Raw genomic sequence first — 57671 nt, 5'->3', positions numbered from 1 at the left:
TTGTGTCATTTTCTAACATTTCTAACACTTGCAAAGCAGCGCCAACGATTCCAGGAGCTAAAGAGTTAGAGAATAAATATGGACGAGATTTTTGACGTAACATTTCGATTACTTCTTTTTTACCAGAAGTAAATCCACCCATTGCACCACCTAAAGCTTTTCCTAAAGTAGATGTAATGATGTCTACACGTCCCATTACTTCGTTGTGCTCATGTGTTCCACGTCCAGTTTTTCCAATAAAACCAGTTGCGTGAGAATCATCAACCATTACCAAAGCATCGTATTTATCAGCTAAATCACAAACACCTTTTAAGTCTGCAACGATACCATCCATAGAGAAAACTCCGTCTGTTACAATAATTTTGAAACGATGATTTTTTTCTGAAGCTACAATTAATTGAGCCTCTAAATCAGCCATATTATTGTTTTTATAACGATAACGAGCAGCTTTACATAAACGAACACCATCAATAATAGAAGCGTGGTTTAATTCATCAGAAATAATAGCATCTTCTTCTGTAAACAAAGGCTCAAAAACACCACCATTTGCGTCAAAAGCAGCAGCATATAAAATCGTATCTTCCATTCCTAAGAAATTAGCGATTTTTTTCTCTAATTGTTTGTGTACATCTTGCGTACCACAAATAAAACGAACCGAAGACATTCCGTATCCGCGGTCATCTAACATTTTTTGAGAAGCTGAGATAACGTCTTTATTATCAGATAATCCTAAATAGTTGTTCGCACAAAAATTAAGTAATGTTTTACCATTTTCTAATGTAATTTCTGCACTTTGAGGAGAAGCAATGATGCGTTCTTTTTTGAATAATCCTTGTTCTTCTAAATCATTCAATTGCGTTTGTAAGTAGTTTTGAAATTTATCGCTATACATAATAAATCACTTTTTGTTTTGATATGTTTCATACAAATATAAATGTTTGCGGGCATATTTTTCGTATTTTTGTGAGACATAAAAAATAATAAACAGTGTTTCTAATCATCATATTTAGTTTTCAGTTCTATTTCTTAGCAAAATTTTTCAAAAAGGATAAATTAAAAACGGTTTTATCAGCAGTAGGATTATACATAGCGGGTGAGATTGCTTTTTCTTTTGTATTTGTTTTATTGTTTGCTTCAGGAATTATTGATATCGGTGTTAATTTTAATAGTTCATCTATGGATAATTTGATGGAAAATAGCCTTAAAATGAATAAATTTTTGGCCGAAAATTATGTGTCAATTGCTGTACAAGTCTTTTTATACATTGGTATCGGAATGTTTTATTACAATTCATTAAAGCGTAAATGGACATTGCAAATGTTAGAAGTCGAAATTGATAAACGTAAAGATGAAATTCTACAAAATTTAGAAGTTAATCAAAAAATAAATCCAGTAAAATTGGACGTTTATCCTCATTTTCACACTATTAATGAGAAAAACATTCATTTAGTTCAACCTTTGGCAAATGAGATTTGGAACGAATGTTACAAGGATTTGTTATCACAAGATCAAATCAATTATATGATTGATATGATGTATAATACTGATAAAGTAAACGAAGGAATTGTAAATGGAGATGTTTGGGAAATCCTGAAAATTGATAATGTTCCGTCTGGTTATTTGCATTACAAATTAGATGAAAATAATACTGTTTTCTTATCCAAAATTTACTTGAAAGAGTCTAATCAAACCAAAGGAATTGGACAATTGATGTTGAATAGAGTTGTAGATTATGCGCGAGAAAAAGGAGCAAAAGCTGTTCATTTAACGGTGAATAAACACAATGCGAAAGCAATTCGTTTTTATGAGAAAAATGGTTTCAAGAATATGGAATCAAAAACATTTGACATTGGAAATGGATATATTATGGATGATTATATTTATCAGAAATCCATTTAAAAATAAGGTTTTAATCAAAATATAAAGTCATTACGGTTTGTAATGGCTTTTTTATGTTGTAAACAAAGTGTCTAGAACCAAGCTGACTTAATTCGTAATGTCGTGAGGTTGATTTAGTTTTTAAAGTGATGAGAAGCTGAATTGAATTCAACTTGAAATTCTCCCTTAATTTATTATTGAAAATAGATCTTAATTTATCGAAGTTATATTGAACTTGTTTCAATATCGCATCTAGAGTTTAGAAATGTTAATTCTTAATATAAAACAAAAAGGACTTCAATAAGAAGTCCTTTTGTTATTTTTCTCTTTCGATTACGTATTTCACCATTGTTTCCAATGAATTTCGAAATTCACTTTCGGGAAATTCGTATAGTATATCTAAAGCCTCTTGGCTATATTGTTTCATCATTTTTTGCGTGTACTCAATTCCGCCGTGATCTTTCACATACTGAATAATTTCGCGTACACGTTTTTTGTCATTGTTGTAACGTTTTACCGAATTAATTAACCATTTTTTGTCTTTTTCATTCGCTGTGTTAATTGAATAAATCAACGGTAACGTCATTTTTTGTTCTTTGATGTCAATTCCGACAGGCTTTCCAATTGCATTAGAAGTGGTATAATCAAACAAATCATCTTTGATCTGAAAGGCAATTCCAACCAATTCACCAAAGCGATGCATTTTCTTCGCTACTTCTTCCGAACAACCAACAGAACGCGCACCAGCTTCACAACAAGCTGCGATAAGCGTTGCCGTTTTCATTCGAATAATCTCGAAGTATACATCTTCTGTAATATCAAGTTTTCGCGCTTTTTCGATTTGCAATAATTCACCTTCCGAAATTTCCTGTATCGCAACCGAAACAACTTCAAGTAAATCGAAATCTTTGTTTTTAGTCGAAATAATTAAGGTCTTTGATAAAAAATAATCTCCCACCAAAATAGCTACTTTGTTCTTCCAAATCGCATTAAGTGAAAAGAAACCACGACGCAATGTACTATCATCCACTACATCATCGTGTACCAAAGTTGCGGTGTGAATAAGCTCGATAAAAGAAGCTGCACGATAGGTACGTTCTTGTACTTCGCCATTTAATTTTGCAGTTAAAAATACAAACATCGGACGCATTTGTTTTCCTTTTCTACACACGATATAATTGGAAATACGGTCAAGAAGCGAAACATTACTCTTCATCGATTCGAAGAATTTCTGTTCAAACAATTTCATTTCCTCCGCGATCGGAGCTTTAATCAAATCTACCGTGTTACCCAAAATTTAGTTTTTTAATTCGTAAAATTATTGATGCAATGTACAACCTGTTTTGCATAGAATCCTTTATAATTAAATTCCTCTCCGCTAAAACAAATTTTGTTTTCGGTTGGCAAAACTGAAATACCTTCCAATTGTCCCAACTGTGTCGTGAAGCCCAAAGGTAAACTTATTTTTTTAACTTGAGAAGTGAAGAATAACTGATTGTTATCTTTTGGCAAATCAAACCAACTGATAAACGTTAACGCTTCTTTTGTGTAGCCTAACAGATAAACTCCTTTGGTAGAACTATTTACATCAGCATCGATATAAGCAGCAGTTACAGCGTAATTTGTAGGAAAAGTTTCTAACTTTTTGGCTGCGTGTTTTTTAGAAGAGTCAATAGGAACAACATAATGAGACGTTGACATATTTGACCATTCTTTTGTAAAAATATGCAATTGATTTTGGTAGACAAAAAATGCTTCTGCGTCCCAATTTGTCGTCATATTTTTGAACTGAAAAGTTTCTTGATCTGGATAATAAAATTCTATTTTTTCAGCTTTTAATTGCTGATAAGATTTTGAATAATCGATGTTTGATTTCTGGATAAAATAAATGGCTAAATCTTTTCGTTTGCCCAAATTATTTCCAAAATCAGCAAAATAAATTCGATTATCATCCGAAGACATTTCTTCCCAATCGATATTTGGAGCATTTGTGATGAAAATAGTATTGATAATTTTACCTGTTTTTGCATCAAAACGATACAATTCTGGTTTGGAATCAGAATCGTTTAAACCCCAAAAAGAAGCCACATTTTTATCTTCTTTTTCATATTCTAAAGTCGAAATTTCGTTCAAAGTAGGCGGTAAGTTGATACTTTCCATTTTATAATCATCAATAGAAATTGTATCGATGTTTTCTACTATTTGCGCGAAAGAGAATTTAGTCAGAATCAAAAATAAAAATATGGCTAAATATTTCATTTGATTATGTTTTAATCATTTCCAGTTTTATTGGCTAATTGTCCGCAAGCTGCATCAATATCTTTTCCGCGACTACGACGTACATTTACCACAATATTGTTGGATTCTAAAGCTTTGATATAATTGTTAACTGCTTCTTCTGATGCTTGTTTGTAGATTCCGTCATCAATCGAATTATATTCGATAATATTCACTTTAGAAGGAATTTTTCGACAGAATTTTACCAATGCATCGATATCTTCTTTTTTATCATTAACACCGCCCCAAACAATATATTCGAACGTAATTCGTAAACCTGTTTGTTGGTACCAATATTGAAGACTATCCATTAAATCCGTCAACGGAAATTTAACAGAAAAAGGCATAATCACATTACGAACTTCTTCTCGAGCGGAATGTAAAGATACCGCAAGGTTAACACGTAAATCTTCGTCAGCCAGTTTTTCAATCATTTTAGGAATTCCCGAAGTAGAAACTGTAATTCGTCTTGGAGCCATTCCTAGTCCTTCTGGCAATGTGATTTTTTTGATGGCAGAAATTACTTCGTTATAATTTAACAAAGGTTCTCCCATTCCCATAAATACGATATTGCTTAAAGGACGATTGAAATAACGTTTACTTTCTTCATCGATAATCACAACTTGATCGACGATTTCGGCAGCTGTTAGGTTACGCATACGTTTTAATTGCGCTGTTGCACAAAAAGTACAATCCAAACTACAACCAACTTGCGAAGAAACGCATGCAGTTGTGCGAGAATCAGTCGGAATTAAAACAGATTCCACAACGTTACCATCATGAAGCTTAACAGCATTCTTGATGGTTCCGTCGTTTGATTTTTGTAGAAGATCAACTTCAACAGGTTGAATTTGGAAAGATTCTCCCAATTGCTCACGTAGCGCTTTTGAGATATTGGTCATGTCATCAAATTGATGCGCATTCTTTTTCCATAACCATTCGTACACTTGTTTTGCGCGGAATGATTTTTCACCAATCTCTTTGAAATAATCTTCAATCTCAGCTTGTGAAAGCTTTCGTATATCTTTTTTTGTTGTACTCAAACTTGTCTTATAAGATTAACATTGCATCTCCGTAAGAGTAGAATTTGTATCCTTCTTTTACAGCTTCGTTGTATGCTTTCATTGTTAAATCGTGTCCAGCAAACGCAGAAATCATCATGATTAATGTAGATTTTGGTGTGTGGAAGTTTGTAATCATACAATTTGCAATAGAGAAATCGTATGGAGGGTGAATAAATTTGTTTGTCCAACCATCAAAAGCATTTAAATGACCATCTGCAGAAACAGAAGACTCGATAGAACGCATAGAAGTTGTACCAATCGCACAAACTTTTTTCTTCTCGTCAATTGCACGATTTACAAGATCAGCAGATTCTTGAGGAATAATAACTTGCTCAGACTCCATTTTATGTTTAGATAAATCTTCAACCTCTACAGCCTGAAAAGTTCCTAAACCAATGTGTAATGTTAATTCAGCAAAATCAACACCTTTAATTTCTAAACGTTTTAATAAGTGTTTAGAAAAGTGTAAACCAGCTGTTGGTGCAGCAACAGCTCCTTCGTGTTTTGCATAAATTGTTTGGTAACGCTCTGCATCTTCTGGTTCAACATCACGTAAAATATATTTTGGAAGTGGAGTTTCTCCTAATTCTTTCAATTTTGCACGGAATTCTTCGTAAGATCCATCAAATAAGAAACGTAAAGTACGTCCACGAGAAGTTGTATTGTCAACAACCTCTGCAACTAATGTATCATCATTATCGAAGAATAATTTATTTCCGATACGAATTTTACGCGCTGGATCAACCAAAACATCCCATAAACGAGTCTCAGCATCTAATTCTCTTAGCAAGAAAACTTCGATTTGAGCACCAGTTTTCTCTTTGTTACCCATCAAACGAGCAGGGAAAACTTTCGTATTGTTACGAATCATTACATCTCCTTCGTCGAAATACTCGATAAGATCTTTAAATTGTCTATGTTCAATTTCTCCGGTGTCACGGTGAACAACCATTAAGCGAGCTTCGTCTCTGTTTTCAGAAGGACGATCTGCTAAAAGTTCTTCAGGTAAAGTAAAGTCGAAATCGGAGGTTTTCATTTTCATAATTGTACAATTTTTTGCAAATATACGATGTCAGATACCCCTTTGTCAAGTGAATTGAGGTATTTTATGAAATTGCTAACGTTTAAATGTTTATTTTTGACGAAAGACCTATAGATATTATCAAGTTTTTTAATACTTATTTGAAAAATAAAATGAAAACGAAACTACTATTATTATCAATGTTTTTTACATTTTTTAGTTGTAATAAATCCGAACAAAAAATTGAAGAATCTGCTGAAATAGAAAAGATTGATTCTGTTGCAAAAAAAGAATCACCAGAATCAGAAATTCCGAAAGAATTGATAAAAGCACCAGATTTTTCTTTGGCTGATATCAATGGAAAACGATTTGACTTATCAGATTTCAAAGGAAAATATGTCTACATGGATATTTGGGCAACATGGTGTGGACCTTGCAAAGTTCAAATTCCTTTTATGAAAGAATTGGAAAAACAATTTCATAATGCACCAATTCATTTTGTAAGTGTTTCTTTGGATAAATTAGAAGATAAGCCAATTTGGGAAAAAATGGTGAGAGAAAATCAGATGTCTGGTGTACAGTTATTTGCAGGAAGAGAAGATAACTTTGGCTTTGATTATAAGATAGAATACATTCCGACTTTTATTATTTTAGACAAAGAAGGAAATATTATGATTGATCGCGCGCCTGCACCGATGGATTATCAAACAGGAGGAATCAATCAACAATTGGTTGATATTCTCAAAATGATGAAATAAAAAAAGCTTCCATTTGGAAGCTTTTTTTTATTATTGAGCTCATTATGCTCTAACTTTTGTTTTCAAATTAATACGTTGACCAATTTTAGGTTGTTCACCTGGTTCCATACGATTTAGTTTATATAGGTTGTTTACTTTTACACCAAAACGTTGCGAAATCGTGTACATATCATCACCTTCTTGTACTTTGTATGAATAATCAGAACCTTTTGTTTTCTTTTTTCCGAAAAATACAATTTGTCCATCTTTCAATTTAGAACCCATTTGTATTTCATTGAAATTCGCAATATCCGAAGGAACTTTGTTGTATGTTTTAGAAATAGTCGCAATTGTTTCTCCCGCTTGAGCAACAATATAAGGAATATTATTCTTGTGATTTTTAATGCGAGTTGTAGGATTTTGAGGACGAGTTTCGTAAGCAATTGTTTTGTTATTTACATTAGGCTCATTTTTCTCTATACTATTATTATTTGGTTGATAAGACGCTAATGCAATTTCTTCTTTGATTGTTTTAGATTCTTTCTTCGTTTTAGATTTAGATTTAGATGAATTATTTGCCATCATCATATCATCCTGATTGTTGTATAATGTATACAATTTTGTATAAACTTCTTCTGGAGAAATCTTATCAAATTGATCTAAATTATATTTCTCAATTCTCGAAATTAATTTTGAAGCATATTTTGGATCAGTTGCATAACCAGATTTTTTCAGACCATTTGCCCAAGCGTTATAATCTGTCGGATCTAAGAAAAATAAAGCTTTGTAATAAGGTCTTAAAGCCAAAAATTTAGAATGATCTCTATAACTTTCTTCAACTGAAAGATACTTTCTGAAACATTCGCCTTTCGCATCATCATCGTGATAAATACGAGGTTTATCCAACGACCATTCTTCAGGACCTTTACATTTTATTCCAAAATGATTATTGGCTTGATCGGCTAATTTACTTTGTCCGCCTCCAGTTTCCAATAATCCTTGTGCTAACGTAATACTTGCTGGAACTTTGTAAAGTTGCATTTCTTCAACAGCTAAAATAGCATGTTTTCGAATGTAAGTTATGTCTCTACTTTCTTGTGCTTGCGTCGAAATCGTCAACACTAAGCTAAAAACGTATAACAATTTTTTCATTCTATAATATTTTTGTTCTTCTTCTTTAAAAGTTTGTTCATTCCTTCAATTCCTTGCAATCCACCTGTATGAACCAAAAGAATTTTAGAATTATCACTAAAATAATGATTTTTAATTAATTTAAAAATACCAAAAACCATTTTTCCAGTGTAAATAGGATCCAATTGAATATGGTTAATTCGCTTGAAATCATTTACAAAAGTAATTAATTCATCCGAAACTTTCCCATATCCGCCAAAATGATAATCATTAAAAATAGTAAAATTCGTTTTATTTGTTAATTTTTCGATTTCATTTTGGATAAAATCTCCCTTTAAACTCGGAAAACCTAAAACTTTTTGATGAGGTTTCGAGCTTTCAATCAATCCGGCAATTGTTCCGCAAGTTCCAATTGCCGAAGCAATAAAATCATATTCGAAACAATCATCGTACAAAATTTCTTCGCAACCTTTTATCGCAAAATCATTTGTACCTCCTTCTGGAATAACGTAAGTGTTTGGGTATTTAGTGTTTAAATGATTAATAAATTCTATTTCATCTTTTTTTCGATAATCTTCTCTGGAAATAAAATGCAATTGCATTCCACATTTTTGAGCAAAACGTAACGTAGGATTTTCATCGATTTTATCACTTAATTCTTCTCCACGAATTATACCGATAGTTTCGAAATGATGAAGTTGACCAGCTGCCGCCGTTGCTGCAATATGATTGGAAAAAGCGCCACCAAATGTTATCAATTTCTTGAAACCAAGTTTTTCAGCTTCAATAAAATTATATTTCAGTTTTCGGTATTTGTTTCCAGAGATTTCTGGATGAATCAAATCTTCTCTTAATATAGAAAGTTGAATATTTTGAGAAGTTAAATGTTTGATGTCAATGTTTTGAATTTGAGCTTTAAAATTGTTCCAAATCATTTAGATATATTTTAGAAAATTATAAAATTTTCGTTTTTTTAAATAATTCAAATTGTGCTCGTTTGCATAAGCTTCACGCTCAAAACTAATATTGCGATATGCTTTGTGTTGATCGCGATATTGAATTAATCGAATCGCATATTCAATCAAGTAAAAAGGATAGAAAAAAACGACCAAAAGTTCGAGTTGTTGAATGATATGAATGGTTTCGTGATTGATTAAAACTTCATCATTTTTCAGTTTTTTATCTCTCAAAAAAATGAAAGGAAAAATGGTAATTCCAATAAAATTCTTTCGGAACAAATGACGCAAAACAACTACAAACATGATTTAGGTAATTCTATTTTATTGCAAAATTAATCAATCTGAAAAGATATTGATTTATAAAGCATTAAAAATCGTAAATTTAGAGGAAGTTTCACAAATAATTATCATACCAAAATTAATGATAGTTTATTGATAAAAGTTGTAATTTCACAGCATTAGAAATGAAAAAGTTTGAAGAAGGAGATTATTATTTATCTCCAGAAGGTTTCAGAATATTTACTGAACAATATCTAAAAAGAAGAGGGTATTGTTGCAAAAGTGGATGTAAACATTGTCCGTATGGATACGATAAAAAAACAGATAAAATAAAGAATAAGAAATAATTATATGAAAATAACATCAACAGTTTTAGCTTTGTTAATAGGAAGTTGTGCTTTTGCTCAAATGAAATTTCCCGCGGTAAGTTCTCATGCTGAAGTTGAACAAAAAGTAGGTTTAACAGAATTTGAAGTTGAATATAATCGACCAAATGTAAACGGAAGAAAAGTATTTGGAAAATTGGTACCGAATGGAGAAGTTTGGCGAACTGGTGCGAATGAAAATACGGTCATCAAATTTGATAAACCAATCAAAGTGAATGGACAAGAGTTGGCTGCTGGCGAATATGCGTTGTATAGCATTCCGAATAAAGAGGAGTGGGAGGTAATTTTTTACAAAGACACGAAAAACTGGGGAAATCCGAAAGAGTGGAAAGAATCGAATATCGTATTGAAAGTGAAAGCTCCGTCAACAAAATCGATGAACAATAAGACAGAAACGTTTGAGATTCGTTTTACAAATGTGACGCAAAAATCAGCGAATTTGGTATTAGCTTGGGATAACACAACGGTTGTTTTGGATATTGAAACGAATACAATTAATGAAGTTTTAAAAATGATTGGAGATCAATTGAACGAAAATTCTTCTGCAAGAGATTTTTACAATTCGGCAAACTTCTATTATTCGAATAAATTGGATCGAAATCAAGCGTTGAAATGGGTTAATACAGCTTTAGAAAAAGATGCAAATGCGCCAGATTATTACAAAGAATTGAAAGTTAATTTGGAAAAAAATAAATATTAATTAAAAATCCCTTCAAAAATTTTTGAAGGGATTTTTTTTATTCAGAAATATTCTTTTTTAAGATAATTTGTAAGTAAGAAAACATCAACGCCGTTGACCAGCCTACCATCATAATTCCGTTTATAGCTTCTAATCCCGCCATGATTTTCCATTCACTATCAATCACAACATCACCATAACCAACGGTTGTAAATGTGATTAATGAAAAATAGATTGCTTCTTGAAAACTATATAAATTGTCAATATTTGGATTGAAATAAAAAGTAGCCGCCCAAATTGTACATTGTGCACCATGTAACAAAGTAAGCAAAGAAACAGATAATGCCATTTGCCAAATTACTTGACTAAACGTTAAACGTTGTTTTTTGAGATTAAATTTATGTAGATATTTTAGCGAATAAACCGTGACAGTTGATTGTAAAATAACATTCACACAAATAATCAATACGCCAAAACATATAATTAGAAACATATTTTTATCAATTATAGATGAGTACAAAAATGTAAAGAATAAAATTTATAAAATACTTTTTGAAGCGAAAAATTTTGTAAATTTAATACAGAAGGAAAATCTAGATATCCTAAATATTTGATAAAATCTGGATTAATAAAGCTTTATTACTAATTTTGTAACGTTAAAAATACATATTTCAACGAATGAATATTAATTTTAAATATATTTTGATGTGTTTCGGAATAGCTACAATTGGCTTATCTTCGTGTGCTTCAAATAAAAATTCGAAAAAAATAGTTTATAAAAAAGTAGAATCTAAGCAGCCTATAAAACCTGTAGAATCTACGCAAACAACTATTCTTACTACATCAAAAACTGAAATTTCGAATAAGAAAGATGAAGTTTTTACAGTGAAATTACCAGAAGTAAATCGTGAGTTCCGAGCGGCTTGGGTAGCTTCTGTTGCAAATATTAACTGGCCTTCTAAAAAAGATTTAACGACAACGCAACAAAAAGATGAAGCGATAAAGTTGTTGGATATGTTAGAAGCCAATAATTTTAATGCAGTTATTTTTCAGGTTCGTCCAGCGGCAGATGCTTTGTACAAAAGTAATTTTGAACCTTGGTCTTACTTCTTAACTGGAGAAGAAGGAAAAGCGCCTTCTCCATATTATGACCCGTTAGAGTTTTGGGTGGAAGAAGCGCACAAACGTGGAATTGAGTTGCATGTTTGGTTAAATCCTTACAGAGCGCATCACAGTAGTGGAGGGCCGGTGACAAGTGAGTCGATGGTGAAAAGATCGCCAAGTAATGTGGTTAGATTGAAGAATGGTATGTATTGGTTTGATCCTGCTGACAAAAAAACGCAAGATCACGTTTCGGAAGTTGTTCGTGATATCGTTTCGCGTTATGATATTGATGGTGTTCATTTTGATGATTATTTCTATCCATACGCATCATACAATGGTGGAGCAGATTTTCCAGATAATTCAACTTGGAATGTTTACAAAAATAATGGAGGAACATTATCGAGAGCAGATTGGCGTCGTCAAAATGTGAATACAATTATCGAGCGTATTTACAAAGAAATCAAAGCAGAAAAACCTTTCGTTAAATTTGGAATTAGTCCTTTTGGAATTTGGAAACCAGGTTATCCTTCTGGAATTACAGGTTCTTCACAATATGATGAATTGTACGCAGATGCAAAATTATGGTTGAACAAAGGTTGGGTTGATTATTTTTCACCACAATTATATTGGCCAATTAATTCGACAGGACAAAGTTTTCCTAAATTATTAGAATGGTGGAAATCAGAAAATACACATAATCGTCATCTTTGGCCAGGTTTGAATACTGTAGAAGTTAAGGTTTCGGATAGAACAACTGAGATTACAAATCAGGTAAAAATGGCTGGTGAGATTTTGCAAAACAATGTGGGTGTTATTCACTGGAGTATTGCTGGATTAACGAAAAATCCTTCGATGTTGAGTTATCTAAAAGAAGGCCCATACAAAGCTAAAGCTTTGGTGCCAACTATGAATTGGATTAAGGCAGATCGTTTGGCAAAACCAAGTTTGTCTGTAAATGCAAAAGCATCAGAAGTTGTGATGAATTGGAATGATTATAAAATGAATTCGAATGTTTCGAAATGGATTTTATATACACGTTACAACAACGATTGGGAAACATCTATTTTGGATAAAACCAAAACAAACCAAACAATTTTGAAACATAAAGATGGTAAAAGTTTAACGGCAGTTGCACTAAAAGCTGTTGATCGTTTAGGAAACGAAAGTGATTACGTTGCTCAAAAAATTAATTAAGAATACCCGTTGTGCATTTTGATTAATAAAGAATAAAGTTGTTCATTTGATTGAAAATCAGTAAATTGTTTTAACTACAAAACATTTACAATGAACAACTTACTTGCAAATTACGAAAGAATATTGGAAGTTCTTCGAAAAATATCAACAGATACACTTTTAATTTATCAACGTAGAAGACCTAAACTTTTTGATTTAGAACTCATCAGTCTTGTCTTAACCGCTGAATTTATGGGGCTTGATAGTGAAAATCATTTATTTCAATCCCCAATCAACAGCAAAAATAGCTTGTAAAGCTGCAGTTTCAGTACGGAAACGTTGATATCCAAGACTAATTCCTGTGAAATTGTGATCTTCTGCAGCGAAAATTTCATCTCGCGAAAAATCACCTTCAGGACCAATCATAATTAAAATTTTCTGCGGGTTATTTTCCAAAACTGTTCTTAAAGGTGTTCGTTCAATATCCGCTTCGCAATGCGCAATACATTTCGTGAAACCTTCAAAATCCTGTTTGATAAATTCGTTGAATTTTGTCAAATCATTTACTTTTGGCAAATACGCTTTCAACGATTGTTTTGTTGCAGACTGAACAATTTTTTCAATTCGTTCAATCTTAATATTTTTTCGTTCCGAATGAAAAGTTTGCAAAAATGTAATTTCATCAATACCAATTTCGGTTGCTTTTTCCAAGAAAAATTCCAAACGTTCCATTGTTTTAGTTGGTGCAATTGCAATGTGCAAATAGTAATTTTTTTGCTCGAAATTTTCCTTTAAATCAATTACTTTTCCTTCAACTGCTTTTTTAGAAATCGACGTAATTTCAACTTGAGCCAAATTTCCTTTTCCATCCGTCACATGAACCAAATCGCCTTCATTTCCGCGCAAAACTTTCGCAAAATGATGACTTTCTTCTTCGTTCAGGATAGCTGTTTCGTGATGAATTTCTCCAAAAAATAATTTCATTAAATATGGTATTTAGCCACAGATTTCGCTGTGTTTTTTGTAAATAACTCTTGATCAAATTTTAAACTTCCAACCATTGCAATCATCGCTGCATTATCTGTTGTATAAGCAAATTTTGGAATAAAAGTTTTCCAATCAAATTCTGTTTCTCCATCTTTTAATCGTTGACGAATTTCAGAATTAGCCGAAACTCCACCTGCAATAGCAATTTGTTTAATTCCAGTTTCGTCCGATGCTTTTTTTACTTTTTCCATCAAAATATTAACGATAGAATATTGAATAGAAGCACACAAATCGTCAATATTTTCTTCGATGAAATTTGGATTTGCTTTGACCTCTTTCTGAATAAAATATAAAATTGACGTTTTGAAACCGCTAAAACTAAAGTTTAAACCTTCAATTTTTGGTTTTGCAAATTTGAATTTTGTAGGATTACCAATCTTAGATTTTTTATCGATAATTGGACCTGCAGGATAAGGTAAATTTAAAATTTTACCTGCTTTATCAAATGCTTCACCAGCCGCATCATCAATCGTTTCTCCTAAAATTTCCATCTCAAAATAATTATTGATTTTCACGATTTGAGTATGTCCTCCAGAAACCGTTAAGCATAAAAATGGAAAAGTTGGTTTTTCGTCGTTGGCATCTTCAATAAAATTTGCCAAAATATGTGCTTGCATGTGATTGACTTCAATCAATGGAATATCCAATGATTGACTGAAAGATTTCGCAAAACTTCCGCCAACCAAAAGCGATCCCATCAATCCTGGACCACGCGTATACGCAATTGCTTTAAGTTCTTCTTTTTTAATATTTGCCTGTTTTAGTGCTTGATCTACGACGGGAACAATATTTTGTTGATGTGCTCTCGAAGCTAATTCTGGTACTACGCCACCATATATTTCGTGAATTTTTTGGCTTGCCACAACATTAGAAATAATTTTATTTCCGTCAATAATTGCTGCGCCTGTATCATCACAAGAAGATTCTATGGCTAAAATGTAGTTTTTATCGCTCATAATTCGTTGTAGAATAAAATTTATAACTTATTTTTACCCTGCAAATATCGTAAATTTAAACCATTGAAAATAGTCAGACGAATAGGAAGATTTTTATTGTCGTTGATTATACTCGTTTTAACCCTTGTTTTAACAGTAGCAATCGCAATACAAATCCCTGCGGTACAGACAAAAATAGCTCACTTTGCATTAGAAAAATTAAATAAATCGCTGAACACACAAATGTATGTGGATTCGGTGGATATTGATTTTTTTGGACGAATATATTTCCATGGTGTTAAGATAAAAGACGATCATAAATATGATTTTATGAAGTCGAAAACCTTGGAAACGACAATTAATCTTTGGACACTTCTACCAGGAATCAAAAAAGATTACATTGATTTGAGTGAAGTGAAATTGATTGAACCCGAAATTCGTGTGATTACGTACAAAGGCGATTCGATTTCGAATTTCATCAAATTTGTCAATGGTTTTAGTTCTGATAAACCAAAAGATCCGAAAAAGATTTTCAAATTGGATGGAGATTTTATTTTGGAAGATGGTAAAGTTTCAATTGTTAATCAAAATTCTGGAAATGTTTGGTTGGATTCGAAACAACTGAATATGACTGTAAAAAAGTTTCGATTAGTTGATTCTGATATTACGGCTGATTTAGAAAACTTCTGCTTTGTTACGACAAAAAATAAAGAAAGGTATAACGTACAAAACTTTACAGGAAAAGTTCATTATTCGAAAAAAGAAATTCGAGTTGGGAATTTGAATTTACGAACGGATACATCTGTTTTGAATGGGAATTTGTTATTGAGTTACGATGACCCCTCGGATATGGGAGAATTTGCTGATAAAGTTCGTTGGGACGTTTTTTTTGATCGAGGTTCTAAGATTAATTTTAAGGAAATTCGTTATTTTACTCCTTTATTTGATAAAAATTCGTCAGTAGATTTATATGGAAAAGTAAATGGAACGCTGAATAATTTGACTTTTTCTGATTTTGAATTGAAAGGTGAAGACAATTATGTTGGTGCTTCTCGCTTGCAATTACAAGATGTTTTGCATGGTTCTTTGCTGAATTTTTCGACAAGAAATGTAAAAATTAATACATCATATCAAAAAATAACAAAATTACTTCCAACCTTTGTTTCGAACAAAATTCCAAATATGTTGACACGTTTTGGAAATTTAAATTATCGTGGAGATATTTCATTAAATCCAAATGAAATTCATGCAAATGGTTACGCGGTTTCTGGACTTGGAGATGCTGATATTAAAGCGCAAATCAAGAATTATAAAAATGTAAAAGCCTTAATTTATAAAGGTACTTTAGATGCAAAAAACTTAAATCTTCGTCAATTAACTAATGCAAAAGATTTGGGTTATGTAAGCGGGAAGTTTAGATTTGATGGAAGAGGAACAGATTTGAAAAATATCAATTTAGATGTTGACGGAACGCTTCGTTACTTGGATTTGATGGGCAAACGTTATCAAAATATTACGGTTGATGGTTTGGTTAAAAATTATCAATTCAATGGATTATTCGATATCAAAGATCCAAATCTAAATGCGCAATTGAAAGGTAAAATTAACTTTAGTGGAAAACCTTATGATTTTGATTTTACTTCGAATATTCGTCAAATTAATTTAGATTTTCTTGGCGTTACAAAAAATCTAAATGCAATTGTACGCGGTGATGTAGAAGGGAATTTTAAGTTGACAAATATTAATGATTTTAGAGGAAATATTGATGTCAAAAATCTTTACTTCCGTTCGAAAAAAGATACGTTAGAATTGTCACATGTCATGTTGAATTCTCAAATAGATGGTTCGCATAAAATCATGACTTTGGATGTTCCTAATTATATGCGCGCTACAGTAGATGGTCGCTATAATATTACGGAAGTTGCCAATGTCATCAATAATTCGCTTGTAGATTTAGTTCCATCTTTCCGTCATAAAAAAGTTTCGCCAAATCAGGCTTTTTCGTTTGATGTTTATGTGCAAGAAAATTTATTACAATATATCGATTCATCTATTTCGATTGAACCTGATACGCATGTAAAAGGTTATATTGATGGTACGAAAAATCAGTTGGAAGCGACTTTGGATACGCCTGGAATAAAATATGCAGGAATTCAATTGTTCCAATCTAATGTTAATCTAAACACAATTGCGGAGTTGCCAACGTTGAATGCGAAGATTGATAGTTTGAAAGTAAGTGGTGTAACGATTAATGCAATTAACGTAAATTCGATTCCGAAGAATGATACGATGATTGTGAAAACAGATTTTAATATTGGTCGAAAAAATCCAATTTTATTTAATCTGAATCTTTTTCATACAGTTCAGAATAATAATGATTTGATTTTTGGATTTTCTCCTTCAACAATACAAATTGATTCGACACAATGGACAATTAATCATTTGAATGATGCAAATTCGAATCGTGTAATTTTTAATCGAATTAATAAATCATTAAAAGTTGAAGATTTATCATTAGAATCAGAAGAACAATATTTAAAAGTAAGTGGTTTATTTAATAACAACGTAGATTACAATTTCAATGCTGATTTTAAAGATTTGCATTTAGAAAAAATCATTCCTAAAACATTATTGAATAATCTAAAAATTGTCGGTATAGCAAATGGTAAAGTAGATATTATTCGTACAAAAGAAAAATTAGAACCAACACTTGAAGCTGAAATTGATAAGTTAGGTTTAAATGATTTTGAGCTTGGTAATTTGACTTTACAAGGAGGTTATAATGTAGCGGATAAACAATTTAATTTTGAAACAAGTTTACAGAAAGAGCAAATTCAATCGTTGGTTGCTTATGGTAATATTATTAATAAACCGACAGGTCCTGAGGTTGATGTAGATGTCAATTTTGACGAGTTTCACATCGATTTCTTAGAAGGATTCTTAAAATCTGTTTTCTCTAATATGCGTGGAACGTTATCTGGTGATTTAAAAATTACTGGACCAATTGATTTGCCAAATCTTAGTGGAAATATGATTGCAAAAGATCTTGGTTTGAAAGTGAATTTCTTAGGAACAGATTATTTATTTGAAGGAGAAAATGAATTGCTTGTTTCGAAACAAGGAAAAGGACAAGGTATTATCATGTTGAATGATATTGCATTTAAAGACACTGCGTACAATACAAAAGGAAAAGTTGACGGAGCAATTCTTTTCCGCAACTTATCTAAATGGGGTCTCAACTTAGATTTCGATACGCAAAATTTATTAGTGATGAACACGTCTATTAAAGACAATGAATTGTTTTATGGAAAAGTATTTGCGAAAGGAAATGTAACCATGTTTGGTGCGGTAGAAGAGTTGGAGATTGCTGGAGATGCGACAGTTGTTGGAAATTCTGAGTTAACGATAAATACAGGTAGTACAACAATTGAGTCAGAAAATAATTTGGTACGTTTTGTTCCTAATCAACATCTGGACGAAAAATCTAAAAATAATGAACCGCATGCGCCAAAAGGAATGTCGATAGATGTCAACATTAATGCGTATCCAAATGCAATGGTGAATTTGATTTTTGATGCAGCTACAAACGATAAAGCGACAGCGCGTGGTACAGCAGAAAATCTTAGATTCTTAATGAATAAAGCAGGATTGAGTATTACGGGTGTATATAATATAGAAAGTGGAACGTATGAGTTTAGACAATTTCCTCTTATTCCGAAAGATTTTAAAATCAAAAAAGGATCTTCGGTACAATTTGCAGGAAATCCACTTGATGCAACGCTTAATATTACAGCTGAATATCAACGTTCGGTGTCAAATGTTGGAGACTATTTAGGTGTAGGATATTCGCAAATTTATGATGCTCTCTTATCAATTAATATTTCTGAAACGTTGAAAAAACCTATTATCGATTTTGGATTAACAATTCCTAATGCAGGTTCGGATATCAATTCGCAGTTACAATCAAAATTCCGTTCAAATACAGAAGAACAGATGCTTCAGTTTAGTTATATCTTATTGACAGGTAAATTTGGTGATGCTTCGGCTGTTCAATCTGGTGTAACAAGTACAGCTGCTGATATTGGTTTATCGACAATTGCGGGTATGTTGTCTTCTATTGCGAACAATGTAGATATACAAATGGAGTATGTCGGTGGTAGTGCGCAATCGGAGACAAATGATAAAATTAGAACTTCTGTTTCTTATCGGGTTAATAATCGTTTAAGTTTACGTGGTTCGTATGGAATTGCGGTTACAAATAATAGAAATGTACAAGAGAACTTCGATGGGAATTTTGATGTTTCTTATGATATCTCGAAATTAAACAATGGATCTTTGGTCTTAAAAGCATTTACAAAACCTACAACTTTCGGTTTATTGCCAGGAATGGAAAATAACTTAAATCAAAGTTTCGGAGTAGGAATTCAGTACAACAAAAGCTTCGATACGTTTAGAGGATTTTTAGGTTTAGATGAAAATAAACGAAAAGCAAAAGCTAAAAAAGAAGAGCAACAGCAAGAAAGATTTGATTCGATTGTACTTCCGAAACAGTTTAAAAGTGAGGAAAGAAGAATAGATTCTACTCGTCAAACTACAAAAGATACGGTCAAAGTTACGTATCAAAAAAGTACTCAACCTAAAGTGGAACAAAAACGTCGTGGTTTAGTCAAAATTAAATAAAAAAAAAATGAGTTTATTGTGGTTAGACAATAAACTCGCGCAAACAAACAAAAGTGATTAGTTCTTTCTTTTTTGAACTATTATTATAACAAAAGTAAAATATTAAATAAATCATTAAAAAATATTTTGAAGTTTGTTTGTTTTATTTATAATTTTGCTAAAAATTAATTCGATTTTTTATTAAAATAATAATAATAATCAAAAATTAGGAAAATGAATTACATAATTGATGATGTTGATAAGAAAATTTTGATGTATTTGATTGACAATACAAGAATGCCATTTACAGAAATTGCAAAGAAAATGAATGTTTCTGCTGGTACTATTCACGTACGTGTCAAGAAATTAGAGGAGGCTGGAATCATCAAAGGAACTACACTAATTACAGATTATGATAAAATGGGTTATCAGTTTGTTGCGTATGTAGGATTGTTACTTACAAAAACAAACAAAACTCAGAAAGTGATAGATGAATTATATAAAATTCCTAACGTAACAGTGGTTCACGTTGTGTCTGGAAAATATAATATTTTCTGTAAAATTCGTGCAAGAGATACTTCTGATGCGAAAGATGTTATCTACAAAATTGATCAAATTGATGATGTATTGAGAACAGAATCTATGATTTCGTTAGAAGAATCTTTTAACGATAAAAATAGATTGATGCATTCAATTTTTCATTAAAAATAAATTTCAATTTATTAATCATCCCACAAAATGACAGACGAAGAAAAAGAAAAATATTTTCAGGTCGCTCTATGTTCAAGTCTCGTACTTTTCGGGTTTGATGGAGAAGATCTCAAAATATTGGTGTATAAAAAACTAAACGATCCTTTCAAAGGAGCATTGGTTTTGCCAGGAAAATATATTGCGCCAACGGTAAGTAACGATCAAGCAATTCACGAATTGTTGATTGAGAAAATTGCTTACGATGAGCATCAAACATATATTGAACAATTGAAAGCTTTTACAAAAGTTTTTCGTAATCCATTAGGACGTGTTGTAAATGTTGCTTATTACGCTTTGGTTAAATTGACACCTCAAATAGAGGAAAAAGTGAAAACACAAGGTGGAGAATGGTATGCTTACGACCGTGTTCCGGATTTGGCTTTTGATCACAATGAGATTGTAAAATATGCAAAAGAGCGTGTGAAACGTCGTGTAAAACGTCGTCCAGTAGGATTTAACTTACTTGGAGATGAGTTTACAATTGCGCAATTGCAAAGTTTGTATGAAAAAGCCTTGAATCGTGAGTTGGATAAACGTAACTTTAGAAAGAAAATCTTTAACTCAAATTTAATTATCGAAACAGGTAATACAACAGATCCTAAACAACATCGTAAAGTATCTAAATTGTATCGTTTTGATGAAGAAAAATACGAAAAATTGAGTTTGAAAGGATATGATTTCTTATTTTAAAATAAAGCTATGACAGATCAAAAAGTAGAACAAAATCAAGAACGTGACGATATTTTTGACACAAAAGTTTTAATGTCGGATAATACCAAAACAAAAGATTTGAAACACGAAGGAAACAAAACATCATTCCTTTTCAAGTCAATGATCTTTATAATGGTTTTCTTGATTTTGAGTATTCTTTATCGTGGTTATCAATTATTGGTGACAAATGATTATTTGTTCCGCCAAATGATGAACGAAGATGCGCCAGAAATGCCAAAATGGTATCCAATTTCGACTCTTGTTTTAGGAGTTATTGCATTGATAGGTATCTTTTTAGTGAAATCTTATAAAAGAATTGGTGTATATATGGTTGTGACATCATTATTTGTGTCAGCAGCAATGCAGCCCGAATTTATGGCAGATGGAACACTTTTTACCATGTTTACATTATTTGTGTTTATAGGTTATGGTTTAGCGATTATCTATCCATATTGGCACAAGTTTAAATAAAAACTTAATAAAGTCTAGAAAAGAGGTTACAATTAGTTGTGACCTCTTTTTTTGATGCTGAATTATTTGTATTAATATCATTCAATATGAATATTTTAAGCATGTTAATTGTTTAAGTTGATAAAAAAACTGCTTAAATAAAGTGAATATGAGAATTTAACGGCTATATTTGTCTTGTGTGGAAAAAATATAAATTAAAAGTACAAAATGGATTGTATTTCAGTATTTGATATGCTCAAAATTGGCGTTGGTCCTTCAAGTTCGCATACTTTAGGTCCTTGGCGCGCTGCAGAAGCTTTTCTGAAAGAATTGGATGCTGCATCTATCTTTAATAAAATTACAAAAGTTCGTGTAGATTTGTACGGCTCTTTATCGCTTACGGGTAAAGGACATGCAACTGATTATGCAGTAATGTTAGGGTTAAGCGGTGCTGATCCTGAATATATTCCTGTTGATGATATTTCGAATATTATTAATACAATCAATACAAATAAACAATTAAATTTTGGAAATAAATTTTTAATTGATTTTAATCCCGAAACTGATATCGTTTTCAATCGTGAGTTTTTATCTTTTCACGCTAATGGAATGATGTTTACAGCTTTCTATGAGAACGAAGAATTATCTTCTACGTTTTATTCGATAGGGGGAGGATTTATTACAAAAGAGGATGATAGAGCTACCAATACAGATGTCACTTGTGCTTTTCCATATTTATTTAATACATCAACAGAATTATTAGAATTTTGTTCGAAAGAAAATAAATCGATTTCTGAAATTATGTTCGAGAATGAAAAAACAATTCGAACTGAAGATGAAATTCACCACGAATTAATGCGTGTTTGGAATACTATGTTAGAGTGTATGTACATTGGTTGTCATACAGAAGGTATTTTACCAGGCGGATTGAACGTGAAACGTCGTGCTTACGATATGCACAAAAATTTGGTTGGAGCAACACCTTATTCTAATTCACAAGAATGGATTGCATCAATCCGAAAAACCAAAGTATATTTTCGTCAAATCTTGAAATGGGTGAGTTGTTTTGCTCTTGCTGTTAATGAAGTAAATGCTTCGTTAGGTAGAGTTGTAACAGCGCCAACAAATGGAAGTGCAGGAGTTATTCCAGCAGTTTTGATGTATTATTTGGTGATCGAAAATCATAAAGCTGGTCAAAAAGAGATTGAACAATTCTTAACAACAGCAGGAGTTATTGGTTCTATTTTTAAGAAAGGAGCAACTATTTCTGCGGCAATGGGAGGTTGTCAAGCTGAGATCGGCGTATCTTCAGCTATGGCTGCAGCTGCATTATGCGAATTAATGGGAGGAACTCCTGCGCAAGTAACAATGGCTGCCGAAATTGCAATGGAACATCATTTAGGTTTAACATGCGACCCGATTGGTGGTTTGGTACAAATTCCTTGTATCGAGCGTAACACAATGGGAGCGATTAAAGCGATAAATGCAGCAGAATTAGCACTGGATACAGATCCGTTGACTGCGAAAGTTCCGTTAGATAAAGTTGTGAATACGATGTGGGAAACTGCAAAAGATATGAATAATAAATACAAAGAAACTTCTGAAGGAGGTTTGGCAGTTGCTGTAAATATTGCAGATTGTTAGTAACTTATTTATTATCAGTAAAATAATATTATGTGTATTAATTGTAAGGATTATGAATGTGTGTTGTGTATTTCAAAAATAATCCTTACATTTGCACAGCCTTTTAGAGTTAAGGTACGGATGTTAAAGAATATTCATTTAGGGATTTTTTAGGCTGCTCAGCCATTTAATTTTATTCTTTCATATCTGTTGGTTAAATAATTTAAAATAAAACCGTGATATGAAATATAAATGAATTTCATTATCTCGGTATCGTATCTAACATGATTACATTCAAAGAATTAGGACTTCAAGAAGAAATCCTAACTGCAATTGAGAAAATGGGCTTCGTTAACCCATCTCCAATCCAAGAAAAAGCTATTCCTCAAATCCTTTCATCAGATCAAGATGTTATTGCATTGGCGCAAACAGGTACAGGAAAAACTGCAGCATTCGGGCTTCCGGTTTTAAATCAATTAGACAGCAATTCAAAATCAGTACAAGCAATTATTTTGTGTCCTACTCGTGAATTATGTTTACAAATTGCAAAAGAATTAGAATCTTTTTCTGCAGATATGCGTGGAGTACGTGTACAGGCAGTTTACGGTGGTGCTGACATCGTTAAACAAATTAGAGGATTAAAAGATAATCCGCAAATCGTTGTAGGAACGCCAGGTCGTACAATGGACTTAATCAAACGTGGTGCATTAAAAATTAATGATATCACATGGACAGTTTTAGATGAGGCAGATGAGATGTTGAACATGGGATTCCGTGACGAAATCGATTCTATCTTAGAAACAACTCCAGAAGAAAAACAAACTTTATTATTCTCAGCTACAATGCCTTCAGAGGTTCGTCGTATCGCTTCAGAATATATGCACAATCCAGTTGAGATTGCTGTAAGTAAAGTAAATACTGCATCAAAAAATATCGAGCATCACGTTTACTTAGTACGTTCTTCTGATCGTTACTTAGCTTTAAAACGTTTGGCCGATTATTACCCAAATATTTATGGTATCGTTTTCTGTAGAACTCGTCGCGAAGCGAAAGACGTAGCAGATAAATTGATGCAAGATGGTTACAATGCAGACGCATTACATGGAGATTTATCACAATCACAACGTGATCACGTGATGGAGAAATTCCGTAACCAAAATATTCAAATCCTTGTCGCAACAGACGTTGCTGCTCGTGGTATTGACGTAAATGAGTTGACTCACGTAATCAACTTCAATTTACCAGATGATCCAGAAGTTTATGTACACCGTTCAGGACGTACAGGACGTGCGGGTAACAAAGGAATTTCTATCATTATTTCAGGAGGACGTGAAGCGCGTAAAATTAGAGATTTAGAAAAATTAATTGCTTCTAAAATCGAGCCTAAAAATGTACCAACTGGAGCAGAAATCTGTGAAAAACGTTTAATTTCTTTAATCGATAAAATCGAAAATATCGAAGTTGATGAAGAATTAATCGAGCCTTACATGGAAACTGTAAATGAAAAATTGGCGAACTTAGATCGTGACGATTTATTAAAACGTTTCATGACAGTTGAGTTCAATTCTTTCTTAGAATATTACAAAAACACGAAAGATATTTCTTCTGAAGGAGATCGTGGTGATAGAGGAGATCGTTCTTCTAACCGTCGTGGTGGACGTGATTTCTCTCGTTTCTTTATTAATATTGGTCAAAAACACAATTTACGTGTTCCAAACTTAATTGGTTTAATTAACGAGCAAACTCGTAATCGTAACATCGAAATCGGAAAAATTGAAATTTTACGTAATTTCTCTTTCTTCGAAGTTGATACACAATTCGAATCATTAGTGTTAGAATCTTTCAAAGATGCACAACGTGATGGAGTAGACTTAGATGTTCAAATCTCTAAACCAGAACCTAGACGTGGTGATGGTGAGCGTCGTGGTGGAGATCGTCGTCGTAATGACAGAGGAGATTCTCGCGGACGTGGTTTCAATAGCCGTCGTGATAATGACCGTGAAAGAAGTGGAGGTTATCGTGGTGGAGATCGTGATCGCGGAGGAGACAGAGGTGGATTCCGTGGAGGTGATCGTGACCGTGATTCTAGAGGTGGAGATCGTGGTGGTTACCGTGGAGGAGACCGTAATAGAACAGGAAACTCAAGAAGAGGTAGAGATTAATATATTCTCAATAAAAAATAACAAAAAGGATGATTTTATAAAATCATCCTTTTTTATTCATAAAACTTCTGTTTGAATAAATAATTTTTCTATATTTATTCAAAACCACAAATAAATGACAGTACAAGAATTGTTTAGCTCTATTCGATTATCCATCGAAGAAGAGAATTATACGCAATTAAAACAGATTAAAATTTTCAAACCAGAGAAATTCAATTGGGTGAAGGATATTTTTGAGCCTTATAATGTTGCTCAATTAGGAACTCAAAAAGGTTTAATTTGGAAGTATAATGAAGAACGAGAAGATTATACTTTTCAGAATTTAGCTGATAAATACAATCAATTTTTAAACTATTTAAGAAACAAAGGAATTGTACAAGGAGACAAAATGTTTTCTCAAGTTCCATTATTACCGATTACTTGGATTGGTTATTTGGCTTCTATCAAAGGTGGATTAATTATTATTCCAGCCGCAACAACTTTAGAAGCAAGGGATTTAACGTTTAGATTCGAGTCTTCTTTTCCAGAAGTTGCTTTAGCAGATCAAGCAAATGCATCGAAAATAGATGAAGCAGAAGCAAAATTTGATAAAAAGATTAAGGTAAAATTAATCACAGAAGGCGAGCGAGAAGGTTGGATAAATATCAATGAGTTATGGAAAGAATCTATTCAAGCTGAGGCTGCAGATACAAAACCAGACGATGATTTATTCTACTTTTTTACTTGAGGAACGACAGGAATGCCGAAAGTTGTGGTGCATACGCATTACACTTATCCGCTTGGAGGTTTCACGACTTCTTCTTGGGTTGGAATGAAAAAAGGTGATTTACATTATAATATTTCTCAACCAGGTTGGGCGAAATTCTTTTGGAGTAGTTTTTTTGCTCCATGGAATATGGGTGCGACAATTTTGGGTTATCATTCAGATAAATTTGTTCCGAAAGAACAATTACAAACCATTCAAGATTTGGGTGTAACAACTTTTTGCGCACCACCAACAGCTCTGCGTGTATTGATTTTAGAAGATTTGAAAAGTTATGATTTCAAACTTCGTCAATGTGTTGCAGCTGGTGAACCGCTTAATCCAGAAATTATAGATGTCTGGAAAGAAGGTACAGGAATTACGATTCGTGATGGTTATGGACAATCAGAATCAACTGCGATGATTGCGAATTTGCCAAATGAGAAGATTAAATATGGATCGATGGGAAAACCTGCGTTTTTATACGATATTGTGATTGCTGATGATGATGGAAATATTGTACAAGATTGCGAAGAAGGAAATATTTGTGTTGTGCATAATGAAGAAACCATCAATGGAATTTTCAAAACTTATTTGATTCAGAAAGATAAAATGGCGAAAGTTTTCAAGCATGGATTATATTATACAGGAGACAAAGCTTATAAAGACGAAGATGGTTATGTTTGGTTTGTTGGGCGTGATGATGATGTGATAAAAGCGTCTGATTTCCGTGTAGGACCATTTGAAGTAGAAAGTGCTTTGTTAGAGCATGATGCCATTATGGAAGCTGCTGTTGTGGCAAGTCCGCATGATTTGAGAAGTAATGCTGTAAAAGCTTTTGTTATTTTAGCACCTGGAAATGAAGCTTCGGAAGAATTAGCAAAAGATATTTTTAGATATACAGAAGAGCATTTAGCACGTTACAAAATTCCACGTATTGTGCAGTTTGTGGAGAGTTTACCAAAAACAATTTCAGGAAAAATACGTCGAGTGGAATTGCGTAACCAAGAAGCTGTTGATAAAAAGAATAAAACGATTATACCAAACGAATATTTTCACGAAAAATATTAGTCGAGCTTAAAATTAACACACAAAAAAACCACTTCAAACGAAGTGGTTTTTTAATATCAAATAATTTTATAATTTTTCTTCTATATATTCCTGAATTTTATTCGTAATAATTGGAACCGCTATCATAATCAATCCAGAAATTAAAATTTTTGTAATTCCCTTCATTGGATATTTTTTTGAAGCTTTATCTCCAGCCCAATTTAATGCACTTTCAACTTTAGAAGAAGTAAAACTTGTATCGGATTTTAAGTTTGTTACAAGATTAACTGCTTTATTTACAAATGAATTTTCATGTTTATTTTCAGCAACTTTCATTTGTAATTTTAGTTTACGTTTTGCCATTCGCAAATCGTCTAAATTTTTTATCGCAGACATTTGTTCTTTATTCTTCATCGTCGTCTTCGTCATCTTCCTGGTTAGACATAGCTTCCATCGCGTTTTCTACGGCAATATTTGTCAAGAAAAGTTTTAATTTCTTTCTAAATAGAATAGAAAAAACCATCATTAAGAAATAAATTCCAGTTACAGCAAGAAAACCTAATCCTGTATCATTAAAATAACCTCCCAAAATAAATCCTAATGCTAAACTTCCTAATAATAATAGAAACAAAGAAAATACGGCAATAATTAATACATAAATACCGCTCGCCAACATATTACTCAGCGAATCTACGAGATCGTATTTAGCTAAAGTTATTCTATTATTAATATAAACTTTTAGTTCATTAAACATAAAATTGATTTATTTCAGACAAAGTTAATTATAAATTTTAAGGAATGTTGTATTTCGAAGAAATTAAACTCCTACGTTTTCTTGAAATTCGTCTTTTAAATCTTCTTTTGTTTGGTTTGCTTTAGATTTTAAATCTTTTCCAGCTTCTTTCGCTTTTGCTACAAACTCGTCTTTTTGTTCTGCTAATTTTGATTTTACTTCGTCTAATTTAGCTTCTAATTCTTTTTTTGTTTTTTTCGCTTTATCAGAAAAATCATTCGCGTATTTGTCTAACTCTTTTTTGTATTTGTCAGCTTCTTTTTTTAATTTTTTGCGAGTGTCTTTCCCTGATTCTGGCGCATATAATAAACCTACTACTGCTCCGATTGCTGTTCCAATTGCTAAACCTGCTAATAATTTAGTTGCATTATTTAATTTACTCATAATAAAGTTTTTTTTGAGATTAAACGTTTTTTATATTTACACTTTAAAATTACAAAAACAATACCAAAGAATTCAAATCAAATTTTAAAAATTACAATAAATGTTAATATTATCTGAAAAATCACAAAATATGCCAGCTTCTCCAATCAGAAAGTTGGTGCCATACGCAGATGCAGCGAAAAAAAGAGGAACGAAAGTTTATCACTTAAATATTGGACAGCCCGATATTGAGTCGCCAAAAGCTGTTTTAGAAGGATTGAAAAATTTTCCTTCAAACATTATTTCTTATACGCACTCAGAAGGAACGTTGGAATATCGTCAGGCTTTGGCAGATTATTTTACAAATCGCGGAATTGAATTAACGCCAGAAAATTTTATTGCAACATTAGGAGGTTCGGAAGCTTTATTATTTATTTTCGGAATTATTGCAAATCCAGGAGATGAAATTATTATTCCAGAACCTTTTTATGCAAATTATAATGGATTTACATGTGAAAACGATGTAAATATTGTTCCAGTTCCATCTACAATTGAAAATAATTTTGCATTACCTGCAGTAGAAGAGTTTGCAAAAAAAATTACAGATAAAACACGTGCTATATTAATTTGTAATCCAGGGAATCCAACAGGTTATGTATATTCGAAAGAAGAATTAAATCAATTGAAAGATTTGGTTTTAGAGCATGATATCTATTTAATTGCGGACGAAGTTTATGCAGAATATTTATATACAGAAGAAAAATTTACATCTGTTTTAAGTTTCCCAGAATTGAAAGATAATGCAATTGTAATTGATTCAGAATCGAAACGTTTTTCCTTATGTGGAGCGCGTTCTGGAGCTTTGATTACACGTAACGAGAAATTCTTAAAAGCTGCGATGTTATATGCACAAGCGCGTTTAAGTCCTGTTGAAATTTCTCAATACATTGCAACTTTAGCCCACAGAAATGTTGGAACTTATTTCGAAGATTGTCGTACAGAATATTTAAAACGTCGCAATACATTAGTTGCAGGTTTACAGCAAATTCCGGGAGTGGTTTGCCCAAATCCAAAAGGGGCTTTCTATTGTATGATTCAATTACCAGTAGATAGCGCAGAGAAATTTGCAATTTGGTTATTAGAATCTTTTTCGTCAAACGGAGAAACAGTAATGTTGGCTCCAGGAGCAGGATTTTATTCAACTCCAAATTCAGGAATTCAAGAAGTTCGTTTGGCTTATGTTCTGAAAGAAGAAGATTTGGTTCGTTCTGTTGAAATCTTGAAAGAAGCTTTAGAACAATATCCAGGAACAATTAGATAATTTTAGAATGTTCAATAAGTTGAATTTATTTCAGCTTTTCATCATAATTATAAATAAAAATTGAAAATGGATATCATAGAAAATTATTCATTAAAATTATATAACACATTCGGAATAGAAGCGAAAGCAAAATATTTTGCTGATGTTGCGACTATTCAAGATTTGCGAAAAGTATTGGTTTTTCGTCGTCAAAAAGATTTACCAATTTTATTTATTGGTGGAGGAAGTAATATGCTTTTTGTAGACGATTTTCCAGGAATTGTGTTAAAATTAAATTTGAAAGGAATAGAAATTATCAATGAAGATGATGATTTTGTGTATGTAAAAGCGCAAGGAAGTGAGAATTGGCACAATTTTGTTGAATGGACGTTGCAAAATGATTTTGGAGGATTAGAAAATCTTTCGTTAATTCCTGGAAATGTAGGTACAGCGCCGATGCAAAATATTGGTGCGTATGGCGTTGAGGTCAAAGATTATATTGAAGAAGTTCAAACATTAGTTTTGGAAACGGGTGATGAGCGTACTTTTACAAATGAAGAATGTCATTTTGGTTACCGCGAATCTGTTTTCAAAAATGAATTGAGAGGACAATATGTTTTGGTAGCGGTTACATTTAAGTTGACGAAGAAAAATCATAAACTTCATGTGGAATATGGAGCAATAAAATATGAATTGGAAAAGGAGCAAATTTTTGATCCAACGATTCAAGAGATTAGTGCAGCTGTGATCAAAATTCGTCAAAGCAAATTACCAGATCCTTCACAGATTGGGAATTCAGGAAGTTTCTTTAAAAATCCTGTCATTTCGAATGAAGAATTTTCTGAAATAGAAAAACTTCATCCAGAAATTTCTCATTTCAAAACTGATTTAGGTGTAAAATTAGCTGCTGGTTGGTTAATAGAACACGCAGGTTGGAAAGGAAAACGTTTTGGAGATGCGGGAGTTCACGACAAACAAGCTTTGGTCTTGGTGAATTATGGAAATGCAACAGGACGCGAAATATATGATTTGTCTGAACGAATTATAGAAGATGTGAAAGCCAAATATGGCGTAACATTGGTTAGAGAAGTCAATATTATACAATAAATTAAATCCCGCTTTCAGCGGGATTTTTATTCTTCTTCTTTATTGATTTTTAATTTAGAAATTCCAATTATTAATATAATTCCGAATGCTATGTATAAAAGTTTTTCGAGAATATTTGTTACTATATTTAGTTCATAAATTGAAACACCAAGATATTCTTTTATAGATAATCTTATTATTGATAATAGTAATATAGAAATTGTTATGAAAATTAGATAATTACTAAAACTTATTTTTTTTCCGTGAGCAACAATAGAAATAATTAATAATAAAATATCGAATACGAAGTGAAGGACTAAAATTACTTTAGTATACAAAATTAAAAAATCCGGATCCATATATTTATTTATAATTTGTAATAATCTCCACAATTTTATCCAAACCATCGGTTAAAGCAGCAGGACCAGGTTGTAAAATCAATTCAGATTTTATTTCGTATAAATGATTTTGTTGAATAGCTTTTACGTTTTCGAAACCAATTCGTTGTTTTACTTTTTCGGGTTTGAACATTTTACCACACCACGAACCGATAATAATATCAGGATTTCGTTCAATCACTTGTTCATCCAACAAAATACGATCTTTAGCTAAAGCTTTATTTTTGAGTTCTGGAAAAGCTAATTTTCCACCAGCAATTTCTATCAAATCATTAACCCAAGCGCTTCCCGAAATAATTGGTTCGTCCCATTCTTCAAAAAATACTGTTGGGCGATAGGGAAGAAGAGTTGCTTGTTGTTTTACTTCTTCGAGTTTCTTTTCGTAAAATTCGACTAATTTTAATCCTTTATCTTGACAACCAATCAATGAAGTAAATTGCACAATCATATTTAAAATTTCATCAACTGTTCGGTGATTAAAAATAAAAACATTAATTCCTCTTCTAATTAATTCTGCTGCAATATCAGCTTGTAAATCAGAATATCCTACAACAAAATCTGGCTTCAAATTGATGATATCTTCAAATTTAGCATCTAAAAAAGTTGAAACTTTAGGTTTTTCTTTTCTTGCTTGTGGCGGACGATAGGTAAAACCACTAATTCCTACTAAACGATGTTGTTCGTTAATGTTATACATAATTTCAGTTCCTTCTTCGGTTAAGCAAACAATGCGTTGAGGATATCGATTTGATGACATTTTGGTTTGATGTTAAATTGATGTGAGGTATAAAAATAAGAAATTCATACCATTTTGTATGATATGAATTCCTTTTGAAAAAACTATGAGTAAAAATGTTAGTTAACTAAAACTCCAAATTCGGATCCAGCAGCGTAATCTTGTCCATTCTGAGAACTTAAAGCTGTGAAACGGATATATCTTCCGCGAATTGGTTTGTCGAACAAAATTGTTTGCAGTTTAGTGTTTTTCTCGAAAGAACCTTCTTTGATAGGGTTACTCCAATTTTTTCCGTCTAAACTAATCTGAATTCTATAATCTTTTATATTTCCATTAGCTCCATCTTGACGAGGTAAATATGTAAATCCTTTAATCATCTTGAATTCTCCTGCATCAAAATCAACCCAATGAGGATATTGCGCAACAGTGACAGAATACATCGTATGCCAAATAGAGCTTGGATTACGATCTACAAGATTTGCAGCATCTCCTTCTCCAGTTTCTTGACTTGAAGCAAAAACAACTTGTAACGGAATCGTTTCTATTTTAGTAAATTTTGAAGAAACTTTAATGTTCGGATTATTTTTATCCCAAGTAACAATTGTATTCGCATCTCTCAATTTGAAAGGTTCTGTATACTTCGTTTCTTTTCCATTCCCGATTTTGTAATACAAATCTGCATGTTGATTTTGGCTCAAAATTGTAACTTCCCCAATTTTGTTTCGTGTAATAAGAAGTGGAGAATCTCCTGCTCCTTTTACTTTTGCTTGCGTTGAATAATTATTGCTTTGAACAGGACGAATAATAAATCCAAAAGTTGTTGCGTTTGGTTTTACACGATCTTGTTCTAATGGTGGTCCTTGCCCACAACTATTTCCTCCAAGCCCTGTAACACCAGCATCTAAATGCATATACGTTCCATTACTTTTTGGTAATTGATAGAAATGAGGCGTTTGCGTTAATTCTAATTCGCTCCAAGGCAAAACAGAAGTTGACATCAAATCTTTGCTTACAAAAACAACCCCATTTCCAGAAGTATCAGTTAAAGAACTCCATCTAACTTCCTCATTATTACTCATACTTTGCGGATTTGGCCACGGTACAAACTGATCTTTCACTGTACTTTTATGAAATTCAATATTCTGAGCGGTTTTACGATCTGCATAATTATTAATCGGACCGCGTCCGTAATAGTTGTAATTGCTCAAATTTTCTGGTAATTTCAATTCATAACCTAAACGCGCTAAAGCAAGCGATTCGTCATTTGAAGTAATACTTGACGATAATTCGATTGAACCATCTGGATAAATCGTCCAAACTTGATTTGAAGTAAATTTGAAATCATTTTCCCCAAATACTTGGTCTTTGTGTTCTTCGATCTTATATGTTCCAGAAGTACCTCCTAAAAGTGATGCGCTATTTGGCGCTTGTGATTCTACAACATACGATAATACAATTGCGCCATCTTTTCTTGTGTAAGAAGTTGATGATAAAACTTTGTGTTTTAAATTATGTAAACCTTTTTGAAACCATTGCTGATACGCCCAGTTGTCATTATCCATTGGTGCACGATAAGCATCTAATTTTGGACCGTCACCATCTTTAATAATCGTTTGGTTATTATAATTTAAACTATAAATAGTTCCAGTTTGATTATCAAATTTTACAGCGAAACCATTTCCACTAATTGTTTTTAGTTTTTCTGAATCTGTTATGGTAATTTGATTTGTTTTTTGAACTTCTTGAATTGTCGGAATTTGTTCTGCAGCTTTCACAAAAATTTGTTCTTCCATTTGAACATAATCTTTCTTCGCCCACAATTGATCATGATTTTGCTTGAATTGAATTTTTACAAAATACTCTGATGTAGGTTTTAATTTTGATTGATTAATTGGTAAACGAACGATTTGTTTTTCGCGAGGACTAATGATTTTTTTAGGCTCAATAAAAGCTGTACTTCTTTCAATTTCGATTCCATCTTCGTATAAAGCCCATTCTGGCGTGTAATCTTCTAACGAAATGAAATAATTTTTATTAAAAATTTCGATTTCACCATTCAAGATATTTGCAGGTTTTACACCAACATTTTGATAGACTTTTTTAACTTCCCAGTAAGAAGGTTTTTCCTTTAAATCAGCGAAAACTAATCCATTGTTTACAAACGTTCCGTCATTTGGTTTATCCCCGAAATTACCTCCGTAAGCGAAGAATTTTTCGCCTGTCTTTTTATCATAATAATACATTGCTTGGTCAACCCAATCCCAAATAGCACCTCCCATAAAGAAGTTGGTAGATTCCATTGCTTCCCAATAATCTATCAGATTTCCAGCTGCATTTCCCATTCCATGCGCATATTCAGAAATATGGAAAGGATATTTTAACTTATAATTTCCTTGTACAGCACCACGAACCCAATTGATAGAAGGGTATTGATTAGATCCCATATCAACAATTGCATTATTTCGCTCGTATTGAACAGGACGAGAAGTATCAATTTTTTTGATTGCATTGTAGGCTTCAACAAAATTATTTCCAGGACCAGCCTCATTTCCTAAAGACCAAATAACGATAGAAGGATGATTGATTGTTGCATGAACCATCTCTACATTACGTGCCACGTGCGCATCTCTCCACTCTTTTGGATGAGAGATTGAAGCTTCACCGTAGTAATATTGGTGACTTTCTACATTGGCCTCGTCCTCTAAATAAATCCCATATTTGTCGCATAAATAATACCAATAAGGATCATCTGGATAATGTGAGTTACGAACATGGTTAATATTTGCACGTTTCATCAACTTAATTTCTTCTTCCATCTGTTGACGTGTCACAACTTTTCCTTTTTCAGGATTTGTTTCGTGGCGGTTAACACCTTTCAGTTTTACTGTTTTTCCATTTACATAGAAATAACGTCCAGCCAAACCAAACTCATCATCTTCAGCTTTTGTATCTTTAATTTCAACCTTTCTAAATCCTACATTCGTCGAAACTGTTTCGATTGTTTTGTTCTTTACATCTTTTAATTCTCCAACTAACGTATAACGATAAGGACGCTCTGCTGACCAAAGATTTGCATTCTTTAGTTTTAGTTTTAGTTTGTAAATAGATGAAGAATTAGGATTGATTGTAACTGCATCAGAATTGATAATATATTCAGTTGTTGCAATTTTTTCAGTTTCGTCGCTGTATAATTTATTTTGATAAAGTGTATAAGCAATTTTATAACCTTTTGCGACTTTATTTGATAAATTTCTAATATCAGCCGAAATATTTAGTTCATCATCTTTATAGTTATTCGTTACATCAGGAATTACAACCAAATCTCTAACTTGGATTTTCGGTTTTGATGTTAATGAAACTGTACGAAAAATTCCTGGCAATCTAAACATATCTTGTGCTTCTAAGAATGAAGCGTCAGAATTCCTATAGACTTCAACTGCTACAGAATTTTCACCTTTTTTATTTAGATAAGGTGTAATGTTAAATGAAGCTAAATTTCTAGAATTTTTAGAAAAACCAACATATTTTCCATTAATCCATAAGTAGAAAAATGAATCTACTCCATCAAAATTCATGTAAATATCACGTCCATCCCAATTTTTAGGAACATCGAATGTACGTTTATACGAACCAACTTCATTTCTATAAATATATGTTGTCCAATCTTTGTTAGGCTCTCTCATTACACCGCCTTTCCAATCATCAACTTTTACAGCATGCTGAAAAATAACTTTTTGATTGACATAAATTGGAACACCATATTTTAAATCTCCATTTTTCTGAATTCCAAAAATATTCCAACTCATCGGGACAGGAACATCAGCCCAAGAAGAGGTATCAAAATTGTTTTCGTAAAAATTTTTCGGTCTTTCGTTTGGGTTTTTTACCCAATTAAATTTCCAAGTACCATTCAAATTCATCCAATATGGACTATTTTCTGGTAAAAGTTTTACAGCTTGATTTTGATTCTCAAAAGAGAAAAAATAGCTTTTAGGTAATTCTTTGTTGAAGGATAAATTCATTGGCGATTCCCATTCGTTACCGTCTGGAGAATCTTTCGTTCCGTAATTGAAGCCCCCTAAATTATGAGTAAAAGGATTTTCAATTGGCGGATTTATTTGTGCAAAAGTTGTCTGAACAACAAGTGCAGAAACAATAACTTTACTGTATTTTGTTATAAGATTCATTTTTCAATAAGCATTTTTAATCACGTGTTAAACAAATATAGTCTAGATTATTAAATGATTATGCTTATTTGAAGAAGTAAAAATAAGGTGATAAAATTGTAAATAATTGTTTTTTAATCTTATGAATGATTAATGATTTTTTTTCTGAAATAAATAGAATTATAGAAAAATTTTAATTTGATTAAAAGAATTGTTTAAAAAGTATTATTGTAAAAAAAGACCACTTGCAAAAGTGGTCTTTAGATTAAGTTTTCAGCTTAAATTATATATTTTTTGAATTTGCACAGCTGTAATTAACTGGACCATCGTTTGGAATATCTTTTAAAATATCTAATAAATAATCCCAGAATTTTTGTACAGAAGCAATTTCTACTTTTTCGTCAGGAGAGTGAGCACCAGAGATGTTTGGACCAAAAGAAATCATATCCAAACCTGGATAATTTGTTCCAATAATTCCGCATTCTAAACCTGCGTGGCAAGCCACAACTTTTGGTTCTTCTCCAAATTTTGAAACATAAATTCCTTTCATCAATTCTAAAATTTCAGAATGAGTATTTGCTTTCCAACCTGGGTAAGAACCAGAGAATTTAACCTCAAAACCACCTAATTCGAAACCAGCTTTTAATGTTTGTGCTAATGCTTCTTTACCTGATTCTATAGAAGAACGCGTTAAACATAAAACACGAGCGTTTCCGTCAATAACTTCTACGCGAGCCACATTGTTAGATGTTTCTACTAAACCTTCAACATCTGGACTCATTCTGTAAACACCATTGAAAGCTGCCATAATTGTTTGAACAAAAACTTTAGAATCTTGTGCTGACATTGCATCAGTTGCATCAGTTGGTTCTAGTGTAATCACCATTTTAGGTTCTTTCGTTTCATATTCTTCAATAATTTCAGCGCGTAAAGTTTCGTAAGAAGCTTTGAAAGCGTCAACTTTATCTGTAGGAATCACAATTTTAGCCCAAGACTCGCGAGGAATAGCGTTACGTAAACTTCCACCTTCCATATGAGCGATTTGTAAACCAAATTCAGTTGCAGCATTTAATAAACGAGCAATTAATTTGTTCGAATTTCCTAAACCTTCGTGAATTTGCATTCCAGAGTGTCCACCGTTCAAACCTTTTAATGTTAAGGTAAAAGCAGTTCCGTTAGTAGCTTCTGTAGTGTAAGCTTTTGTCGCCGTTACATCAACACCACCAGCGCAACCAATGTCTAATTCATCATCTTCTTCGGTATCTAAGTTCAACAAGATTTTCCCAGATAAGAATCCAGCTTTCAAACCTAAAGCACCAGTCATTCCAGTTTCTTCGTCAATTGTAAAAAATGCTTCAATAGCTGGATGAGGAATATCTTTCGATTCTAAAATAGACATAATTGTCGCAACTCCAATTCCGTTATCTGCACCTAAAGTTGTTCCATTTGCTGTAACAAATTTATCATCTTCAATGTACATTTCAATTCCTTGTGTTTCAAAATCGAATGTTACATCGTTATTTTTTTGACAAACCATATCCAAGTGCGATTGCATGATCACTTTTTTACGGTCTTCCATTCCTGGATAAGCAGCTTTTTTGATTAAAACATTTCCTACTTCGTCCGTTTCGACAGGTAAACCTAAATCTTCACCAAATTTGATGATGAACTGACGTACTTTTTCTTCTTTCTTAGAAGGTCTTGGAACTGAATTCAATGCTGAGAAGTTTTTCCAGATTGCTTTTGGTTCCAAATTAAGAATATCGTTATTCATTGTTTGTTTTTTATTGTTCCTCAAAGTTACGGAATTGCGACAATATAGTTTTATTAAAGAAGTTTTAAATTTTTTTGATTCTCAACCAACCTTTTTATTTTTTTATGAATCATATTATTATAAATGAAAAAATAAAAACGTGATGTAATACGAAAAATACTATTTTTAAATAACACTAATGATTCATGAAGAAATTAACACTATTTACAATTTTGACTTTACTCAGTGCAGTATTGTTGAATGTTTTTGTTTTCAAGAAAACTTTCAATGATGACTCAGAGAAGATAATCGCTGAAACAAATCAATATAAACATCCAATAAATTCGATTGAAATGACTGAACAAAATAATCAGGATTTAGAATTTTTGAAAATGATGTTAAAAGATAATCGTATTGTTTTTTTGGGTGAAGGTATACATCAAGATGGACAAACTTTTAAAGCCAAATCACGCTTGATAAAGTATTTGCACGAAAATTTGGATTACAATGTTGTCTTGTACGAAGCTGGACAATATGATATGTGGATAACCAACCAAGAAATGGAAAAAGGAACTTTAGGTGTTGGAAAAGATTCGATTGCGGGACTTGGTATGTTTAATTTTTGGTGGGATAATAAAGAAACTCAACCTCTAAATAACTATTATTTACAAACTAAGAAAACAAATAATCCAATCACATTAGGTGGTTTTGATATGCAATATTCTGGTGATTTACTGACAGAAATTTTAAATAATGGGTATTTAAGACGTATAAAATTATTAAGAGAGTTTTTAGCTAATCAAAATATATCTTTATATGATTACCCTTTTTTAAATCAAAATATTGATAATCTTACAATTTTTAGATATAAAAAATTTACTGAAGCTACATATAAAAATATGAAATTACTCAACTCCTTAAAGAGTTACAATCGATTTCATTACGAATATCAAGGCTTCCAAAAACTGAAGAAACTAAAATCTATTCACGTTATCTGAAAGATATTAAAAACCATATTCAGAAAAATTTGATGTATAAATCTGGAACTAAGGAAAGTATGAATTTTAGAGATTCTTTGATGGTAGAGAATTTAATTTATCAATTGGATTCTCTTTATCCAAATCAGAAAGTAATTATTTGGTCGGCGAATGTACATGCTTACAAAAAATATTATCCGAATAATTTTAAACCATTGGGACAATATATCAAAGAAAAATACAAGAACCAATCGTATGCAATTGGTTTTACTTCGTATGGCGTTTATAATCCTCTGAAACAAATAATTAATACACCTAATAAATATGCGGTAGAGAATGCATTTCATCAACTTAATCAGCCTTATTTCTTTTTAGATTTTAGTCAAATTCCGAATCAATCTGCACTAAAATCTGAGTATTATTCAGTTATAGATCAAGGAATGAATGTAAAAGCAAAATGGAGTGACTTTGTAGATGGAATTTTTTACATCGATGTTAATCAAGAACCAACACCACTAAAAGAAGAGAAATAATGAAAAGTATAGAAATAAAAGATTTGAATTTTAGTTTCGGGTCAAAACAAATATTAAATCAAGTTAATCTTAATGTTCCGAAAGGAAGTATTTATGGCTATTTGGGGCGAAATGGAGCAGGAAAATCGACAACAATAAAATTGCTTTTAGGATTATTGAATTCGAATGAAGATACTATTTTCTTGAATGAGTTGAGTATCAAAAAACATCCTATTAAGATTCATGCTTTAACAGGTAATTTGATTGAAGCGCCTTGTTTTTACACAAAATTGACTGTTTATGAAAATTTAAAATACTTAGATGTAATTTATCAAAAAGGTGAGGAGCGAATTAGTGAAGTGTTAGATTTGGTTGGTTTGTTGTACGCGGAACATTATAAAACATCTGATTTATCGATGGGAATGAAACAACGTTTGGGAATTGCAATAGCGATTTTTCATGATCCAGAAATTTTGATTTTAGATGAACCTCTTAATGGATTGGATGCACAAGGAATTTATGAAATGCGCGAATTGTTTTTGAGGTTGAATGCATCAGGTAAAACGATTTTTTTGTCAAGTCATATTTTAAGTGAATTAGAACGAGTTGCTACGCATATTGGAATTATAGAAGGAGGAAAGATGATTTTTGAAGGCAAAAAAGAAGAATTACTTGGGAATGTTGTTCGTAAAGTTGCTATAAAAATAAATGATGCAGAGAAAGCAAAACAACTTTTTGAAAATGTAATAATTGAAGATAACGTCATGCATTTTGAAATTGAAAACGATGATGATTTTCATCAAAAAATACAACAATTAATTCAGCATAACATTAAAATTTATGATGTTCAGTCTGAAACAGCTAATCTTGAACAAATTTTTATTAACCTAATTCAACACTAAAATGACAAATACATTTTATAAAGCATTTGCTTCCGAACTATATAAATTATCAAAAAACAAAGAAATTTTTGGTGTATTATTTTTACCAACTTTAGTCGTTTTAGGTGTTTTTTTCTATTTAATTTATAAAGTACCAATGGAACCTATTGCTTTGAATCCGTGGTACGGTTTTTTAGGACGATATGTTTTTATGTTTTTCTATATGCTATTTCCAGTTTTAATTGCTGTGTTTGTGCATTCATGTTGCGATGTAGAATATAAGAACAACAATTATAAATTGTTATTTACACTGCCCATTTCACATGCTAAAATTTATTTAGCCAAAGCTTTATTTATTTTAATTATAGTCAGTTTTTCTGTTGTTGGGGCTTATGTGTTTTTTCTATTAAGTGGATATTTATTACAATTTATTTCACCAAATTATGGTTTTCAGAATTTTGATTTTAGAGAAATTGCTTTTTACACTTTTTTCAAATTATGGATTGGATGTTTAGCTGTATCTATGATACAATTTGCTTTGAGTTTATTCTTCAGAAGTTTTATTTATCCAGTAGGTTTTTCTCTATTTGTAACTGTTTTTTGTTCTGTGATTAGTAGTAAAAAGTTTGCAGATTTCATTCCTTATTCAAGTTCTCCAAAATCATTTGATAACTTAATGAATCAAATAGCATCTTTAGAAAGATTAGATTATATCAACCTTATATACAATATTTTCTTTTTAGGGTTGAGTTACTTTATCTTTATAAGAAAGAAAAATCTATAAAGCAAAAAATCCCTTGAATTCAAGGGATTTTTTAATGTATACTTTTTATATTTATCTTGTAGAAGGCATAGGAGATTCTTTGTCTACAACTGGTCTATTTTCGACGTTTGCTAAAATCCAAATTGTATTGAAAGCTAATTTTGTACGACGCGTCAATAAATCATATTCAATTTTGTCTGGTGTATCGCCTGGTTTGTGGTAATCATCGTGCACACCATTAAAGAAGAAAACAGACGGAATGTTATGTTTCGCAAAATTATAGTGGTCAGAACGGTAATAAAAACGATTTGGATCATCTGGCGTATTGTAACGCATATCTAAATTAATTCCTAATCCATCATTTGCTGCTAAAACAGCTTTGTGTAAATCAGAAGACAACATTTCAGAACCAATTACATAAACAAAGTCTCTTGTTTGTTCATTATGTTCGTAGTCTACTCGACCAATCATATCAATGTTAACATTTGCAACTGTGTTTGCAAGAGGAAAAATTGGATGTTCTGAATAATATTTAGAACCTAATAATCCTTTTTCTTCACCAGAAACATGTAGCAATAAAACCGAACGTTTTGGACGAATTCCTTTCTTCTCAGCTTCGCGGAAAATACGACCAATTTCCATTACAGCAACAGTTCCAGAACCATCATCATCAGCACCAGCATATAATTTTCCATCTTTTATTCCTTCGTGATCATAATGTGCCGAAATCACCACAATTTCTTCTGGTTTTTCTGATCCTTTGATGAATCCCATCACATTTCTCATTTGACCTTTTACTCGGTTAAAAGTTCCAGCAGGAATAATTTGGAAATAATTATTATTTGGTCCATTAATTCCTAATTCTTTGTAATAATTAGAGATATAGTTTCCCGCTTTTATTTCGCCTTCAGTTCCAGCATTTCTACCTTCCATATCAGGCGCAGCAATGATGTAAAGCTGTTTTTTTAATTCAGCTTCAGAAATTTTGTCTGTATATTTTACAAGACTCTTTTGATATTTCTCCTGAGAAATTGGTTTTGTAGAATCACAACTTACTAAAGTAGCAGTTAAAGCAATTGCAAATAAAAATTGTTTCATGTTAATTTTTTGAATTAAATTTAAAATTAATCTAACCAAGCAGAATAAAAAAGAAAATTTGAATAAAAAACCAATATTTATACGGATTCTATCCGAATTTGGGATTGTCTTTTTTATATTTGCCCGTTTTTAAATAAATTATGTCACAATTATTCAGAAAAAAATCTGTCGAATCCATTTTAGCAGAATCTGCAAAGAACACGACTACAATGAAAAGAACTTTAGGTGTTCGAGATTTAACAGGTTTTGGTATCGCCGCAATTGTTGGAGCTGGTATTTTTAGTACTATTGGTCGAGCAAGTTTTGAAGGTGGACCAGCAGTTATCTTCCTTTTTATTTTTACGGCAATTGCCTGTGGTTTTACAGCTTTTGCTTATGCAGAATTTGCTTCGTTAGTGCCTGTTTCGGGTAGTGCGTATACCTATAGCTATGTTGCATTTGGAGAATTATTTGCTTGGGTAATTGGTTGGGCATTGATTATGGAATATGCGATTGGGAATATTGTGCTCGCGATTTCGTGGAGTGATTATTTTACCACCTTGCTCTCCGGAATGGGATTACATCTGCCAGAATGGATGACAATGGATTATTTTACGGCGAGAGAAGGTTTTGAATTTGTTTCGAATGAGTTAGCGAAAGGTAAAACATTAGAAGGAATTGCGAATTCGCCTTATGCGCAAGAGATTCCAAAATATTTAGCCTTTAAAGATGCTCCATATTTAGGATTTAATTTAGTGGTGGATATTCCTGCATTAATCATTACTTTTTTGATTACAGCTTTGGTTTATCGTGGAATTAATGAATCGAGAAAAGCAAGTAATGCAATGGTTGTGTTAAAATTAGCTGTGGTACTTTTGGTAATTGTGGTTGGTGCTTTTTATGTGAATCCAGATAATTGGAATCCTTTTGCACCGAATGGAGTAGGAGGTGTTTTGGCTGGAGTTTCGTCTGTTTTTTACGCTTATATTGGGTTTGATGCGATTAGCACAACTGCGGAAGAATGTAAAGATCCGAAGCGAGATTTGCCTCGTGGAATTTTTGCGTCTATCATTATTTGTACTGTTTTATATGTGCTGATTGCTTTAGTAATTACGGGAATGGTTCATTATTCTGAATTGAATGTTGGAGATCCTTTGGCGTATGTTTTTGATAAAATTCAAGATTTAAAGTGGTTGGCAGGAATTATTGCTTTTTCGGCTGTAGTAGCGATGGCGAGTGTATTTATTGTTTTTCAAATTGGGCAACCTCGTATTTGGATGACAATGTCTCGTGATGGTTTATTACCAAAGAAATTTTCTACTATTCACCCGAAATTTAAAACACCTTCTTTTGCAACTATTTTTACTGGATTTGTAGTTGGAGTTCCTATTTTATTTACAGATTTGGAATTGGTTGTTGATGCTTGTTCTATTGGAACTTTGTTTGCTTTTGTGTTAGTTTGTGCTGCTGTACTTCGTATGGATGCCGATCCAAATGCGAAAAGAGGAAATTTTAAAACGCCTTTTATCAATGCAAAATACATTATGCCAATTGTAACTGCCGTGATTGTATTTTTATGCGCAACAACATTTAAAGATGATTCGATTGATTTCTTTACGAATAAACCGCAACCTATGCCAATTGAACATTTTGTAAATTCGTTATCGCCAAAAGAATTAAAAGATTCTTATGCAACAATTAATGAATTAACAGGATCTGAAATTGAATTTTTGGATGATTATTTGGCACAATTATCTCCAGAACAATATAAATCTACTTTGAGCAAATTACCAGTTTACGAAGATAAGAAGATGGAAAAAGGATGGGATGTTTTCAAACACAAAATTCCAATGATTCTATTCTTAATGATTTATGTTTTTATGGTAGTTAGAACATTTTTCAAAAGAACTTCTATTATTCCGTTAGCTGGTATGTTGTGTTGTTTTTATATGATGGCGCAATTAGGATTGAAAAACTGGATGATTTTCTTGATTTGGATTGCAATTGGTTTAACAATTTATTTCACTTACGGTTATAAACATAGTAAGTTGAGAAATGTTTAAACTTACAATAAACAATAAAAGATCCGATTATAATCATTTATAACCGGATCTTTTTGTTTCTATCAGTTATATTTGCAGAAATTTAACCCTATGAAAAAAATTCTATTGAGCCTGTTTATTTTAGGTTCTTTTTATGTTTCTGCGCAAGATATTGATATAAAAAAAGGAAAAGTTCTATTTGATAAAAAAGAAGTTGCATTAGTTGAAGGAAAAAAACGTGTTTATACGTTGTCAGATATACAAAATAAACCAATTTTATCTATTGAATATAAAGCTGAACCATATCCATATGGTGGTAATAAAATTTGGTTTAGATTGATTGATTTAACATCAAATCAGTCTAATGATTTTGAAACAGATATGAAAGGTTTCTCTTTATTTAATTTAGAAAAAGATATTGTGAAAACCTTTTCAAATGGACAATATAAGATTATTACTTCAAATGGAATAGATCAATCTATTGTACAACAAATTTTGCAACTTGATAAAAGAGATATACAAGAGGAATATAATAATGAAATTTTAGATTATAATAAATTATTAGATGAATTAACAGAATTAGTGAAATCTAATGGGATTTATTTTGACAATAAAGGAATTATATATCAAAATAACATTAAAATTGGACAAATATTGTATTCTCCTTCTGGATTTTCTGTAGATAATTATACTTTAGTTGAAAATAATAATTATAAAGTAGGTGAATTTGGAGGAAATTCTTTAGAAATTAGTGACTTAAATAAAGTTTATTCATTAAAATTAAAAGAATTAGAAAACCCATTAAAAGATAAAAGTTCAAGAGATATAAAGAATAATAAATTTTTTACCCAAATTGTAGGATTTGCTTTAAAAAATGGTTTTGCTTTAAATACTCAACTTCAAATAAAAAATTCAACAGAGGAAAGGGTTGATTATCAGAATAAAATTGCAGAAGCTAAAGCAAATTCTTCCAATTTATATGATGTCCCAGGTTTTCTTATTGACGAAAAAGGAAATAAGGTTGCTGGTAAACTTTCGATTAATTTTGAAAATGCAACAAGTAAAGTTGAAAAAAGCAATATAGAATCTTTACCTGAAAATTACGGTAAATCAGTTTATGTAAAAGCTGTAAATGAGAAAGGGAAAGAAAAATCTACACGATATAAATCAAACACAGGAGCAAAATTCTGTACAGATTCAGGAGATTGTTATATAGGTTTGAAAACGATTGGTAATGTTTTTAATTCAATTGGAAATGTAATGAGTTTAAGCACTGATTTTTCATATTTCTATAAAATTTTAAATGAAGATAACGGATTTCTTATTTTAGAAGAACCGTCTAATAATAAACTTTATATAAAAATACCTAATCAAGAAAAAGCGCTTTATTTAGGAAATAATAATGATGATAAATTGGAAAAAAATTTCAACGAATACATAAAATGTAGTTTAAATGTGACGGATTTTGACTTAAAATCTGTAGATGGAATCAAAACCTTTTTTGAAAAATATAAAACGACTTGTAAATAGTATGAAAAGCGATTCAATTTTGAATCGCTTTTTTTATTAAATTTATTTTCTCAAATAAGTTAGATAACTTCTTTATTTCGACGCAAAACTTTACCTTTGTCCTATAAATTTGACGACAAATGTTTAGAACTCATACTTGTGGTGAATTAACACAAGCCAACATTAATGAAAAAGTCACGTTAAGCGGTTGGGTATCAACGTTACGTGACAAAGGTTTTATGATGTGGATCGATTTACGTGATCGCTATGGAATCACACAAATCATCTTAGATGAAGAACGTTCTTCGAAAGAATTATTTGAAACTGCTCGTCATTTAGGACGCGAGTTCGTAATTCAAGTTACAGGAACTGTAATCGAAAGAGCTTCAAAAAATCCAAACATTCCAACAGGGGATATTGAAATCTTAGCAGAAAACATTACAATTTTGAATGAATCTGCATTGCCTCCATTTACAATCGAAGATAATACAGATGGTGGAGAAGATATCCGTATGAAATATCGTTATTTAGATATTCGTCGTAATCCAGTAAAAGAAAAATTAATCTTCCGTTCTAAAGTTGCGCAGGAAGTTCGTAAATATTTAGATGCACAAGAATTTGTAGAGGTTGAAACTCCAGTTTTAATTAAATCTACGCCAGAAGGTGCGCGTGATTTCGTGGTTCCATCTCGTATGAATCCAGGTGAATTTTATGCGTTACCACAATCGCCACAAACATTCAAACAATTATTAATGGTAGGAGGTTTAGACCGCTATTTCCAAATTGTAAAATGTTTCCGTGACGAAGATTTACGTGCAGACCGTCAACCAGAGTTTACACAAATTGACTGTGAAATGTCGTTTGTTGAACAAGAAGATATCATGAATGTTTTCGAAGGTTTAGCAAAACATTTATTACATACTTTCAAAGGATTAGAATTTGAACAATTCCCACGTATGACATTTGCAGAAGCAATGCGTCGTTATGGAAATGATAAACCAGATATTCGTTTTGGAATGGAATTCGGTGAAATCACAGACTTAGCTAAAGGAAAAGATTTCAAAATCTTTGATGAACAAGAATTAATTGTTGGTATTGCTGCGGAAGGTTGTAATGCTTACACACGTAAAGATATTGATAAATTAATCGAATGGGTTCAACGTCCACAAATTGGGGCAACTGGTCTTGTTTGGGCGCGTTATAATGAAGATGGAACATTTAAATCTTCTGTAGATAAATTTTATTCGCAAGAAGATTTAGCAGCTTGGGCAGAGCGTATGAACGCAAAACCAGGAGATTTAATGTTGGTGATGTCTGGTAATACAAACAAAGTTCGTGCGCAATTATCGGCTTTACGTATGGAAATCGCAGAGCGTTTAGGATTACGTAATCCAGAAGTTTTTGCTCCATTATGGGTTGTAGATTTTCCTTTATTAGAATGGGACGAAGAATCTGAAAGATATCACGCGATGCACCATCCATTTACTTCTCCAAAACCAGAGGATATGGAATTAATTGCGACTAATCCAGGTGAAGTTCGTGCAAATGCATATGATTTAGTTTTAAATGGGAATGAAATCGGTGGAGGTTCTATTCGTATTTTCGATAAAGAAGTTCAAGCAAGAATGTTCGAATTATTAGGATTTACGCCAGATCAAGCAGAAGCGCAATTTGGTTTCTTAATGAACGCTTTCAAATATGGTGCGCCACCTCATGGAGGTTTAGCATTCGGTTTTGATCGTTTTGTATCGATTTTAGATGGTTCAGAAACAATTCGTGATTACATCGCATTCCCTAAAAATAATTCGGGTCGCGATGTCATGATTGATGCACCTTCTCCAATTGATCAAACACAAATGGATGAACTGAATATTGCGTCAACATTTGTTGCAAAATAAAAAGAAAAATTTTCTATAAATATTAAAGACTACTTATTTAAGTAGTCTTTTTTTATTGATTAATTTTAAATTACATGACAATTTTTAAATGTAGAAGCAAAACCTTTGCTGTATCTTTGCAATTGTAAATAGAGAATAAATTGGAATTAAAAGAGCATTTAAGGCGTAATATCAAATTAGCATTTCCTGTAATGATTACTCAAATGGGGCAAATTTCTGTCAACATTATTGATAACATTATGGTTGGTGGTTTAGGTGGAAAATATGATAATATAGAAGATGAGGTTTTGGGGAAAACAGCTTTAGCAGCAGCTTCTTTAGGAAATTCATTATTTTTTGCGGTTTTAGTATTTGCTTTCGGATTTAGTTTTGCGTTGTCACCATTGATTGCGGCAGAAGATTCGAAAGGCGATAAAAAAATGGCTGCAAATTATTTTTCGCATAGTTTGGTCTTGAATATTACTCTATCAATCGGTTTATTCTTATTGATTACATTTCTGAAACCGCTAATGTTCTACATGGGACAACCCGCTGATGTAGTGGAAAAATGTATTCCATATCTAACGATTATGACATTTTCGATGATTCCATTGATGATTTTCCAAACTTTTCGTCAATTATCGGAAGGTTTATCATTAACGATTCCTGTTACAATTGCAACTGTTTTGAGTAACGTGATTAATATTACGTTAAACTATGGTTGGATTTACGGGAATTGGGGATTCCCACGTTTAGAAGTCGCTGGTGCAGCCTGGGGAACATTCGTTGCGCGTTTGGTGATGATGATTTTCTTAATTATTGTATTGTTTAATTTTAAGAAAACGAAATCAGTTTTGCAAGAAGTTCAATTTAAGGCAAGTAATTTTCAGAAAACTATTTTCAGAAAAATTGCTGGAATTGGAATTCCAACCGCCTTAACTTCTTTCTTTGAAATGAGTGCGTTCTCTCTGGCAGCCTTTGTTTGCGGTTATACATTTACAAACTCTATTGCAGATCAAGAATTAGCAAAAGTAAATTTAGCAGCTCATCAAATTGCGATAAATTTAGCTTCCACAACTTTTATGATGTGTACAGGAATTGGGGTTGCAGCAACGGTTCGTATTGGAAATCAATTAGGTTTAAAAGATTATAAAACCTTAAGAGAGGCAGGTTGGTCTTGTATTTTAATGGTTTTATCATTTATGATTTTGTGTGGAATTTTGTTTATTATTTTCCGTTATCAGTTACCAACAATTTATTTAGACAATCCAGATGTTATCAATTTAGCTGCATCCTTATTAATCATTGCTTCGCTTTTCCAAATGTCAGATGGCGTACAATTGGTATTACTAGGTGCTTTGAGAGGAATGACTGATGTTAAAATCCCTTCTATTCTAACGTTTATTTCATATTGGTTAATCGCAATTCCGATTGGTGTAGTCTTAGCTATTGTATTTGAAATGCGAGCATTTGGGATGTGGATTGGTTTAGGAACTGGATTAACAGCTTCGGCAGTGTTTTTGATGATTCGTTACAATCGTCAAACGAAGAAAATGATTAGGGAAAATCCTAATGCAGAAATAATTTTAGAAGATAAATTAAAAAACATATAAAATGGAATTACCAAAATTTTTATTGGCTGATAACTCTACAATGCCAGACAAAATCTTTATTTTACATACAGATTATCCTCGATTTTTATTAGATGTAGAAACTGACGATATTGAATGGTTTGAAGATATTTCTGAAGAAGAAGATAACGAAGAATTTAATACTGAAATTGCTAATTTAATTGAAGACGCTTTAGATTTTTATGATCAAGAAATGTCTTTGTTAGATGATGAAGAATAAGTCTTAAATAAATAAAATTTCTGTGTTTTTATTGGTGTAAGATTTACACTAAAATAATTTTATATGCTTGCATTATAATTTTTTTATTAGTATTTTGCAACTAAGAAAATTATTCAAAACCATGGAAATAAAAAGATTATTTGATTTTCCGCAAAATCAATTAGAAAATAATCCTCGAGAAGATGCATTGGTGTCTAAAGTGAACGGAACTTGGGTGAAAACATCTACGCAAGAATACGTTGGCAAAGCAAATGCATTTAGTCGAGGATTATTACAATTAGGAATCAAGCCACAAGATAAAATTGCAATAGTCACTTCAACTAATCGTACCGAATGGAACATCTGTGATATCGGTATTCAGCAAGTTGGCGCGATTTCCGTTCCATTATATCCAACACTTTCGGAAGATGATTTTGATTATATCTTAAATAATGCTGAATGTAAATTTATCATTGTTTCTGATAAAGGTTTATACGATACGGTTGCGGCTGTAAAAGATAAAGTGTCAACATTGGTTGGGATTTATAGTTTTGATGAAATTGCTGGAGTTCCTAATTATAAAGAAATTTTAGATTTGGGTGAAGATAATTCAACACAACATGAAGTAGATAGTATCAAAGAGATGATAAAACCTTCTGATATGGCAACTTTGATTTATACTTCTGGAACAACAGGTCGTCCGAAAGGTGTTGTATTAACGCACGAAAATATCGTTTCTGATGTTTTAATGTCTGTTGATCGTATTCCAGATTTTCCAAATCATGCGATTGCGTTAAGTTTTCTTCCGATTAATCATGTTTTCGAACGTATGTTGATTTATTTGTATCAACATTTGAGTATTGGAATTTGGTATGCAGAAAGCATCGATAAATTAGGAGATAATATGAAAGAGGTCAAACCACATGTAATGACGGTTGTGCCTCGATTAGTTGAAAAGGTTTACGATAAAATTTACAATACAGGTGCTTCTGCAGGAGGTCTTAAAACGAAAATTTTTATGTGGGCTTTAAGCCTTGTTGAAGATTACGATCCTTATAATCCAAAAGGTGGATTATTTGGGTTGAAACATTCTATCGCGAAAAGTTTGGTTTTCAGTAAATGGAAAGAAGGAGTTGGAGGAAATTTAGTATGTATGGTGTCGGGATCTGCACCTTTAGCAGCACGTTTGAATCATATTTTCTGGGGTGCTGGAATTCCAATTTTAGAAGGTTATGGTTTGACAGAAACTTCTCCTGTAATTTCGGTGAATTGTATGAAGAAAGATGGTTTCGGAATCGGAACTGTTGGTGCTCCATTAAAAGGAATCGAGGTTAAAATTGCAGAAGATGGAGAGATTTTAGTCAAAGGTCCTAACGTTACACAAGGTTATTATAAAGATCCTAAAAAAACTGCTGAAGCATTCACACCAGATGGTTATTTCAAAACGGGTGATATTGGAGTTCTTGAAAGAGGTTTACTTAAAATTACTGATCGTAAAAAAGAGATGTTCAAAACTTCTGGAGGAAAATATATTGCACCTCAAATTATTGAAAATAAGTTTAAACAATCTCGTTTTATCGAGCAAGTAATGGTTGTTGGAGAAGGAGAGAAGATGCCTTGTGCGATTATTCAACCTAATTTTCAAGTGTTGAAAGATTATTTACGTATCAAAGGAATTGCTGAACCTGCAACGAAGGCAGATTTAATTAAAGAGCCTGCAATTTTAGATATTATAGGTCGTGAAATTGAAAAAATGAATAAAGGTTTAGGACATTGGGAACAAATCAAAAAGTTTGAATTAACTCCTGATGAATGGACAATTGATGATGGATTATTAACGCCAACATTAAAATTGAAACGTAAAAATGTCTTGGCTAAATATCAAGATTTATACAATAAATTATACGATAAGAAATAATAAAAAATCCCTTCAAAAATTTTTGAAGGGATTTTTTTAATTTTATAATAATTAAGTTTTAATCTCGTCGTCCGCCCATTGCCATCATTACAAAATAAAGTAATTGCGCTAATGAACCAATCGCCGCTACTACATAAGTTCTTGCAGCCCATTTTAATGAATCTTTTGCGCCTTCATATTCGTTTGGCATTACCATATTGTTTCCTTTTAACCAAGCTAACGCACGGTTGGAAGCGTCGTATTCTACAGGTAAAGTAACAAATGCGAAAACTGTTGTTACCGCAAATAGGAAAATACCAATCCACAATAAAGTTGCATTTTTAGATGAAGCCATCACGATTAATCCTAACATCAAAATCCATTGATTTAAGCGAGATGCAACGTTTACCATTGGAACCATTTTCGAGCGTAAATGCAACATATTATAACCAACCGCATGTTGTACTGCGTGACCACACTCGTGCGCTGCAACTGCTGCTGCCGCTGCATTTCGTTCGTGGTAAACAACTTCCGATAAGTTTACCGTTTTATCAGCAGGATTGTAATGGTCCGTCAATTGTCCAGGAGTAGAGATAACACGAACATCGCGAATATTATTATCAGAAAGCATTTTTTCTGCAATCTCTTTTCCTGACATTCCGTTTGCTAAATGTACCTTCGAATAATACTTAAATTTACTTTGCAGTCGGTTACTAACAAACCAACTAATCAGCATAAATAACCCAATAATAATGTAATAACCTGTCATCTATTTTCTATTTTATTTTTTAATCAATTTTAATATTTATTCAAAATTCAAAAAGTATTCCAATAAGTGAATAGAGACAAAAATAGCAGAAAAGTTAGTTTTTTTGGCAGAGTTCTGTATTAAATCATATAAAAATGAACAAAAACTGACATTTTGCTCAAAAATTTTTGAATTGAAATTACAAAACTCATTACCTTTGTAAGCTATGAGTATTCGCATAATAGAAGTACAATCAAAACACGATTTGGAAGCATTTATTAAGTTTCCGATGAATTTGTATAAGGATAATCAATATTACGTTCCACCCTTTATTAATGAGGAGAAGGAAACATTAGATGTTTCTAAAAATCCCGTTTTTAAAGATGCTGAAGCGCGTTATTTTCTTGCTGAAAAAGAAGGTAAGATTGTGGGACGTGTTGCGGCAATTATCAATTGGCAAGAAGTCAATAATCAACAAAAACGTAAAATGCGTTTCGGCTGGTTTGATATGATTGATGATATCGAAGTCACGAAAGTACTTTTGGCAAAAGTCACGGAAATAGGTAAAGAAAATCAATTAGAATATATAGAGGGACCAGTTGGTTTTTCGAATTTGGAAAAGGCAGGTTTGCTAACTTTCGGATATGATAAATTGGCTACAATGGTTGGTTTATATAATTTTCCGTACTATGCGCAACACTTAGAATCATTAGGTTTTGAAACGGCTAATGAGTGGGTGGAATATGAATTGGCTGCACCAACAGAATTGCCAGAAAAGGTTATCAAATTTAATAAAATTATTCGAGAACGTTACAAATTACGAGAATTGAAGTTTACAAAAACTTCTGAAATTATTCCGTATGTCGACGAAATGTTCGATTTGTTAGATAAAACTTACAGCGAATTGGATACTTATGTGCCAATTGCGGATTACCAAATAGAATATTACAAAAAGAAATATATTCCGTTTATCAATCCAGATTTTGTGAACTGTATTGTTGATGAAGACGGAAAAATGGTTTCGTTTGCAATTACGATGCCTTCTTACTCGAAAGCGATGCAAAAAGCGAAAGGTAAAATTTTTCCTTTTGGTTGGTGGCATTTAATGAAAGCAAGTAAAAATAATGATTCTGCTCAATTTTATTTGATTGGAATTGATCCGAAATTTCAAGGAAAGGGAGTTACAGCATTGATTTTTAATGCAATGTTTGATACGTTTAGAAACAACGGGATCAAATTTTTGGAAACAAACCCTGAATTAGCGGACAACGAAAGTATTCAAGTTTTATGGAAAGCATATAATCCTGTAAATCACAAACGTCGCAAAACTTTCAAGAAATCAATTTAATATAAATAATAATGTTGTATATTTTGGATTAAAATTCGTCAATTCGAGTGATTTTTAGAAAGATTATTTTTAAAAATTGTATCGAGAATTAAGATATATTTTATCTTCAAAAACCTTATTCTCGATACAAAATTCTAAACGAATTTCACTCGAATTGATGGTTTTATTTATTTTGATAATCAAAATTTATAACATAGAAATTATAAATGTATAACATAATAAATATGTTTGATATTCATCAATTAGAGAAAGAATATTCAACTTTCAGACAAGAAGGTTTTGATTCGAAATGGTTAAATTTTGAAGCTTTAAATCACTATTTTTCATTAAAATCAAGTCAAAAAGAGCAAATTGGAACATCTTTTTTAGGAAATGAGATTTATAAATTAAGTTTCGGGAATGGAGAAAAACGTTTATTGATTTGGTCTCAAATGCACGGAAACGAATCTTCTGGAACGCGTGCAATGTTTGATGTGATTAATTTTTTTGAACAAAAATCTGAATTAGCTCAAACCATTTTATCTCAATTGACAATTGATTTTATTCCGATGTTAAATCCTGATGGTGCAAATGTCAATACACGTAGAAATGCGGTTGGAATTGATATTAATCGTGACTTTTTAGCAAAAGAATCAACAGAAATTCATGTTTTGTTGAATCAAGTGGAGAAAGGAAATTATCAAACGTTATTCAATTTGCATGATCAGCGTACGATTTTCAATGTTGGACAAACAGCAAAACCTGCAACGCTTTCTTTTTTGGCGCCTTCTTACAATGTTGAAGAAGATGTAAACGAAGTTCGCGAAAAAACGATGGGAATTATTCAGGCAATGAATATTGAATTGCAAAAAGTAATTCCTGGTCATGTAGGTCGTTATACATCAGAGTTCTATCCGATGTCTACTGGGGATAATTTTACAAAAATGGATTATCCGTGCGTATTATTTGAAGCGGGACATTTTCCGAATGATTATCAACGTAATACAACAAGAAAATACAATGCATTGGCTATTTTAGCAGGATTGAATGCTTTAGCTACGCAAGATAACTTTCCGTTTGATGAATATTTAGCGATTCCTCAAAATGGACAAAAATATTTGGATGTTGTGATTCATAATGTTCAAATTCTGAATGGTGAAAAATCTTCTGTTGTTGATTTGGGAATTTATTTTGAAGATGAATACAACGAAGAAAATAATTCGGTAGAGCAAATCGCAAAAATTATTGAAATTGGTGATTTGCGAAAATTTATTGGTCATCTCGAAATTGATGCTGAAAAACAAGTTTATAAAGGAGCATCCAAAAATTATCCTTTATTGAATCAATTGGCGACTTTCGAAATTGGCTCAATTAAAGTTGAAAATGGGCAAATCATTTCATAATTATTTATACATTTAACCTATAAACTAAAAATACAATGAAAAAAATATTAGCAATTGCACTTGTTGCAATGTTGGGATTTTCTACGCAATCGTTTGCTCAAAATAAAGTGTTGAATCGTACGATTACAGCTGAAAATGGGAAGAAAATGTTGACGGGAGAATTCAATAGAAAAGCTTTGGAAGAAGAAGATTTTAAAGAATGGTATCACCACGAATATGACACTTACGAAGTTGAGAAAAGTAAATTGAAAGGTTTAAAAGATTTACGTAACTACCGTTTGGAAGTTTTTGTAGGAACTTGGTGTCCAGATTCTCGTCGTGAATTACCACGTTTGTACAAAATTTTAGATGATATTAAATTTCCTCAAAATCGTTTGAAAGTGATTGGTGTAAATCGTCAAAAGAAAAGTTTCAACGGAGAAGAAATCAATAAAAATGTGACTCACGTTCCGACAATTATCGTATATAATAATAAAAAAGAAGAAGTTGGTAGAATTGTAGAATCTCCAGTTTCGGGCTATCTAGAAGAAGATTTGGCACAGATTGTGAATGGTACGCCATTGACTCCAAATTATGCAAATGAATAATTTAAAGAAAATAATTCTTGTTGTTGTAGCCTTTATTTTTGGTGTGATGATAACGTATTTCATCATGGATAAATTCAAATCTGAAAGCTATACCGAACAATCTCATGTGATTGCGTATCAAATCGAACGAATGAATAAAATGATTGTTGCAGAACAAACCTATTCAGATTTATACAATCACACGTCAAAAAAATCGTTGCCAGGTTTAACTGATATTTTTTCTGCGGATAAAAAGGTGACACTTTTGGTGAAAGCCAAAGCACAAGCAACGTATGATTTAAAAAAAATGGATATTGAATTGGATTCGGTGAATAAAAAAATCATCATCAAATCTATTCCTCCAGTTGAAATCCAAGTATATCCAGATGTTAGTTTTTATGACATGGATCAAAGTGTTTTCAATAAATTTAGTAAAGATGATTTGAACGGAATTAAAAAACGTGCCGTGGAGCATGTGGAAAAAACTGTGGATCAAACCAAACTAAAACAAGAAGCACATCAACAATTAATTCAAAATCTTGGCGATTTGTATTTCCTTGCAAAAACCTATGGTTGGAAGATAGAAGATAAAACGAGTTATGCCAACGAATTGAATAAATTATACGATTAATAAATAATTAAAAACCTGTTCCGATAGAATAGGTTTTTTTTCGCTGAATAAAGAAATGAAGTGTTTCTTTCTTTAGAATTAAAATTGAAAATAGTATTTTCGCTTAATATTAAAAATAAAAATGAATTGGCGTAGATTTTTACTTCCATTTTCTGGTTTATATTGGATAGGAACTTCGGTTCGAAATCTGTTTTACAATATAGGAATGATGCGTTCCTCATCATTCAATATTCCAATTATTAATGTTGGAAACCTTTCTGTTGGCGGAACGGGAAAGTCACCTCATATCATGTATTTAATTGATTTGTTGAAAGACGAAAAATTAATTGCAACATTGAGTAGAGGATATGGACGAAAAACAAAGGGTTTTTTGATTGCAAATTATTCTTCAAAAGTGTATGATATAGGAGACGAACCAATGCAGTTTTTTCAACGTTTCAAGAATAGAATATTGATTGCTGTTTGCGAAGACAGAGCTTTTGGTGCACAAAAATTAATTGACCATTATAATGCAGAAGCAATTTTGTTGGATGATGCATATCAACATCGAGGAATAAAAGCTGGTTTCAATATTTTGTTGACCGATTACAATAATCCATATTACAAAGATTTTTTATTGCCAGCAGGTGATTTGAGAGAGAGTAGAAGTGGAGTTCGTCGTGCAGATATTATTATTGTAACGAAATGTCCAGACAGAATTTCGGAAGAAAAACACAAAGAAATTTCGAAAAAGATTAACTTAAAATCTCATCAGCAATTATTTTTTTCGAAAATTGTTTATGATAACAAATTGATTGGGAAATTGGATAATGTTGAGAAATCGACTTGGAAAAATCTGAATGTTATTTTAGTTACAGGAATTGCTAAAACAGATGGTTTGGTAAAATTTGCGGAAGAAAACTTTGCAAATGTCTTGCATTTAGAATATCCAGATCATCATAATTTTAGTCAATCAGAAATTGAGTATATTTACAAACGATACGAAGATACGGAAGGTAGAAAGCGTTTTGATAAAATTATCATGACAACAGAGAAAGATTATATGCGTTTGATGGAAGAATCCATGATAAAGGACGATTTATACTACATTCCGATTAGTATCGATATTAACGATAAAGAAAAATTTAATCAAACTATTTTAGAGTATGTTGGACAGAATTAATGAGGCTGTAAAGTACATCAATAATTTATTGCCAGATCAACCAGAATTTGTAATTGTGTTAGGGTCTGGATTAGGAAAATTAGAAGATGAAGTAGAAAATAAAGTTGTTATTAGCTACAAAGATATACCAAACTTTCCTCAAGTAACAGTAGAAGGGCACAAAGGTCATTTAGTATACGGAACTATTTTAGGTAAAAAAGTTTTGATGATGGCTGGTCGTTTCCATTATTATGAAGGATATTCGATGGAAGAAGTAACGTTCCCAATGCGTGTATTTAACGGATTAGGAATTAAGAAAGTTGTTTTATCGAATGCTTCTGGAGGTGTTAATCCAAATTTCCAAGTTGGAGATATTTTATTGGTAAAAGATCATATTAATATGATGCCAGAACATCCTTTACGCGGAAAAAATATTGACGAATTAGGACCTCGTTTTGTGGATATGTCTAAAGCATATGACAGAGAAATGTTGAATGAAGCTGCAGAATTTGCAAAAGCAAATGATATCCTGGTTCATCAAGGAGTTTATGTAGGATTACAAGGACCAACTTTCGAAACGCCATCTGAATACGGATTGGTTCGTTTTATTGGAGGAGATTGTGTTGGTATGAGTACAGTTCCTGAAGTTATTGTTGCTCGTCACATGGATATGCGCGTTTTTTGTTTATCTATTATTACAGATTTAGGTGGACCAGAAATTTCATTCGATGTTTCGCACGAAGATGTATTAAATGCAGCGAATACAGCAATGCCAAATGTAATTCGCGTGGTAAAAAGCGTAATCGAGAATTGTTAATTTTTGATATTACTTAGATAAATTAATAAGCCAACTGAAAAGTTGGTTTTTTTTTTATTTTAAAGTATTTATAAAAGCTACTATTTATTGAAAATCAAAATTTTATAAATATTGTTGAAAAAGAGTAGTAATTATTTTGTAACGGTTCTTATTGCTTAGTATTTCAATCTATTTCCGATAACTCTGTAATCTTCCCTAAAAAACGGAACGTTTAAAAATATAGTTTATTAACTTAGGGATAATTATGAAACAAAGCAATTT

The 57671-nt window shown here is 31.9% G+C and carries 50 protein-coding genes and 2 pseudogenes (1 of these 52 running past the window's edge); 32 read left to right on the top strand and 20 right to left on the bottom strand.

All coding sequences use genetic code 11. The annotated features are described in order from the left end of the window. On the bottom strand, positions 1-892 hold the 5' portion of the coding sequence (gene kbl, locus HXZ69_RS07985) for a glycine C-acetyltransferase (protein WP_114999975.1). The gene continues 308 nt to the left of window position 1, outside the view; 892 of the gene's 1200 nt are visible here — the first part of the coding sequence; its start codon is at positions 890-892; its stop codon lies beyond the left edge, outside the window. 95 nt (positions 893-987) lie between these two features. Between kbl and HXZ69_RS07980 the strand changes: the two genes are divergently transcribed. Beyond that, a complete protein-coding gene (locus HXZ69_RS07980) occupies positions 988-1899 on the top strand; it encodes a GNAT family N-acetyltransferase (protein WP_286495590.1) in 912 nt (303 codons plus the stop codon). Positions 1900-2194: 295 nt separating this feature from the next. Here the strand turns inward: HXZ69_RS07980 and HXZ69_RS07975 are convergent, their stop codons facing one another. From HXZ69_RS07975 to queA, 4 genes are read right to left on the bottom strand one after another with little or no spacing between them, the layout of a single operon-like run. Continuing rightward, on the bottom strand, positions 2195-3127 hold the full coding sequence (locus HXZ69_RS07975) for a polyprenyl synthetase family protein (RefSeq protein ID WP_502875739.1): 933 nt from the start codon (positions 3125-3127) through the stop codon (positions 2195-2197). Between the two features lie 56 nt (positions 3128-3183). After that, complete coding sequence (locus HXZ69_RS07970; protein ID WP_286495588.1) at positions 3184-4137, bottom strand: hypothetical protein; 954 nt, start codon at positions 4135-4137, stop codon at positions 3184-3186. 11 nt (positions 4138-4148) lie between these two features. Then, positions 4149-5198, bottom strand: a complete 1050-nt coding sequence (gene rlmN, locus HXZ69_RS07965) for a dual-specificity RNA methyltransferase RlmN (RefSeq protein WP_038336309.1) — start codon at positions 5196-5198, stop codon at positions 4149-4151. Between the two features lie 7 nt (positions 5199-5205). Beyond that, entirely contained in the window at positions 5206-6255 is a 1050-nt protein-coding gene (gene queA, locus HXZ69_RS07960) for a tRNA preQ1(34) S-adenosylmethionine ribosyltransferase-isomerase QueA (protein WP_038336356.1), read from the bottom strand. A gap of 158 nt (positions 6256-6413) precedes the next feature. Between queA and HXZ69_RS07955 the strand changes: the two genes are divergently transcribed. Further along, complete coding sequence (locus tag HXZ69_RS07955) at positions 6414-6998, top strand: TlpA family protein disulfide reductase (RefSeq protein WP_181816294.1); 585 nt, start codon at positions 6414-6416, stop codon at positions 6996-6998. 42 nt (positions 6999-7040) lie between these two features. On the opposite strand, the gene HXZ69_RS07950 is transcribed toward HXZ69_RS07955, so the two are convergent. The 3 genes from HXZ69_RS07950 to HXZ69_RS07940 are packed head-to-tail and all read right to left on the bottom strand — an operon-like array spanning position 7041 to position 9370. Beyond that, on the bottom strand, positions 7041-8129 hold the full coding sequence (locus tag HXZ69_RS07950; RefSeq protein ID WP_286495586.1) for a glucosaminidase domain-containing protein: 1089 nt from the start codon (positions 8127-8129) through the stop codon (positions 7041-7043). After that, positions 8126-9043, bottom strand: a complete 918-nt coding sequence (locus HXZ69_RS07945; RefSeq protein ID WP_286495585.1) for a 1-aminocyclopropane-1-carboxylate deaminase/D-cysteine desulfhydrase — start codon at positions 9041-9043, stop codon at positions 8126-8128. Before HXZ69_RS07945 ends, HXZ69_RS07950 begins: the two co-directional genes overlap by 4 nt. Continuing rightward, positions 9044-9370: a hypothetical protein gene (locus HXZ69_RS07940; RefSeq protein ID WP_286495584.1), complete on the bottom strand. Its 327-nt coding sequence runs from the start codon at positions 9368-9370 to the stop codon at positions 9044-9046. It lies immediately after the preceding gene. 161 nt (positions 9371-9531) lie between these two features. On the opposite strand from HXZ69_RS07940, the gene HXZ69_RS07935 reads away from it, so the two are divergent. Continuing rightward, entirely contained in the window at positions 9532-9693 is a 162-nt protein-coding gene (locus HXZ69_RS07935; protein WP_180906370.1) for a DUF5522 domain-containing protein, read from the top strand. Between the two features lie 4 nt (positions 9694-9697). Next, positions 9698-10432, top strand: coding sequence for a DUF2911 domain-containing protein (locus HXZ69_RS07930; protein WP_286495583.1), 735 nt, complete (start codon positions 9698-9700; stop codon positions 10430-10432). Between the two features lie 37 nt (positions 10433-10469). Here the strand turns inward: HXZ69_RS07930 and HXZ69_RS07925 are convergent, their stop codons facing one another. Beyond that, complete coding sequence (locus HXZ69_RS07925; RefSeq protein ID WP_286495582.1) at positions 10470-10904, bottom strand: potassium channel family protein; 435 nt, start codon at positions 10902-10904, stop codon at positions 10470-10472. A 185-nt stretch (positions 10905-11089) separates the two neighbouring features. On the opposite strand from HXZ69_RS07925, the gene HXZ69_RS07920 reads away from it, so the two are divergent. Then, the gene (locus tag HXZ69_RS07920) at positions 11090-12709 is read left to right on the top strand and encodes a glycoside hydrolase family 10-like protein (protein WP_286495581.1); all 1620 of its coding nucleotides are present in this window, start codon (positions 11090-11092) and stop codon (positions 12707-12709) included. 90 nt (positions 12710-12799) lie between these two features. Beyond that, positions 12800-12973 (top strand): annotated as a pseudogene (locus HXZ69_RS15370) (IS982 family transposase); the annotation flags it as partial. On the opposite strand, the gene HXZ69_RS07915 reads toward HXZ69_RS15370, so the two are convergent. Continuing rightward, positions 12965-13672, bottom strand: coding sequence for an RsmE family RNA methyltransferase (locus tag HXZ69_RS07915; RefSeq protein WP_286495580.1), 708 nt, complete (start codon positions 13670-13672; stop codon positions 12965-12967). The pseudogene HXZ69_RS15370 and the gene HXZ69_RS07915 sit on opposite strands and share 9 nt — an antisense overlap. Further along, a complete protein-coding gene (tsaD, locus tag HXZ69_RS07910) occupies positions 13672-14691 on the bottom strand; it encodes a tRNA (adenosine(37)-N6)-threonylcarbamoyltransferase complex transferase subunit TsaD (protein ID WP_286495579.1) in 1020 nt (339 codons plus the stop codon). Before tsaD ends, HXZ69_RS07915 begins: the two co-directional genes overlap by 1 nt. A 63-nt stretch (positions 14692-14754) precedes the next feature. On the opposite strand from tsaD, the gene HXZ69_RS07905 reads away from it, so the two are divergent. The 8 genes and pseudogenes from HXZ69_RS07905 to HXZ69_RS07870 all read left to right on the top strand — a co-directional run bounded on the left by HXZ69_RS07905 (position 14755) and on the right by HXZ69_RS07870 (position 26838). Continuing rightward, on the top strand, positions 14755-19350 hold the full coding sequence (locus tag HXZ69_RS07905; RefSeq protein ID WP_286495577.1) for a translocation/assembly module TamB domain-containing protein: 4596 nt from the start codon (positions 14755-14757) through the stop codon (positions 19348-19350). 213 nt (positions 19351-19563) lie between these two features. Continuing rightward, positions 19564-20034, top strand: coding sequence for an Lrp/AsnC family transcriptional regulator (locus tag HXZ69_RS07900; RefSeq protein WP_038336320.1), 471 nt, complete (start codon positions 19564-19566; stop codon positions 20032-20034). Positions 20035-20067: 33 nt separating this feature from the next. Next, complete coding sequence (locus HXZ69_RS07895) at positions 20068-20769, top strand: NUDIX hydrolase (RefSeq protein ID WP_038336322.1); 702 nt, start codon at positions 20068-20070, stop codon at positions 20767-20769. A 9-nt stretch (positions 20770-20778) separates the two neighbouring features. Next, complete coding sequence (locus HXZ69_RS07890) at positions 20779-21261, top strand: hypothetical protein (RefSeq protein WP_219034200.1); 483 nt, start codon at positions 20779-20781, stop codon at positions 21259-21261. A gap of 207 nt (positions 21262-21468) precedes the next feature. Further along, entirely contained in the window at positions 21469-22884 is a 1416-nt protein-coding gene (locus HXZ69_RS07885; RefSeq protein WP_286495576.1) for an L-serine ammonia-lyase, read from the top strand. A gap of 263 nt (positions 22885-23147) precedes the next feature. Next, positions 23148-25025, top strand: coding sequence for a DEAD/DEAH box helicase (locus tag HXZ69_RS07880; RefSeq protein ID WP_125350223.1), 1878 nt, complete (start codon positions 23148-23150; stop codon positions 25023-25025). Between the two features lie 115 nt (positions 25026-25140). Next, positions 25141-26316 (top strand): annotated as a pseudogene (locus HXZ69_RS07875) (AMP-binding protein); the annotation flags it as partial. A 63-nt stretch (positions 26317-26379) separates the two neighbouring features. Next, positions 26380-26838, top strand: a complete 459-nt coding sequence (locus HXZ69_RS07870) for an AMP-binding enzyme (protein WP_347881019.1) — start codon at positions 26380-26382, stop codon at positions 26836-26838. Between the two features lie 66 nt (positions 26839-26904). Here HXZ69_RS07870 and HXZ69_RS07865 read toward each other — a convergent pair whose 3' ends face one another. The 3 genes from HXZ69_RS07865 to HXZ69_RS07855 form a co-directional block, all read right to left on the bottom strand. Then, a complete protein-coding gene (locus HXZ69_RS07865) occupies positions 26905-27231 on the bottom strand; it encodes a hypothetical protein (RefSeq protein ID WP_115000004.1) in 327 nt (108 codons plus the stop codon). Further along, positions 27221-27571 carry a phage holin family protein gene (locus HXZ69_RS07860; RefSeq protein WP_219034203.1) on the bottom strand — a complete coding sequence of 117 codons (351 nt, stop codon included), beginning with the start codon at positions 27569-27571 and terminating at the stop codon, positions 27221-27223. The genes HXZ69_RS07865 and HXZ69_RS07860 overlap by 11 nt, the downstream gene beginning before the upstream one ends. Before the next feature lie 63 nt (positions 27572-27634). After that, a complete protein-coding gene (locus tag HXZ69_RS07855; RefSeq protein ID WP_125350224.1) occupies positions 27635-27994 on the bottom strand; it encodes a YtxH domain-containing protein in 360 nt (119 codons plus the stop codon). Positions 27995-28094: 100 nt separating this feature from the next. On the opposite strand from HXZ69_RS07855, the gene HXZ69_RS07850 reads away from it, so the two are divergent. Beyond that, positions 28095-29294: a pyridoxal phosphate-dependent aminotransferase gene (locus HXZ69_RS07850; RefSeq protein WP_286495575.1), complete on the top strand. Its 1200-nt coding sequence runs from the start codon at positions 28095-28097 to the stop codon at positions 29292-29294. A 66-nt stretch (positions 29295-29360) separates the two neighbouring features. Further along, complete coding sequence (gene murB / locus HXZ69_RS07845) at positions 29361-30380, top strand: UDP-N-acetylmuramate dehydrogenase (protein WP_286495574.1); 1020 nt, start codon at positions 29361-29363, stop codon at positions 30378-30380. A gap of 26 nt (positions 30381-30406) precedes the next feature. On the opposite strand, the gene HXZ69_RS07840 is transcribed toward murB, so the two are convergent. The 4 genes from HXZ69_RS07840 to HXZ69_RS07825 form a co-directional block, all read right to left on the bottom strand. Then, complete coding sequence (locus tag HXZ69_RS07840) at positions 30407-30718, bottom strand: hypothetical protein (RefSeq protein ID WP_219034206.1); 312 nt, start codon at positions 30716-30718, stop codon at positions 30407-30409. A 4-nt stretch (positions 30719-30722) separates the two neighbouring features. Beyond that, the gene (locus HXZ69_RS07835) at positions 30723-31514 is read right to left on the bottom strand and encodes a cobalamin-binding protein (protein ID WP_286495573.1); all 792 of its coding nucleotides are present in this window, start codon (positions 31512-31514) and stop codon (positions 30723-30725) included. A 98-nt stretch (positions 31515-31612) separates the two neighbouring features. Next, complete coding sequence (locus HXZ69_RS07830; protein WP_286495572.1) at positions 31613-35680, bottom strand: glycoside hydrolase family 2 TIM barrel-domain containing protein; 4068 nt, start codon at positions 35678-35680, stop codon at positions 31613-31615. 262 nt (positions 35681-35942) lie between these two features. After that, positions 35943-37433: an aminoacyl-histidine dipeptidase gene (locus tag HXZ69_RS07825; protein WP_219034212.1), complete on the bottom strand. Its 1491-nt coding sequence runs from the start codon at positions 37431-37433 to the stop codon at positions 35943-35945. Between the two features lie 185 nt (positions 37434-37618). On the opposite strand from HXZ69_RS07825, the gene HXZ69_RS07820 reads away from it, so the two are divergent. From HXZ69_RS07820 to HXZ69_RS07805, 4 genes are read left to right on the top strand one after another with little or no spacing between them, the layout of a single operon-like run. After that, the gene (locus HXZ69_RS07820) at positions 37619-38410 is read left to right on the top strand and encodes a TraB/GumN family protein (protein WP_286495570.1); all 792 of its coding nucleotides are present in this window, start codon (positions 37619-37621) and stop codon (positions 38408-38410) included. After that, positions 38317-38922, top strand: a complete 606-nt coding sequence (locus tag HXZ69_RS07815; RefSeq protein ID WP_313097566.1) for an erythromycin esterase family protein — start codon at positions 38317-38319, stop codon at positions 38920-38922. Before HXZ69_RS07820 ends, HXZ69_RS07815 begins: the two co-directional genes overlap by 94 nt. After that, entirely contained in the window at positions 38922-39803 is an 882-nt protein-coding gene (locus HXZ69_RS07810; RefSeq protein WP_286495568.1) for an ABC transporter ATP-binding protein, read from the top strand. Before HXZ69_RS07815 ends, HXZ69_RS07810 begins: the two co-directional genes overlap by 1 nt. Before the next feature lies 1 nt (position 39804). Continuing rightward, the gene (locus HXZ69_RS07805) at positions 39805-40566 is read left to right on the top strand and encodes an ABC transporter permease (protein WP_286495567.1); all 762 of its coding nucleotides are present in this window, start codon (positions 39805-39807) and stop codon (positions 40564-40566) included. Between the two features lie 51 nt (positions 40567-40617). Here HXZ69_RS07805 and HXZ69_RS07800 read toward each other — a convergent pair whose 3' ends face one another. Next, the gene (locus HXZ69_RS07800; protein WP_280049540.1) at positions 40618-41643 is read right to left on the bottom strand and encodes a M28 family peptidase; all 1026 of its coding nucleotides are present in this window, start codon (positions 41641-41643) and stop codon (positions 40618-40620) included. A 140-nt stretch (positions 41644-41783) separates the two neighbouring features. Here HXZ69_RS07800 and HXZ69_RS07795 point away from each other — a divergent pair, with 140 nt between their 5' ends. The 6 genes from HXZ69_RS07795 to HXZ69_RS07770 all read left to right on the top strand — a co-directional run bounded on the left by HXZ69_RS07795 (position 41784) and on the right by HXZ69_RS07770 (position 50798). After that, on the top strand, positions 41784-43685 hold the full coding sequence (locus HXZ69_RS07795; RefSeq protein ID WP_221855381.1) for an amino acid permease: 1902 nt from the start codon (positions 41784-41786) through the stop codon (positions 43683-43685). Positions 43686-43775: 90 nt separating this feature from the next. Continuing rightward, a complete protein-coding gene (locus tag HXZ69_RS07790; protein ID WP_286495566.1) occupies positions 43776-45194 on the top strand; it encodes a hypothetical protein in 1419 nt (472 codons plus the stop codon). A gap of 119 nt (positions 45195-45313) precedes the next feature. After that, the gene (aspS, locus tag HXZ69_RS07785; RefSeq protein ID WP_286495565.1) at positions 45314-47071 is read left to right on the top strand and encodes an aspartate--tRNA ligase; all 1758 of its coding nucleotides are present in this window, start codon (positions 45314-45316) and stop codon (positions 47069-47071) included. 140 nt (positions 47072-47211) lie between these two features. Then, complete coding sequence (locus HXZ69_RS07780; RefSeq protein WP_286495564.1) at positions 47212-48663, top strand: MATE family efflux transporter; 1452 nt, start codon at positions 47212-47214, stop codon at positions 48661-48663. A gap of 1 nt (position 48664) precedes the next feature. Continuing rightward, a complete protein-coding gene (locus HXZ69_RS07775; protein ID WP_038336082.1) occupies positions 48665-48901 on the top strand; it encodes a DUF8828 family protein in 237 nt (78 codons plus the stop codon). 121 nt (positions 48902-49022) lie between these two features. Continuing rightward, positions 49023-50798 (top strand): AMP-dependent synthetase/ligase, encoded by a 1776-nt coding sequence (locus HXZ69_RS07770; protein ID WP_286495563.1) that lies wholly within the window; start codon positions 49023-49025, stop codon positions 50796-50798. Between the two features lie 58 nt (positions 50799-50856). Here the strand turns inward: HXZ69_RS07770 and HXZ69_RS07765 are convergent, their stop codons facing one another. Beyond that, positions 50857-51546: a zinc metallopeptidase gene (locus HXZ69_RS07765; protein ID WP_286495562.1), complete on the bottom strand. Its 690-nt coding sequence runs from the start codon at positions 51544-51546 to the stop codon at positions 50857-50859. 205 nt (positions 51547-51751) lie between these two features. Here HXZ69_RS07765 and HXZ69_RS07760 point away from each other — a divergent pair, with 205 nt between their 5' ends. The 6 genes from HXZ69_RS07760 (at position 51752) to HXZ69_RS07735 (ending at position 57410) form a co-directional block, all read left to right on the top strand. Next, positions 51752-52873, top strand: coding sequence for a GNAT family N-acetyltransferase (locus HXZ69_RS07760; protein WP_286495561.1), 1122 nt, complete (start codon positions 51752-51754; stop codon positions 52871-52873). Between the two features lie 206 nt (positions 52874-53079). Further along, a complete protein-coding gene (locus HXZ69_RS07755; RefSeq protein WP_286495560.1) occupies positions 53080-54255 on the top strand; it encodes a M14 family zinc carboxypeptidase in 1176 nt (391 codons plus the stop codon). Between the two features lie 35 nt (positions 54256-54290). Further along, the gene (locus HXZ69_RS07750; RefSeq protein WP_219034218.1) at positions 54291-54842 is read left to right on the top strand and encodes a TlpA family protein disulfide reductase; all 552 of its coding nucleotides are present in this window, start codon (positions 54291-54293) and stop codon (positions 54840-54842) included. Further along, complete coding sequence (locus tag HXZ69_RS07745) at positions 54835-55452, top strand: DUF4230 domain-containing protein (RefSeq protein WP_052217853.1); 618 nt, start codon at positions 54835-54837, stop codon at positions 55450-55452. The genes HXZ69_RS07750 and HXZ69_RS07745 overlap by 8 nt, the downstream gene beginning before the upstream one ends. A gap of 121 nt (positions 55453-55573) precedes the next feature. After that, positions 55574-56614 carry a tetraacyldisaccharide 4'-kinase gene (gene lpxK / locus HXZ69_RS07740; protein WP_221856528.1) on the top strand — a complete coding sequence of 347 codons (1041 nt, stop codon included), beginning with the start codon at positions 55574-55576 and terminating at the stop codon, positions 56612-56614. After that, positions 56598-57410 (top strand): purine-nucleoside phosphorylase, encoded by an 813-nt coding sequence (locus tag HXZ69_RS07735; protein ID WP_115001055.1) that lies wholly within the window; start codon positions 56598-56600, stop codon positions 57408-57410. The genes lpxK and HXZ69_RS07735 overlap by 17 nt, the downstream gene beginning before the upstream one ends. Positions 57411-57671: the final 261 nt, after the last annotated feature.

Source organism: Empedobacter sp. R132-2 (genome assembly GCF_030324375.1).
Taxonomy (GTDB): Bacteria; Bacteroidota; Bacteroidia; order Flavobacteriales; family Weeksellaceae; genus Empedobacter; species Empedobacter falsenii_B.
Note: the sequence above shows the minus strand (reverse complement) of the source record. Positions and strands in the feature narration are given on the sequence as shown.

Coding starts and splice junctions, on each gene's coding strand:
- HXZ69_RS07760 (WP_286495561.1), top strand. CDS start 51,752: ATGAGTATTCGCATAATAGAAGTACAATCAAAACACGATTTGGAAGCA.
- HXZ69_RS07975 (WP_502875739.1), bottom strand. CDS start 3,127: ATGAAATTGTTTGAACAGAAATTCTTCGAATCGATGAAGAGTAATGTT.
- HXZ69_RS07955 (WP_181816294.1), top strand. CDS start 6,414: ATGAAAACGAAACTACTATTATTATCAATGTTTTTTACATTTTTTAGT.
- HXZ69_RS07735 (WP_115001055.1), top strand. CDS start 56,598: ATGTTGGACAGAATTAATGAGGCTGTAAAGTACATCAATAATTTATTG.
- HXZ69_RS07745 (WP_052217853.1), top strand. CDS start 54,835: ATGAATAATTTAAAGAAAATAATTCTTGTTGTTGTAGCCTTTATTTTT.
- HXZ69_RS07820 (WP_286495570.1), top strand. CDS start 37,619: ATGAAGAAATTAACACTATTTACAATTTTGACTTTACTCAGTGCAGTA.
- HXZ69_RS07830 (WP_286495572.1), bottom strand. CDS start 35,680: ATGAATCTTATAACAAAATACAGTAAAGTTATTGTTTCTGCACTTGTT.
- lpxK (WP_221856528.1), top strand. CDS start 55,574: ATGAATTGGCGTAGATTTTTACTTCCATTTTCTGGTTTATATTGGATA.
- HXZ69_RS07880 (WP_125350223.1), top strand. CDS start 23,148: ATGATTACATTCAAAGAATTAGGACTTCAAGAAGAAATCCTAACTGCA.
- murB (WP_286495574.1), top strand. CDS start 29,361: ATGGATATCATAGAAAATTATTCATTAAAATTATATAACACATTCGGA.
- HXZ69_RS07890 (WP_219034200.1), top strand. CDS start 20,779: ATGACAGATCAAAAAGTAGAACAAAATCAAGAACGTGACGATATTTTT.
- HXZ69_RS07825 (WP_219034212.1), bottom strand. CDS start 37,433: ATGAATAACGATATTCTTAATTTGGAACCAAAAGCAATCTGGAAAAAC.
- HXZ69_RS07870 (WP_347881019.1), top strand. CDS start 26,380: ATGGCGAAAGTTTTCAAGCATGGATTATATTATACAGGAGACAAAGCT.
- HXZ69_RS07950 (WP_286495586.1), bottom strand. CDS start 8,129: ATGAAAAAATTGTTATACGTTTTTAGCTTAGTGTTGACGATTTCGACG.
- HXZ69_RS07970 (WP_286495588.1), bottom strand. CDS start 4,137: ATGAAATATTTAGCCATATTTTTATTTTTGATTCTGACTAAATTCTCT.
- HXZ69_RS07840 (WP_219034206.1), bottom strand. CDS start 30,718: ATGGATCCGGATTTTTTAATTTTGTATACTAAAGTAATTTTAGTCCTT.
- HXZ69_RS07945 (WP_286495585.1), bottom strand. CDS start 9,043: ATGATTTGGAACAATTTTAAAGCTCAAATTCAAAACATTGACATCAAA.
- HXZ69_RS07940 (WP_286495584.1), bottom strand. CDS start 9,370: ATGTTTGTAGTTGTTTTGCGTCATTTGTTCCGAAAGAATTTTATTGGA.
- HXZ69_RS07855 (WP_125350224.1), bottom strand. CDS start 27,994: ATGAGTAAATTAAATAATGCAACTAAATTATTAGCAGGTTTAGCAATT.
- HXZ69_RS07925 (WP_286495582.1), bottom strand. CDS start 10,904: ATGTTTCTAATTATATGTTTTGGCGTATTGATTATTTGTGTGAATGTT.
- HXZ69_RS07865 (WP_115000004.1), bottom strand. CDS start 27,231: ATGAAGAATAAAGAACAAATGTCTGCGATAAAAAATTTAGACGATTTG.
- HXZ69_RS07750 (WP_219034218.1), top strand. CDS start 54,291: ATGAAAAAAATATTAGCAATTGCACTTGTTGCAATGTTGGGATTTTCT.
- HXZ69_RS07810 (WP_286495568.1), top strand. CDS start 38,922: ATGAAAAGTATAGAAATAAAAGATTTGAATTTTAGTTTCGGGTCAAAA.
- HXZ69_RS07915 (WP_286495580.1), bottom strand. CDS start 13,672: ATGAAATTATTTTTTGGAGAAATTCATCACGAAACAGCTATCCTGAAC.
- HXZ69_RS07775 (WP_038336082.1), top strand. CDS start 48,665: ATGGAATTACCAAAATTTTTATTGGCTGATAACTCTACAATGCCAGAC.
- queA (WP_038336356.1), bottom strand. CDS start 6,255: ATGAAAACCTCCGATTTCGACTTTACTTTACCTGAAGAACTTTTAGCA.
- HXZ69_RS07770 (WP_286495563.1), top strand. CDS start 49,023: ATGGAAATAAAAAGATTATTTGATTTTCCGCAAAATCAATTAGAAAAT.
- tsaD (WP_286495579.1), bottom strand. CDS start 14,691: ATGAGCGATAAAAACTACATTTTAGCCATAGAATCTTCTTGTGATGAT.
- HXZ69_RS07895 (WP_038336322.1), top strand. CDS start 20,068: ATGACAGACGAAGAAAAAGAAAAATATTTTCAGGTCGCTCTATGTTCA.
- HXZ69_RS07755 (WP_286495560.1), top strand. CDS start 53,080: ATGTATAACATAATAAATATGTTTGATATTCATCAATTAGAGAAAGAA.
- HXZ69_RS07795 (WP_221855381.1), top strand. CDS start 41,784: ATGTCACAATTATTCAGAAAAAAATCTGTCGAATCCATTTTAGCAGAA.
- HXZ69_RS07835 (WP_286495573.1), bottom strand. CDS start 31,514: ATGTCATCAAATCGATATCCTCAACGCATTGTTTGCTTAACCGAAGAA.
- HXZ69_RS07930 (WP_286495583.1), top strand. CDS start 9,698: ATGAAAATAACATCAACAGTTTTAGCTTTGTTAATAGGAAGTTGTGCT.
- HXZ69_RS07935 (WP_180906370.1), top strand. CDS start 9,532: ATGAAAAAGTTTGAAGAAGGAGATTATTATTTATCTCCAGAAGGTTTC.
- HXZ69_RS07790 (WP_286495566.1), top strand. CDS start 43,776: ATGAAAAAAATTCTATTGAGCCTGTTTATTTTAGGTTCTTTTTATGTT.
- HXZ69_RS07805 (WP_286495567.1), top strand. CDS start 39,805: ATGACAAATACATTTTATAAAGCATTTGCTTCCGAACTATATAAATTA.
- HXZ69_RS07900 (WP_038336320.1), top strand. CDS start 19,564: ATGAATTACATAATTGATGATGTTGATAAGAAAATTTTGATGTATTTG.
- HXZ69_RS07800 (WP_280049540.1), bottom strand. CDS start 41,643: ATGAAACAATTTTTATTTGCAATTGCTTTAACTGCTACTTTAGTAAGT.
- HXZ69_RS07765 (WP_286495562.1), bottom strand. CDS start 51,546: ATGACAGGTTATTACATTATTATTGGGTTATTTATGCTGATTAGTTGG.
- HXZ69_RS07920 (WP_286495581.1), top strand. CDS start 11,090: ATGAATATTAATTTTAAATATATTTTGATGTGTTTCGGAATAGCTACA.
- HXZ69_RS07860 (WP_219034203.1), bottom strand. CDS start 27,571: ATGTTTAATGAACTAAAAGTTTATATTAATAATAGAATAACTTTAGCT.
- aspS (WP_286495565.1), top strand. CDS start 45,314: ATGTTTAGAACTCATACTTGTGGTGAATTAACACAAGCCAACATTAAT.
- HXZ69_RS07885 (WP_286495576.1), top strand. CDS start 21,469: ATGGATTGTATTTCAGTATTTGATATGCTCAAAATTGGCGTTGGTCCT.
- HXZ69_RS07850 (WP_286495575.1), top strand. CDS start 28,095: ATGTTAATATTATCTGAAAAATCACAAAATATGCCAGCTTCTCCAATC.